This is a genomic window from Burkholderia pyrrocinia (assembly GCF_022809715.1).
Classification (GTDB): Bacteria; Pseudomonadota; Gammaproteobacteria; order Burkholderiales; family Burkholderiaceae; genus Burkholderia; species Burkholderia pyrrocinia_C.
Genome location: NZ_CP094459.1, coordinates 2515248 through 2571630 on the forward strand (window position 1 = coordinate 2515248; position 56383 = coordinate 2571630).

53 protein-coding genes, 3 tRNA genes and 3 rRNA genes (2 of these 59 only partly in view) are annotated in these 56383 nt (G+C 64.5%); 28 read left to right on the plus strand and 31 right to left on the minus strand.

Going from position 1 to position 56383, the window contains the following annotated elements:
- The 3 genes from MRS60_RS11635 to MRS60_RS34945 all read left to right on the plus strand — a co-directional run.
- On the plus strand, positions 1-491 hold the 3' portion of the coding sequence (locus MRS60_RS11635) for a LysR substrate-binding domain-containing protein (RefSeq protein WP_243564723.1). The gene continues 451 nt to the left of window position 1, outside the view; the window shows 491 of its 942 coding nt (coding positions 452-942); its start codon lies beyond the left edge, outside the window; it ends in the stop codon at positions 489-491.
- Between the two features lie 186 nt (positions 492-677).
- Complete coding sequence (locus MRS60_RS11640; protein ID WP_243564724.1) at positions 678-1904, plus strand: MFS transporter; 1227 nt, start codon at positions 678-680, stop codon at positions 1902-1904.
- Positions 1895-2017, plus strand: coding sequence for a hypothetical protein (locus MRS60_RS34945; RefSeq protein ID WP_034183512.1), 123 nt, complete (start codon positions 1895-1897; stop codon positions 2015-2017). The genes MRS60_RS11640 and MRS60_RS34945 overlap by 10 nt, the downstream gene beginning before the upstream one ends.
- Positions 2018-2047: 30 nt before the next feature.
- Here MRS60_RS34945 and MRS60_RS11645 read toward each other — a convergent pair whose 3' ends face one another.
- Positions 2048-3526 carry a cryptochrome/photolyase family protein gene (locus tag MRS60_RS11645; protein WP_243564725.1) on the minus strand — a complete coding sequence of 493 codons (1479 nt, stop codon included), beginning with the start codon at positions 3524-3526 and terminating at the stop codon, positions 2048-2050.
- Between the two features lie 290 nt (positions 3527-3816).
- Positions 3817-4797 carry an acetyltransferase gene (locus MRS60_RS11650; protein ID WP_243565620.1) on the minus strand — a complete coding sequence of 327 codons (981 nt, stop codon included), beginning with the start codon at positions 4795-4797 and terminating at the stop codon, positions 3817-3819.
- Positions 4798-5153: 356 nt separating this feature from the next.
- Between MRS60_RS11650 and MRS60_RS11655 the strand changes: the two genes are divergently transcribed.
- Together MRS60_RS11655 and MRS60_RS11660 are read left to right on the plus strand one after the other, a co-directional pair.
- Positions 5154-6521: an MFS transporter gene (locus MRS60_RS11655; protein ID WP_243564726.1), complete on the plus strand. Its 1368-nt coding sequence runs from the start codon at positions 5154-5156 to the stop codon at positions 6519-6521.
- Entirely contained in the window at positions 6508-7557 is a 1050-nt protein-coding gene (locus tag MRS60_RS11660) for a lactonase family protein (RefSeq protein ID WP_243564727.1), read from the plus strand. The genes MRS60_RS11655 and MRS60_RS11660 overlap by 14 nt, the downstream gene beginning before the upstream one ends.
- A 63-nt stretch (positions 7558-7620) precedes the next feature.
- On the opposite strand, the gene MRS60_RS11665 is transcribed toward MRS60_RS11660, so the two are convergent.
- Entirely contained in the window at positions 7621-8658 is a 1038-nt protein-coding gene (locus MRS60_RS11665; RefSeq protein ID WP_243564728.1) for an AraC family transcriptional regulator, read from the minus strand.
- Positions 8659-8892: 234 nt separating this feature from the next.
- On the opposite strand from MRS60_RS11665, the gene MRS60_RS11670 reads away from it, so the two are divergent.
- Positions 8893-10002, plus strand: a complete 1110-nt coding sequence (locus MRS60_RS11670; RefSeq protein WP_034183508.1) for a fatty acid desaturase — start codon at positions 8893-8895, stop codon at positions 10000-10002.
- 24 nt (positions 10003-10026) lie between these two features.
- On the opposite strand, the gene MRS60_RS11675 is transcribed toward MRS60_RS11670, so the two are convergent.
- The 8 genes from MRS60_RS11675 to MRS60_RS11710 form a co-directional block, all read right to left on the minus strand.
- On the minus strand, positions 10027-10647 hold the full coding sequence (locus tag MRS60_RS11675; RefSeq protein WP_034183507.1) for an HAD family hydrolase: 621 nt from the start codon (positions 10645-10647) through the stop codon (positions 10027-10029).
- A 136-nt stretch (positions 10648-10783) separates the two neighbouring features.
- The gene (locus MRS60_RS11680) at positions 10784-11650 is read right to left on the minus strand and encodes a hypothetical protein (RefSeq protein WP_243564729.1); all 867 of its coding nucleotides are present in this window, start codon (positions 11648-11650) and stop codon (positions 10784-10786) included.
- Between the two features lie 51 nt (positions 11651-11701).
- Positions 11702-12358 (minus strand): TerD family protein, encoded by a 657-nt coding sequence (locus MRS60_RS11685; protein WP_243564730.1) that lies wholly within the window; start codon positions 12356-12358, stop codon positions 11702-11704.
- A gap of 92 nt (positions 12359-12450) precedes the next feature.
- Complete coding sequence (locus MRS60_RS11690; protein ID WP_034183504.1) at positions 12451-13467, minus strand: DUF475 domain-containing protein; 1017 nt, start codon at positions 13465-13467, stop codon at positions 12451-12453.
- A 43-nt stretch (positions 13468-13510) separates the two neighbouring features.
- Positions 13511-14251 (minus strand): VWA domain-containing protein, encoded by a 741-nt coding sequence (locus MRS60_RS11695; protein ID WP_034183503.1) that lies wholly within the window; start codon positions 14249-14251, stop codon positions 13511-13513.
- 10 nt (positions 14252-14261) lie between these two features.
- Positions 14262-15350, minus strand: coding sequence for a toxic anion resistance protein (locus MRS60_RS11700; protein ID WP_131945789.1), 1089 nt, complete (start codon positions 15348-15350; stop codon positions 14262-14264).
- A gap of 352 nt (positions 15351-15702) precedes the next feature.
- On the minus strand, positions 15703-16119 hold the full coding sequence (locus tag MRS60_RS11705) for a hypothetical protein (protein ID WP_243564731.1): 417 nt from the start codon (positions 16117-16119) through the stop codon (positions 15703-15705).
- A 45-nt stretch (positions 16120-16164) separates the two neighbouring features.
- Positions 16165-16794, minus strand: a complete 630-nt coding sequence (locus MRS60_RS11710) for a LysE family translocator (protein ID WP_243564732.1) — start codon at positions 16792-16794, stop codon at positions 16165-16167.
- 83 nt (positions 16795-16877) lie between these two features.
- Between MRS60_RS11710 and MRS60_RS11715 the strand changes: the two genes are divergently transcribed.
- Positions 16878-16968, plus strand: a tRNA-Ser gene (locus MRS60_RS11715).
- A gap of 90 nt (positions 16969-17058) precedes the next feature.
- Here the strand turns inward: MRS60_RS11715 and MRS60_RS11720 are convergent.
- From MRS60_RS11720 to acs, 3 genes are all read right to left on the minus strand, one after another.
- A complete protein-coding gene (locus MRS60_RS11720; RefSeq protein WP_243564733.1) occupies positions 17059-19074 on the minus strand; it encodes a sodium:solute symporter family protein in 2016 nt (671 codons plus the stop codon).
- Positions 19075-19077: 3 nt separating this feature from the next.
- Positions 19078-19422 (minus strand): DUF4212 domain-containing protein, encoded by a 345-nt coding sequence (locus tag MRS60_RS11725; RefSeq protein ID WP_034183498.1) that lies wholly within the window; start codon positions 19420-19422, stop codon positions 19078-19080.
- 85 nt (positions 19423-19507) lie between these two features.
- Positions 19508-21490, minus strand: coding sequence for an acetate--CoA ligase (acs, locus tag MRS60_RS11730; RefSeq protein ID WP_243564734.1), 1983 nt, complete (start codon positions 21488-21490; stop codon positions 19508-19510).
- Here acs and MRS60_RS11735 point away from each other — a divergent pair.
- The 10 genes from MRS60_RS11735 (at position 21483) to MRS60_RS11780 (ending at position 29090) form a co-directional block, all read left to right on the plus strand.
- Complete coding sequence (locus MRS60_RS11735) at positions 21483-21647, plus strand: hypothetical protein (RefSeq protein WP_243564735.1); 165 nt, start codon at positions 21483-21485, stop codon at positions 21645-21647. The genes acs and MRS60_RS11735 overlap by 8 nt on opposite strands.
- A gap of 145 nt (positions 21648-21792) precedes the next feature.
- Positions 21793-22701 carry a DMT family transporter gene (locus tag MRS60_RS11740; RefSeq protein WP_243564736.1) on the plus strand — a complete coding sequence of 303 codons (909 nt, stop codon included), beginning with the start codon at positions 21793-21795 and terminating at the stop codon, positions 22699-22701.
- A 113-nt stretch (positions 22702-22814) separates the two neighbouring features.
- Entirely contained in the window at positions 22815-23423 is a 609-nt protein-coding gene (locus MRS60_RS11745) for a TIGR00645 family protein (RefSeq protein WP_034183496.1), read from the plus strand.
- 35 nt (positions 23424-23458) lie between these two features.
- Positions 23459-24982 carry a fumarate hydratase gene (locus MRS60_RS11750; RefSeq protein ID WP_034183495.1) on the plus strand — a complete coding sequence of 508 codons (1524 nt, stop codon included), beginning with the start codon at positions 23459-23461 and terminating at the stop codon, positions 24980-24982.
- Positions 24983-25175: 193 nt separating this feature from the next.
- A complete protein-coding gene (gene bfr / locus MRS60_RS11755; protein WP_006762677.1) occupies positions 25176-25652 on the plus strand; it encodes a bacterioferritin in 477 nt (158 codons plus the stop codon).
- Positions 25653-25677: 25 nt separating this feature from the next.
- Complete coding sequence (gene murI, locus MRS60_RS11760) at positions 25678-26541, plus strand: glutamate racemase (RefSeq protein WP_034183494.1); 864 nt, start codon at positions 25678-25680, stop codon at positions 26539-26541.
- A 149-nt stretch (positions 26542-26690) separates the two neighbouring features.
- Positions 26691-26927, plus strand: coding sequence for a (2Fe-2S)-binding protein (locus MRS60_RS11765; protein ID WP_034183493.1), 237 nt, complete (start codon positions 26691-26693; stop codon positions 26925-26927).
- A gap of 218 nt (positions 26928-27145) precedes the next feature.
- A complete protein-coding gene (locus MRS60_RS11770; protein ID WP_243564737.1) occupies positions 27146-27880 on the plus strand; it encodes an energy transducer TonB in 735 nt (244 codons plus the stop codon).
- A gap of 36 nt (positions 27881-27916) precedes the next feature.
- Entirely contained in the window at positions 27917-28648 is a 732-nt protein-coding gene (locus MRS60_RS11775) for a MotA/TolQ/ExbB proton channel family protein (protein WP_034183491.1), read from the plus strand.
- A gap of 13 nt (positions 28649-28661) precedes the next feature.
- Positions 28662-29090 carry an ExbD/TolR family protein gene (locus MRS60_RS11780; RefSeq protein ID WP_006478310.1) on the plus strand — a complete coding sequence of 143 codons (429 nt, stop codon included), beginning with the start codon at positions 28662-28664 and terminating at the stop codon, positions 29088-29090.
- Between the two features lie 400 nt (positions 29091-29490).
- Here MRS60_RS11780 and MRS60_RS11785 read toward each other — a convergent pair whose 3' ends face one another.
- Positions 29491-30465 (minus strand): LysR family transcriptional regulator, encoded by a 975-nt coding sequence (locus MRS60_RS11785; protein ID WP_034183490.1) that lies wholly within the window; start codon positions 30463-30465, stop codon positions 29491-29493.
- Between the two features lie 122 nt (positions 30466-30587).
- Between MRS60_RS11785 and MRS60_RS11790 the strand changes: the two genes are divergently transcribed.
- The 3 genes from MRS60_RS11790 to hemP all read left to right on the plus strand — a co-directional run bounded on the left by MRS60_RS11790 (position 30588) and on the right by hemP (position 32426).
- A complete protein-coding gene (locus MRS60_RS11790) occupies positions 30588-31460 on the plus strand; it encodes a pirin family protein (RefSeq protein ID WP_105391868.1) in 873 nt (290 codons plus the stop codon).
- A 100-nt stretch (positions 31461-31560) separates the two neighbouring features.
- Positions 31561-32043: an SRPBCC family protein gene (locus MRS60_RS11795; protein ID WP_034183488.1), complete on the plus strand. Its 483-nt coding sequence runs from the start codon at positions 31561-31563 to the stop codon at positions 32041-32043.
- 137 nt (positions 32044-32180) lie between these two features.
- A complete protein-coding gene (gene hemP, locus MRS60_RS11800; RefSeq protein ID WP_034183487.1) occupies positions 32181-32426 on the plus strand; it encodes a hemin uptake protein HemP in 246 nt (81 codons plus the stop codon).
- Between the two features lie 318 nt (positions 32427-32744).
- Here hemP and MRS60_RS11805 read toward each other — a convergent pair whose 3' ends face one another.
- The 5 genes from MRS60_RS11805 to uvrB form a co-directional block, all read right to left on the minus strand.
- Positions 32745-34142, minus strand: a complete 1398-nt coding sequence (locus MRS60_RS11805) for a 4Fe-4S binding protein (protein ID WP_243564738.1) — start codon at positions 34140-34142, stop codon at positions 32745-32747.
- Complete coding sequence (locus MRS60_RS11810; protein ID WP_027784952.1) at positions 34139-34981, minus strand: FTR1 family iron permease; 843 nt, start codon at positions 34979-34981, stop codon at positions 34139-34141. The genes MRS60_RS11805 and MRS60_RS11810 overlap by 4 nt, the downstream gene beginning before the upstream one ends.
- 58 nt (positions 34982-35039) lie before the next feature.
- Positions 35040-35372 (minus strand): cupredoxin domain-containing protein, encoded by a 333-nt coding sequence (locus MRS60_RS11815; protein ID WP_072445375.1) that lies wholly within the window; start codon positions 35370-35372, stop codon positions 35040-35042.
- A gap of 55 nt (positions 35373-35427) precedes the next feature.
- A complete protein-coding gene (locus MRS60_RS11820; RefSeq protein WP_034183484.1) occupies positions 35428-35979 on the minus strand; it encodes an iron transporter in 552 nt (183 codons plus the stop codon).
- 227 nt (positions 35980-36206) lie between these two features.
- Entirely contained in the window at positions 36207-38297 is a 2091-nt protein-coding gene (gene uvrB, locus MRS60_RS11825) for an excinuclease ABC subunit UvrB (RefSeq protein WP_034183483.1), read from the minus strand.
- A 250-nt stretch (positions 38298-38547) separates the two neighbouring features.
- Here uvrB and MRS60_RS11830 point away from each other — a divergent pair, with 250 nt between their 5' ends.
- Positions 38548-39747, plus strand: coding sequence for an amino acid aminotransferase (locus MRS60_RS11830; RefSeq protein ID WP_034183482.1), 1200 nt, complete (start codon positions 38548-38550; stop codon positions 39745-39747).
- Positions 39748-39864: 117 nt separating this feature from the next.
- On the opposite strand, the gene MRS60_RS11835 is transcribed toward MRS60_RS11830, so the two are convergent.
- Complete coding sequence (locus MRS60_RS11835; protein ID WP_034183481.1) at positions 39865-40653, minus strand: 3-hydroxybutyrate dehydrogenase; 789 nt, start codon at positions 40651-40653, stop codon at positions 39865-39867.
- Between the two features lie 163 nt (positions 40654-40816).
- On the opposite strand from MRS60_RS11835, the gene MRS60_RS11840 reads away from it, so the two are divergent.
- Both MRS60_RS11840 and MRS60_RS11845 read left to right on the plus strand, forming a co-directional pair.
- A complete protein-coding gene (locus tag MRS60_RS11840) occupies positions 40817-41788 on the plus strand; it encodes a potassium channel beta subunit family protein (protein ID WP_243564739.1) in 972 nt (323 codons plus the stop codon).
- 111 nt (positions 41789-41899) lie between these two features.
- On the plus strand, positions 41900-42745 hold the full coding sequence (locus tag MRS60_RS11845; RefSeq protein ID WP_105391865.1) for a 23S rRNA (adenine(2030)-N(6))-methyltransferase RlmJ: 846 nt from the start codon (positions 41900-41902) through the stop codon (positions 42743-42745).
- Positions 42746-42760: 15 nt separating this feature from the next.
- Here the strand turns inward: MRS60_RS11845 and MRS60_RS11850 are convergent, their stop codons facing one another.
- The 8 genes from MRS60_RS11850 to MRS60_RS11885 all read right to left on the minus strand — a co-directional run bounded on the left by MRS60_RS11850 (position 42761) and on the right by MRS60_RS11885 (position 49523).
- Positions 42761-43129 carry a hypothetical protein gene (locus tag MRS60_RS11850; RefSeq protein ID WP_034183478.1) on the minus strand — a complete coding sequence of 123 codons (369 nt, stop codon included), beginning with the start codon at positions 43127-43129 and terminating at the stop codon, positions 42761-42763.
- Positions 43130-43243: 114 nt separating this feature from the next.
- Positions 43244-43390 (minus strand): DUF3563 family protein, encoded by a 147-nt coding sequence (locus tag MRS60_RS11855; RefSeq protein ID WP_072445473.1) that lies wholly within the window; start codon positions 43388-43390, stop codon positions 43244-43246.
- A 216-nt stretch (positions 43391-43606) separates the two neighbouring features.
- Entirely contained in the window at positions 43607-44011 is a 405-nt protein-coding gene (cueR, locus tag MRS60_RS11860; protein WP_034183477.1) for a Cu(I)-responsive transcriptional regulator, read from the minus strand.
- 250 nt (positions 44012-44261) lie between these two features.
- Positions 44262-44374, minus strand: a 5S ribosomal RNA gene (rrf, locus tag MRS60_RS11865).
- A gap of 154 nt (positions 44375-44528) precedes the next feature.
- Positions 44529-47408 (minus strand): 23S ribosomal RNA (locus MRS60_RS11870).
- A 282-nt stretch (positions 47409-47690) separates the two neighbouring features.
- Positions 47691-47767: transfer RNA gene (locus tag MRS60_RS11875), tRNA-Ala, on the minus strand.
- 88 nt (positions 47768-47855) lie between these two features.
- Positions 47856-47931, minus strand: a tRNA-Ile gene (locus tag MRS60_RS11880).
- A gap of 62 nt (positions 47932-47993) precedes the next feature.
- Positions 47994-49523 (minus strand): 16S ribosomal RNA (locus MRS60_RS11885).
- The 16S, 23S and 5S rRNA genes sit together here with 2 tRNA genes alongside, the layout of an rRNA operon.
- Before the next feature lie 567 nt (positions 49524-50090).
- Here MRS60_RS11885 and MRS60_RS11890 point away from each other — a divergent pair.
- The 4 genes from MRS60_RS11890 to MRS60_RS11905 all read left to right on the plus strand — a co-directional run bounded on the left by MRS60_RS11890 (position 50091) and on the right by MRS60_RS11905 (position 53899).
- Complete coding sequence (locus MRS60_RS11890) at positions 50091-51308, plus strand: DUF2863 family protein (RefSeq protein ID WP_072440672.1); 1218 nt, start codon at positions 50091-50093, stop codon at positions 51306-51308.
- A gap of 212 nt (positions 51309-51520) precedes the next feature.
- The gene (locus tag MRS60_RS11895) at positions 51521-52357 is read left to right on the plus strand and encodes a response regulator transcription factor (RefSeq protein ID WP_034184910.1); all 837 of its coding nucleotides are present in this window, start codon (positions 51521-51523) and stop codon (positions 52355-52357) included.
- Positions 52358-52431: 74 nt separating this feature from the next.
- On the plus strand, positions 52432-53106 hold the full coding sequence (locus MRS60_RS11900) for an energy-coupling factor ABC transporter permease (RefSeq protein ID WP_034184909.1): 675 nt from the start codon (positions 52432-52434) through the stop codon (positions 53104-53106).
- A gap of 139 nt (positions 53107-53245) precedes the next feature.
- A complete protein-coding gene (locus tag MRS60_RS11905) occupies positions 53246-53899 on the plus strand; it encodes a BspC domain-containing protein (RefSeq protein WP_105393866.1) in 654 nt (217 codons plus the stop codon).
- A gap of 82 nt (positions 53900-53981) precedes the next feature.
- Here MRS60_RS11905 and MRS60_RS11910 read toward each other — a convergent pair whose 3' ends face one another.
- Both MRS60_RS11910 and yaaA read right to left on the minus strand, forming a co-directional pair.
- Positions 53982-55136 (minus strand): M14 family metallopeptidase, encoded by a 1155-nt coding sequence (locus tag MRS60_RS11910; protein WP_243564740.1) that lies wholly within the window; start codon positions 55134-55136, stop codon positions 53982-53984.
- Positions 55137-55273: 137 nt separating this feature from the next.
- A complete protein-coding gene (gene yaaA / locus MRS60_RS11915; protein WP_034184906.1) occupies positions 55274-56056 on the minus strand; it encodes a peroxide stress protein YaaA in 783 nt (260 codons plus the stop codon).
- Positions 56057-56113: 57 nt separating this feature from the next.
- On the opposite strand from yaaA, the gene MRS60_RS11920 reads away from it, so the two are divergent.
- A protein-coding gene (locus tag MRS60_RS11920; protein WP_243564741.1) for a putative toxin-antitoxin system toxin component, PIN family crosses the window boundary here: on the plus strand, positions 56114-56383 show its 5' portion. It continues 228 nt past the right edge of the window; only the first 270 of its 498 coding nucleotides appear in the window; the start codon lies at positions 56114-56116; its stop codon lies off the right edge, out of view.

The following is a 56383-nucleotide window of genomic DNA, read 5'->3' on the forward strand; positions in this document are numbered from 1 at the left end:
GCCCGCGCGACCGCGCGCCGGCCGGCGCGCTGCGCCTGTTCGACGAGATCGTCGTGCCGGTCGCGCATCCCGCGCTCGCCGCGCGGCCGGTCACGAGCGCGGCCGCGATCGCCGACCACGTGCTGCTCGAATTCGACGGGCCGCCGCAACCGCAATTGCAGTGGCGCACGCACCTGCACGCGGCCGGGCTCGGCGACGCGCGCCCCAAAGGCGTGCTGCGCTTCAACCAGTACGACCAGGTGATCCAGGCCGCGATCGCGGGCCAGGGTGTCGCGCTCGGCCGGCTCGCGCTGGTCTCGCCGATGCTCGCGGACGGGCGGCTCGCGGTGCTCGGGCCGCACACGCAAGCGCTGTCGGATGCGTACGGCTACTGGCTGTTCCAGCACGATCCGGCCCCGCGCCGCGAAGTCGCCGACGTGCGCGACTGGATGCTCGCCGAAGCGGCCGAATGCGCTACCGCGATGCGCGCGCACGACATGGCGTCGACGTAAGCCGGCGCAGGCTTTCCGGATGACCGTGACCACGGCCGGCCGCCGCCACCTCGCCCGGCCGCACCCCGTCACATTCCCTACACGCATGCCAACCTGACCGAATGATCGCTTGAGCGACGCCGTACCCGATCGTCTAATCGGATCGAGCGCGGCCGTTTCGCCGCGCGCCTACATCCGGAGACACGCATGACCCCGATCGAGCAGGAAGTCCGGCGCCGCTGGCTGCCCGTGCTGGCGGGCGGCCTGATCATGGGCGCCGCGCTCGGCATCCGCCATGTGCAGGGCCTGTTCCTCGCGCCCGTATCGCTCGACCATGGCTGGTCGCGCGAAGCGTTCGGGCTCGCACTGGCGCTGCAGAACCTGATCTGGGGCGTCGCGCAGCCGTTCACGGGGATGGTCGCCGACCGCTTCGGCTCGGTGCGCGTGATCGTCGCCGGGATGCTGCTGTATGCGGCCGGGCTCGTCATGATGGCGCACGCGGCGTCGACCGGCATGTTCACGGTCGGCGCCGGGCTCGTGATCGGCATCGCACTGTCGGGCTCGGCATTCGCGTCGATCTACGGCGCGCTGAGCCGCCTGTTTCCGCCCGACCGGCGCGGCTGGGCGCTCGGCGTTGCCGGCGCGATCGGCGGGCTCGGCCAGTTCTGCATGGTGCCCGTCGCGCAGGAACTGATCGGCGGTATCGGCTGGCGGCACGCATTCGTCGCGCTGGCGCTCGTCGCGGCGCTGCTCGCGCCGCTCGCCGTGCTGCTGCGCGACCGGCCCGCGCAAACGGCCGCCGCCGGCCCCGACCAGTCGATCGGCGAAGCAGTGCGCGAGGCGTTCGCGCATCGCGGTTTCTGGTTGCTGAATGCGGGCTTCTTCGCGTGCGGCTTCCAGCTCGCGTTCATCGCGACGCATCTGCCCGCGTACCTGCTCGACCACGGGCTGCCGGCGCGCCACGCGAGCGTCGCGCTCGCGCTGATCGCATTGACCAACGTGGCCGGCACCTATGCATGCGGGCATCTCGGCGGGCTGCTGCGGCGCAAGTATGTGCTGTCGGTGCTGTACCTCGTGCGCGCATTCGCGATGGCCGCGTTCGTCGTCGTGCCGCTGTCGCCCGCGAGCGTCTACGTGTTCGCGGCCGTGATGGGGTTCACCTGGCTCGGCACGGTGCCGCTGACGAACGGCGTGATCTCGCAGGTGTTCGGCGTGCGCTACATCGCGACGTTGTTCGGTTTCGTGTTCTTCGGCCACCAGCTCGGCAGCTTCTTCGGCGTCTGGCTCGGTGCGATCGTGTACGACGCGACGCATTCGTACCTGCCGCTGTGGATCGGTTCGATCGCGCTCGGCGTGCTCGCAGCGCTTCTGCACCTGCCGATCGACGACGCGCGTGTCGCGCGCCCGGCATCGGGCAACGCGGCATGGGCATGATCCGCGCGGCGCTGGCGGCCGGCACGCTCGCGTTCGTCGCGTGGTGCGGCGCGGCCTACTTCGATTCAGGTATCGCGTACGCGCTGCTCGAACGCGTCGCGTTCTGCAACTGACGCGGCGAACCGTACCGCGCGGGCAGACGATCAGCGACGTTTCGGCAATGCGGCCAGCGCGTCGAGCGCGCGAACGCGCGCGGCGGCGTGATCGACGAGCGGCGCCGGATAGTCGATGCCGGGCCGTATGCCGGCCGCGTCGAGCTGCAGCGGTGACGCTTCCCACGGCGCGTGGATCGACGCGGTGTCGAGGCTCGCGAGTTCGGGCACCCAGCGCCGCACGTATGCGCCGTCCGGGTCGAACTTCTCGCCCTGCGCGACCGGATTGAAGATGCGGAAATACGGCGCGGCGTCGGCGCCGCAGCCGGCCACCCACTGCCAGCTCGCCGCGTTGTTCGCGGGATCGGCGTCGACCAGCGTGTCCCAGAACCACGCTTCGCCGGCGCGCCAGTCGATCAGCAGATGCTTGACCAGGAACGACGCGACGACCATCCGCACACGGTTGTGCATCCAGCCGGTCGTCCACAGCTCGCGCAGGCCCGCATCGACGAGCGGATAGCCGGTCCGGCCGCGCTGCCACGCGCGCAGCGCCGCGGCATCGTCACGCCACGGCATCGCGTCGAACTGCGCGCGGAAGTTGTCGGTCGCGAGCGCCGGGAAGTGATACAGCAGCGCGTAGCTGAATTCGCGCCAGCCGAGCTCGCTCAGGAACTTGTCGGCGCCCGCAACGTACGCCGCGCCGCCTGCATTCGCGGCGCCCTGCACCGCGTGCCACACCTGTCGCGGCGATACGTTGCCGAAGCGCAGGAACGGCGACAGCCGGCTCGTCGCGGGCCGGTCGGGACGATCGCGCGCATCCGCGTAGCCGGCAAGCGATGCCGTCAGGAACGCGTCGAGCCGTTGATGCGCACCGGCCTCGTCGGGCGCGGGCCATGCGTCGCGCAGGCCGCCGGCCCAGTCCGGCACGGGCGAGCGCAATGCGAGCGCGTCGAGCGCCAGCGCACGGCCACGCACGGTTTCAGGCCATGGTTGAAACACGATCCGTTCCGGCTCCGGCAGCGGCGCGGCGACCGTGCGGTCGCGGCGCACCGCGCGCCAGTACGCGGTGAACACCTGGTACGGCGCACCGCTGCCCGTCAGCACCTCCCACGGCTCGTTCAGCAGGCTGCCGTTACTGCTCTCGACCTTGACGCCGCGTGCCTTGAGCGACGCCTTCAGCGCCGCGTCGGCGTCGCGTTGCGGCTGCGCGTAGCGGCGGTTCCAGTACACGGCGGCCGCGCCCGTGTCGTGTACGACGCGCTCGATCTCGCGCTGCGCGTCGCCGCGCAACAGCAGCAGGCGCCCGCCGTGACGCGCGAGCGCGGCGTCGAGCCCGGCCAGCGACCCGTGCAGCCACCAGCGCGCTGCGCCGCCCGGCGGGCGCCCCGAACCGGCGCCCGTATCGTCGACGAACACGCACACGAGCGGCCGGCCTGACTCGACCGCGCGCGTCAGCGCGGGCTGGTCGGTCACGCGCAGATCGTCGCGAAACCAGACGATCGCGGGAGCAACGGACGACTTGGCGGGCACGGGCACCTCGATGCGGAAAGCGGAACAGGATGCGTATTGTCGCGGCTATGCCACACGGTGTCGACGCTCGACATGCCGACGTGCCGATGACGGCGACGGCCATCGCACCGCGTCGCGTGCCCGGTGAAACGCGTTAGTCCATTCCGACGATTCTTCGCCGCGTCCGCCGGCCTACGCTCGATGTCGGGTGCATCTGCACCGCGATGCGCGGTACGTGCCGGCCGTGTTCGCAGGTGCGACCGGCTGATTCGACTGATCAGGCCACGGCGCGCGCGTCGCCGATCGCTTCGTCAATCGAGCCGGAACGCCGCCTCGAAACGCGCGGCGAATGCGTCGAACTCGGTTTCCGGCAGATGGTTGATGCCGCCCGCGCGCTTGCGCCCGCCGCCGGTCGCAAAGCCGCGGCAGAACTCGTCGGCGCCGAGCGGCCGGCCGTCGGGCACGCGCACGCTGACGACGAGCCCGCCATCGGCGCGCGGCGACAGCACCGCGAGCGCCGCATGCGGCGCGTTGCGCATTCGTTCGTTCGCGAGCATCCCGGTCGCGCGCCGTGCCCACGGTTGATCAGGCATCCGTACCAGCGTCGCGCCCGGCACTTCGCGCAGCGGCGCAAGCGCGCATGCGCGCGCCATGTCGTCGCGGTAGCCGTCGCGCAGTGCGGCGAACACGGCGGTCCCGCGCACGAAATCGAGCGGATCGACGCACGGCAACATCGCGTCGGCGAGCGCCGCCGGATCGAAGTGCAGATCGCCGATGCAATCGCCGTATGCGTTGTAGTTCAGGTAGAGCCCGAGTTCAGCGAGCGTGCAGCGTTCGGCGTCGTCGATCCCTTGCTCGCGCGCGAGCGCGTCGCCGAGCGCCGGCAGTTCGTCGCCGAATGCCGCGACGATCGCCCAGCGCACATGCCGGCCGCCGAGATGGCGGTTCACGAGCGCGCTCGTGCAGACATCAGCCGCCGTGTCGATATGCGCGTGAAAGCCCGGATCGGCGGGTAGCTCGCCTGCGAAGTGATGATCGAAATAGCGGACTGTCGCCCCTTCGCGCAGCAGTCGCGCGCACGCGTCGCGGTTCTGATCGTGCGACACGTCGAGCACGGTGACACTATCGCCGGCCCGCGCATCGATCCGCTCGAGCAGCCGGATGTCGCGCTTCACGCCGGTCACGAGCGTGCCGCGCACGCCTTCCGCGAGCCACAGTTGCTGAAGCGCGCACAGGCCGTCCGCATCGCCGTTGAACGCGAAGAAGTGCCGTCCGTGGTGGTTGTCCTGCATGTTCCGCCGCTCCGTCTTCAGCATGAAATCGCCTCCGTTCGCGCACATGCCATGCACACCGAGCGCGCGAGCCCGGTATTTTGCCGCAACCGCGCGCGCTCTCGATACAGCGTAGCCGGATTCACCTGCAAATGGCTTGCAGCGCACATGCCCACGACAGTCATACGTCATCAGACATTATCGAATATCCAACCGATCTCATGAAATTCACCAATATCCGGGAAATTTCCGGGTAAACCCGTGACGCCTCCATCAACACTCAGGCGTACCATGTCATACGACGACATACTACATAAGCCACCACCCAGACGCCGACGCGGGCTGCCGCCCCGTTCGCCGACCGACCGGAGACACCGTTGAACCCGCCCTCGCCCACGCTGCCCGGCCGCGACCCGCTCGCGTCCGCCGTCTCGAAAGTGAAGTGGCACGTGCTGCCGCTCGTGCTGATCATGTTCATCGCGAACTACATCGACCGCGTGAACGTCGGTTTCGTCGATCGCCACCTCGAAGCGTCGATCGGCATCGGCGCGGCCGCGTACGGGCTCGGCGCCGGGCTGTTCTTCGTCGGCTATGCGCTGTTCGAAGTGCCGTCGAACCTGCTGATGCAGCGCTACGGCGCACGCGTGTGGCTCGCGCGGATCATGGCGACGTGGGGCATCGTCGCGGCCGCGATGGCGTTCGTGTGGAACGACACGTCGTTCTACGTGCTGCGCTTCCTGCTCGGCGCGGCCGAGGCCGGCTTCTTCCCCGGCGTCGTGCTGTACCTGTCGCAATGGCTGCCGCCGCAGGAGCGCGGCAAGGCGATGGCGATCTTCCTCGGCGGCTCCGCGTTCGCGTCGGTGCTGTCCGGGCCCGTCACCGGTGCGCTGCTGTCGATCCGCGGCTTCGGCCTCGAAGGCTGGCAATGGATGTTCCTGATCGAAGGGCTGTTCTCGGTCGCGCTGTGCGGCGCGAGCTGGCTGCTGCTGAAATCGCACATCCGCGACGCGACATGGCTCACCACCGACGAACGCGCGGCGCTCGAAACGGCGCTCGACGCGGAGCGCGCGACGCGCGACGTACGCTCGAACGTGCCCGTGCGCGCCACCGTACTGCTGCGCGATCCGCAGATCATGCTGTTCTGCTTCCTGTACTTCTCGATCCAGCTGACGATCTACGCGGCCACGTTCTGGCTGCCGACGATCATTCGCAAGATGGGCGGCCTCAGCGATTTCCAGGTCGGCCTGTACAACACGATTCCGTGGATGATCGCGATCGGCGCGATGTACGGTTTCGCGGTGTTGTCCGCGAAATGGAAGCATCCGCAGCGCTGGCTCGCGTTCGCGCTCGTGCTCGCCGCGTGCGGGCTGTTCGCGTCGACGTCGCACGATCCCGTGTGGTCGTTCGCGTCGATCTGCTTCGCCGCGCTCGGCTTCAAGGCCGCTGCGTCGCTGTTCTGGCCGATCCCGCAGGGTTACCTCGACACGCGCGTGGCCGCGGCCGTGATCGCGCTGATCAACTCGGTCGGCAATCTCGGCGGCTTCGTCGCGCCGACGGCATTCGGCTATCTGAAGCAACATACGGGTTCGATCACGGGCGGGCTGTATGCGCTCGCGATCGCGTCCCTCGTCGCCGCGGTCGCCGCGCTGTTCGCGCGCACGCACCGGCGCAGCGATCCGCCGCGCGGCCTGCCGGCCGACGAGTCCTTCACGAACGCCACGATGCTCCGCCATGCCGAACACTGACCGCTTCACCGTCGTCGTCTCGAATGCCGCCGACGGCGACCTCGCCACGTTCTCCATCGCGAGCGACGGCACGCTCGCGCCGCTCGCCCGCTACCCGGCCGCCGACGTCGCGATGCCGATCGCCGTGCAGGCCGACCGCGCGCGGCTCTACGTCGCGACGCGCGGCGAGCAGCCGACGATCGTCGCGTTCCGCGTCGCCGCGGCCACGGGCGCGCTCGCGCGCATCGGCGCGACCGCGATCGATGCGAGCCACGCGTACCTGTCGCTCGACCGCAGCGGCCGCTGGCTGCTCGGTGCGTCGTACGGCGGGCATTCGCTGAGCCTCTACGACGCCGCGCGCGTGCGCGACGGCGACGGCGCGCCGCTGCAGGTGGCCGGCGGCATCGCGAACGCGCACGCGGTGATCGTGTCGCCGGACAATCGTTTCGCGTACGTCAGTTCGCTCGGCTCGGATCGCGTGTTCAGCTTCGCGCTCGTCGAGGACGCGGCCGGCCTGCGCCTGGCCGAACACGGCGAAACGCGCGTGCCGGCCGGCTTCGGCCCGCGTCACCTGCGATTCGCGCGCGACGGCCGCGCGCTCGTCGTCGTCAGCGAATTCCAGGGCACGCTCGCGACGTTCGCGCGCGATCCCGACAGCGGCCGGCTCGGCGACGCGCACGTGAGCGCGCGCCACCCGGCCGTCGCTGAACTCGCGCAAGGCCATGCGCGGCCGCCCGCGCCTGCCGAACCTTCGGTATGGGCCGCCGACCTGCACCTGACGCCCGACGAGCGTTTCGCATATGTCAGCGAACGCACTTCGAGCCAACTGCTCTGTTATCGCCGCACCGCCGACGGCACGTTCGAGCCCGCGCACGCGACGGCCACCGAGACACAGCCGCGCGGGTTCGCGATCGATCCGTCGGGGCGCTGGCTCGTCGCGTGCGGCGAGCAGTCGGAATACGTGTCGGTGTATGCGATCGCGCCGGACGACGGCGCGCTGTCGCTGCACGCGCGTGCAGCAGGCGGGCGCGGCGCGAACTGGGTCGAGATCGTCTGACTAAGCAACGCCTGGGCACGATCCCTCAGGTCCGCTGCGAACGCGGGTCCCCCGTGCCCTCGCTCAGCGCCGCTCGCTCGGCGCAACACCCGTCCAGCGCTTGAACGCACGCGTGAAGTTAGCGCGGTCCGTATAACCGACGCGCGCCGCAATCTCGTCGACCGGCAGCCGCGTGCCCTCCAGCAGCCGCAGCGCATCGCGCAGCCTGATCTCGTCGAGCAGCGCCGAATAGGTCGCGCCGTACTCGGCGAGCTTGCGCTTGAGCGTGCGCGCCGACACGTGCAGCTCGCGCGCGACGTCGTCGACCGACGGATAACCGCCATCGCCGCAAATCAGCAGGTTGCGCACGCGCTCGACGATGCTCTCCGCATAACCGAGCCGCGCGAGTTCGGCCTCGCACTGCTGGACGATCATCTGCGCGGTCTGTGCGTTCGCGGTGCCGATCGGCTCGTCGAGCAGCGCGGCGTCGCAACGGATGCGGTTCGCGCTCGCGTCGAAATGACAGCTCGGCAGCCGCGCGCGATAACGCTCGAACCACGGCGGCTCGGGCCATTCGAAGTGCAGTTCGGCGCGCGACTGCAGCGTGCGCCCCGGCGCCGGATACAGCAACGAATTGAACAGGATCGCGGTCTCGACCAGGAAGTTCTCCACTGCAAACTGGCGCAGCCGGCCGAGCGGAAACGCTTCGAGCACGTCGATGTCGACGATCCCGTCGAGTTGCGCGAGCCGCACCGAGAAGAACGGTACGCGCGTCGGCAGATAGCGGATGCCGAGCGCGATCGCCTCGCCGAGCGTCGCGCAACTCATCAGCCCGAAACCGATCAGCCCCGCTTTCGTCAGGCTGCTGCGCAGGCCGATCTCGATCGCGATCGACGGATCGTCGGTCGCGTCGAGCAGGTTGAACACGATCGCCGCCTGCTGCAGCGGCGTGATGCGCGCATCGGGCTGCGCGAGCCGCTCGCGCTCGACGCCCGAGCCGGCGAGAATGCGGCCGCTATCGATGCCGCGCTCCTCGGCCAGCATCAGCATGAACAGCGCATACGCGGACGACACCGTCGCCTTGTTCAACTGGCGCGCGGCATCCGGGACGGACAGGGCCATGCGGCGGACTCCGGAGCGATTTCGGCGGATTGTAGCGCCGCTGGCCCGCAATGACACCACGGCGGTGCTCTAGCCGCGCGGCGCACCGTCGGACTCCCGCTCGTCGTCCACCATGGCCCGAAATGACACCACCATTGGCACCGGCGGCCCTCGCATGCGGTGCGGCGCCCGCCTATGCTTGTCACATCGGCATAACGCCCCCCTGCCCCACTCTTTCCGCACGGATTCCGGTCGATGAGCCAACCCGCACGAACCGTCTTTCGCAACGACGCAGACAAGGTCGCGTACGTCCGCCGCGAAGTCAACGCAGCGAGCGACGCGATCCGCGCGCGCTTTCCGCTGCTCGACAACCAGAACCTCGTCGGCGCGACCGTGATGGCCGTGTCGGTCGCCGCGATGCTCGCGATCGCGTGGCTGTATGCACGCGGCACGATCGCGTGGTACGTCGCGCTGCCGCTCGCCGCGTTCGTCACGTCGCTGATCCACGAACTCGAGCACGACCTGATCCACCTGATGTACTTCAAGAAGACGCCGTGGGCCTATCACCTGATGATGGCGCTGTGCTGGCTCACGCGGCCGGGCACGATCAACCCGTGGACGCGGCGGCGCATGCACCTGCATCACCACAAGGTGTCGGGCGGCGAATCGGATCTCGAGGAATTCGGCATCACCAACGGCGAGCGCTGGGGCGTGAAGCGCCTGCTGATGATCGCGGACGGGATGCTCGCCGTCGTGCTGCGGCCGGCCGCGATGCGCCGCAAGGTGAAGCAGTACGTGGCCGCGCAGCCGGTGCAGGATCCGGCCGAGCGCATGCAGTTGCGCGTCGAGCAGGTGTCGTCGTACATGCCGGTCGGTCACGTGTACTACGCGCTGTGGCATGCGTTCATCGTCTATCACATCGGGCTGTTCGCGCTGCACGCGTTCGGCTATGCGGTGACGGTGCCGGCCCTGGTCGAGCGTGTGATGGATGTCGTCGATTTCCTGGCGGTCGTGTGGCTCGGGCCGAACTTCGTGCGCAGCTTCTGCATCAACTTCGTCAGCTCGAACATGCACTACTTCGGCGACATCGATTCGCGCAACGTGATCCAGCAGACGCAGGTACTCAACCCGTGGTGGATGCTGCCGTTCCAGCTGTTCTGCTTCAACTTCGGCAGCACGCACGCGATCCATCACTTCGTCGTGCGCGACCCGTTCTACATCCGGCAACTGACCGCACGAACCGCGCATGCGGCACTGCGCGAAGTGGGCGTGCGCTTCAACGACGTCGGCACGTTCGCGCGTGCGAATCGCTGGGGTGCTTATCGTCCTTCGCGCGGCACGCGTCACGCGCAGGTCGACGCGTAATACCAGCACCGGCAGCGCGCCGCATCAATCGCCGATCGGCGGCATCGCTCCCTGCCCGCGGATCCACGACCAGTTCGCGAGTTCGGCCATTTCCTTGTCGCCGCGGCTGTCGCCGTACGCGAACAACTGCTTCGGCGGCCGGTTGCCCCACCACCCGCGCAGCCGCACGACCTTCTGCGGCCCCCAGCAGTTCTCGCCGTCGAGCCGCCCGGCGAACGCGCCGCGCTCGAACGCAAGCCGCGTCGCGAGCACGGCGTCGAAACCGGCCGTCTTCGCCCACTTCTCCAGATACAGCGACGGCGACGCGCTGACCAGCACGACTTCATGCCCGCGCGCCCGATGCTCGCGAATCCGCTCGAGCATTTCCGGACGCACGAAGTTCGGCAGATACGTGTGGACGAACGTGCGCGCCCGAGCGTCGAGCGCGTCCTCGCGAACCGGCCCGAATGCGAACCACGCGAACTTCGCCTTCGCGTCGCCGCGCGACAGCAGCCCGGCTTTCATCGCGACGATCCACGGCAGTGCGCGCAGCCCGGCCCACGCGAAGCGCGGCGTGCCGACCGCGTAGCGGACGAAATGGCGGAAGCTGTCGGTAGTCGTGATGGTGCCGTCGAAATCGAATGCGGCGACGATGCGGTCAGTCATGGAGAATCGGCGGGAAAGCGATGAGATGCCCGGGAAGATAGCAGACTCGCGGCGGCACGCGCGAAACGGCGTGACGAAGCGTGGCCCAGGCAGCGACCACGGGCGCCGAAGCGCGCGTGGCCGTCGTGCCGTTCGCTCAGCGCTGCGGCCGCGCCGCCAGTGCCGCAGGTAGCACGACGTTCATCAGGTGGTCGGCGCGCGACAGCAGATCGGTCACGCGCTCGTCGAGCCCGCGCAGTTGCGCGGGCTGCATCCGGATCTGCTGGACGGCCTGCCCGACGATGTTGCGGCGGTCGAACAGCGTGCGCTCGACGCCCGCGTCGTCCGGCACGCGCACGACGTCCGCCACCGCGCTCAGCGCCGCGAGCACGACCACGAGGTTTTCTTCCGCATGGCGGACCTTCGCGGCAAGCTCCTCGGTGCGACGCGGGAAGAAGCCGAGCGACTGCTTGAGCGCGCCGAGCGCCGCGCGGTAGTCGACCTGGCTCGACGCCGCGCCGAACCAGCGTTCGAACATGCCGGCCTTGCGCGTCGCCTGCGCGAGCATGCCGGCCATCATGTCGGCCGCGCCGAGTTCATTGAATTCGCGCGTCGTCGCCGCGACGGCTTCGACGAGGTTGCCCGCCGCCTCCAGCGCACCGTCGCCGATCGTCGCGACCGTCGCAAGCTTGAGCGGCACCAGTTGCCGGATGTGCCGCTCGATGCGCGGCGCGTAGTCGGGATAGAGATTCGGGAAGCTGGCCTGCGCGGCGCGGAAGCACGATTCGAGCAGCGGGTGATTCGATTCGCCGAACAGCGCGCGGCCGACCGCATCGGCGGGCGCCGCGTGCACAGCCTTGTCGGGCGCCGGCCCGAAATCGAGCGCCTGCGGCGCCGGCCGCTCGGGCACACGCGCGGCCGGCACACCGGCCGTAGGCGGCGCGTCGAACGCAAGACGCCCGGGCGTGCGCTCGGGCGTCGTATCGAACTCGAGCCGCTTCGGCTCGTCGGACGGATTCGTCATCGCTGCATCCTGCCCGGCGCGGCGGTTTCCCGCACGCCGGGCTGCCGCCAGTCAGACCGCGCCGCCGTACGCGCGAACGAAGTCGCCGAGGCCGCGGTTGTAGCCGGCGCCGACCGCCTTGAACATGAAGTGGCCATCGCGGCGATAGAAGCTGCCGACCTGCACCGACGTCTCCATCGAGAAGTCTTCCTCGAGCGCGTACTTCGCGATCACCGCACCCGTCACCTCGTCGGCGATCTGGATGTAGCTGTTGCGAATCTGCCCGAAATTCTGGCGGCGCGCTTCGGCCTGGTCGATCGTCACGACCACCGAGATTTCCTCGACGTCGGCAGCAAGCTTCGTCATGTCGATGAAAATCACTTCGTCGTCGCCGCCGCCGCTGCCCGTGCGGTTGTCGCCGCTATGCACGACGCCCATGCACTTCGACGCCGGCATCCCGCGCTTCGGGAAATCGTCGCCCGGCTGGATGAAGGTTTCGTTGCGGTCCATCGTGCGCACTTCGCTGTTGTAGAACACGAAGTGCTGATCCGAGATCAGCTTCGGATTGGTCTGCGCATCGTATTTGCACAGGAACACCGACACATCGAGATCGAAATCCGTGCCCGTGTCCGTCGCGTTTGCGTCCCAACCGAGACCGATGCGGAATTTCTGCGTGCCGGGCGCTTCCTTCGACAGGTTGACGCGACCGCCTTTCGACAAATTGATCATCTGAACCTCTTCTGCTGGAACCGCCGTTGCGCCGGCGGCAATGCCGGGCCGCCGTGCGCGGCCCCTCGTTGATGGTTTCCGTGCCGCGTGTATTACTTGCTCGCCACGGCGGTCCGGTCTTCCTTGCGTTGCACGACGATCGACGACCACACGGCCGCCGCGATCATCGCCGCGCCGATCAGGCCCGTGACGACCTCGGGCACCTCGAACTTCACGCCGAGGAACATGATCGTTGCGAGCGCACCGATCGCCCAGAACGCACCGTGTTCGAGAAAGCGATACTGCGCGAGCGTGCCCTTCTTCAGCAGCACGAGCGTCATCTCCCGGATGTAGGCCGCGCCGACGCCGAGGCCCAGCGCGATCAGGAAGATGTTGTTCGACAACGCGAACGCACCGATCACGCCGTCGAAGCTGAACGACGAATCGAGCACTTCGAGATACATGAAGCCCGCGACGCCTTCGCGCACCACGCGCGTGCCGGTGTCCTCGCCGCCGATCAGGTCGCCGATGCCGTGCGCAATCACGAAGCTGATCACGCCGAACGCGCCCGCGAGCAGGAAGCTGACCTGCTCGGCCGCCGGCACGTAGAACGACGCGACGATCACGATCGCGAGCGTCAGCGCCACTTCCAGCGCCGTGATGCGGCCGAGATGGCGCATCGGGCCTTCGAGGAAACCGATCCAGTGCTCGTCCTTCTCGGTGTCGAGCATGAACTTGAAGAACACCATCAGCAGGAACGCGCCGCCGAACGCCGACACCTGGTGATGCGCGGAGGTCAGAATCGCCGCGTACTTCTCCGGCGATTCGATCGCGAGCGTCAGCGCATCCCACATTCCGATGTGGCCGATCACCGCGACGATCAGCAGCGGGAACACGAGCCGCATGCCGAACACGGCAACCGGCAGGCCGAACACCATGAAGCGGTTGCGCCACTTCTCCGACCAGTTCTTGAGCACCGATGCATTGACGACCGCGTTGTCGAGCGACAGCGAAATTTCGAGCACACACAGGACCGCGACGATCAGCATGTCCTTTACGCCGCCGAGGAAATAGGCCGCGACCAGCGCGAGCACCGTGAGCGACAGCGGGATCTTGAAGTCTTTCAACATGATGGGGTAATCGAGTTTTGAAAAAGGGGCATGCGGGCCGCGCTTACTTCGCGCGCACCCAGTCGCAGAATTCCTGCGTGATCAACTGTTCGTAGATCTGTTCGTCGCTGAGATCGAGCGACTCGAGATGCAGGAACCCGACGTTCGGCATTTCGTCCGCGACTTCCGCGAGGAAGCCGAATTCGTTCGGATCGCCGACGCCGACGAGCGACCAGTACAGCGGAAAGTGCTGCGACTCGGCCATCAACTGGCGCACGCGCTTGCGGTCGTTCTTCGGGTTCTGCCCGTCGGTGACGAACAGCACCCATGCGGGCAGGTGGCCGTTCACCGGCGCGGAGGCGGCCGGCGCGGGCGCTTCGTCCGCGCCGCCGAACAGCCGGCTCAGGAAGCCGCGCTTTTCTTCGCGCTTCGGCTCCGGCGCGCGGAAGAAGAAGTCGACGATGTCGTTCATCACCGGCGCGTACTGCGTGCCGCCCCACTTGTCGATCCGGGCTTCGAGCACGTGATCGGAGATGTACGAGCCGTAGTTGTCCGGCGTCGCGGTCGGCAGGCGGTCGTAGCCTTCGGTGAAGGTCCACGTATCGACTTCGCCGTTGTCGTCGAACTTCAGTGCGATGCCGAGGATCCGGTCGTGCGTCTCCTGGATCACGCCCGACTGGTAAAGCGGCTTCGCGGAGCCCGAGATGTCGAGCGCCGCGCCGACACGCACGACGGGCGGCTTCAGGATCTGGCGTTTTTCGAGGACGATCGCGACCTTCGCCGCGCGTTTCTCAAGCGTAATCATGCGGTGTTCCTTAGTTATGCTTCGGAGCGAATCGGGTGATCAGGTCCTGTTCGAGCTGGCGCAGGCGCGGCGCGTCCTGCTCACGCTGGCGCTTGCCGTCGGCAATGATCTGCGTGACGTCGTCGAATGCGCCGAACAGCTGCTGCTGCGCATATTCGAACGTGTCGGTCGAGATCACCGGGCGCTGGCCGAGCTTCGCGACTTCCTGCGCGTTCTGGCGATTCAGGTCGGCCTGCGCGCGGATCGCCTCGTCGGCCGCGTCGTACGTCGCGTTCGCGAGCGCCGCCGCACGCTTCGTGCCGAGCTGCTCGAGGTAGAGCGCGAACGCGTTGGTCCACGCGGGGATCAGCACGGTCTTGATCGTCATGAACTTCGACGTCAGCGTGCGTTTCTGGTCCTGCTCCATCCGGATCTGCGGCGCGAGCTGCTTCGACATCAGCATTGCGCGGTCGAGGTCGTCGAGCTTGCTTTCGAGCGCGTCGACCTTGCGCTTCACGTCGAGCAGGCGTTGCGCGGCGAACGCGTCGTCCGCCGGCTGCTGGCCGGCCGCGAGATGCGCGCGCAGCGTCGCGAGCGCCGTTTCGCCGTGCGCCTTCGACTGCTCGAGCTCCTGGTGCAGCGCGTAGTTGTCGTTGTACATCCGCTCGAGCTCGTCGATGCCGGCCTTCTGGCGCTGCGCATGGTTTTCGAGCTCGACGACGAGCGTATCCATCCGCTTGCTCACCGACTCGTATTGCGACAGCAGTTTTTCCTTGGTCGAGCGGAACAGCCGCGTGACTTGCGTGATGAAGCCGCCCTTGTCGGCACCGCGCGGGTCGAGTCCTTTCGCGGTCGAGATCAGTTCGTTGAGCTTGTCGCCGAACTGGTCGGCATCCGACGCACGGACGCTCGCGAGTATCTGCTGGGAGAAGGCGGCGATCCGCGTACCCTGCGTCGCGCCGAGCTGGTCGATCTCGTCGACGGTGATCAGGCGCGCGTGCTCCGTCGGCTGCGCTGCCGGCACGACGGCGGCGGCAGGCACCGCGACGGGTGACAAAGACGGGGTGGAAGGACGATCGCTGACCGCATCGGATTTCTTGTCGTCGAATAGCGGCTTCATGTGGCTACCACGTTTCCTTTTCTGCTTTTTGCTACGTGTTGTCGTGCGCGCGACGCGCACATCCGCGATAACCGCCGTGCTCTCTCACGGCGGCAGACGGACAATAAATGGCACGGGCGCATCGCGTCAAGGGAAGGAATTCTTTCACTTTCCATTCATTTTGTAATGTTGCGTGCGAACGCGATACCCGAACATCGTCGTTCCTGCCGCCATACGTCCGGACCATGCAAGATCAGCGCGCGCCGAAACTTACATGTCTGATCAATGCGAAAGAAAAATGAAACCGCTGGTTCTGGCGGATTTCAGACGGTGCACACGCACGCATGACGCGCTCGCGGCAGTCGATCGCGCACTACCGATCCTGTACGCGATGCATGCCCAGCCGAGGCAGGATGAACGGCACGGATCGGTCACGAATCTTGAAATCCCATCGCCCGTCGATATCCACGAACGTCGCGCTGAAATGCCGGTCGTCGGCCCACGTGATGTCGTCCAGATGGCACGACGCGTACATCGCACCGACCGTGCGCTGCGCGCGCACCTTCAGCGGATCCTTCGACACGAGCGTGAACGTGACGGCTTCCTCGAACGGGCAGTCGTAGTCGGTGACGAGCAGATATGCGGCCGGCATCTCGAACTGGCGAAGCAGCACGTAGCCGGAAATGGCGAGATCGCAGCGCACGCCATCCACGAGCACATGCGTGCGTGACGGCCACGATTCGTACGGACCATCATGCGTTTCGAGCGTAAAGCGCTCGACCGGCTTCATTGCCGCGCCGACTTCAGCGTGCCGCTTTCCCGATGCATCGCCGCATCAGTTCGCGGTCTTGCGATACAGCGCGACGTACCCCGCGAGCATCAGCAGCAGCGACCCGCTGACCCGGTTCAGCCACTTCTCCCCGGCCGCTTTCCATACGCGCACCGAATGCACGCCGAGCAGCGCGTAACCGGTCATCCCGACGACGTCGATCGCGACGATCGTCGCCGCAAGGATCGCGTATTGCGGCGCGATCGCGTGCGACCGGTCGACGAACTGCGGCAGCAGCGCGGACATGAACAGGTAGTACTTCGGGTTGCTCATCGCAACGAAAAAGCTCTTCAGGAATGCAGTCCGGCGATCGGGCGTCGGCGGTTCGGGTTCCTGCGCCGCGGTGGAATGACCGCTCGACACCAGCATCCGGATGCCGACATACGCGAGCCAAGCCGCGCCGAGCAGCTTCATCGTCACGAACGCCGTTTCCGACGCGTCGAGCAGCACGCCAAGGCCGAGCCCGACCAGCGCGACGAGCACGACGTCGGCCGTGACGGCGCCGAGCATGCCGACCATCGCGTGACGCAATCCGTATCGCGAGCCGTTGCTCATCGCGAGCAACACCGTCGGGCCGGGCGTCGCGACGCCGACGGACAGGATCAGGGCAAAGGCGAGCAAGGCGGAGAGCGACATGGTGCGGTGTTCCTTCTGAATTCTGACGTACGTACAAGGGAGTGGCGACCCGCCGCCAGAGTTTGCTATACTCTCGGTCTTCCGGAGAGATGGATGAGTGGTTTAAGTCGCACGCCTGGAAAGCGTGTATAGGTTAATCGCCTATCGGGGGTTCGAATCCCCCTCTCTCCGCCAGAATGCCTGAAGCCCCTTGATTTCCCGATAAATCAAGGGGCTTTTCGTTTTGGGCGTTTGGGGCGCCGACACCCTCCCCATCCTCCCGCATCACGGATGCCGAATGTAATCCACCAACGCCCGCGTATATTCATCCGGCCGCCGATCGCACAAACTCACCGCAATCGCCACCGCAAACCCCGCCGGCACGCCGAACACGCCCGAACTGATCGGCTCGATCCCGAACCACGTGTGCCCCGCGAACCCCGTCAGCTGCGTGAAGTACGGATAGGTCGACACGATGTAGTACACGCACACCGTGAGCCCCGTCACCATGCCGGCGATCGCGCCGCGCGTCGTCGTGCGCTTCCAGAACACACCGAGCACGAGCACCGGAAAGAAGCTCGATGCCGCCAGCGAGAACGCCGCGCCGACGAGAAACAGGATCTTCCCGGTATTGAGCGACGCGACATACGACGCGAACAGCGCGACACCGAGCAGCAGCACCTTCGAGATCGTCACGCGCCGCTGGCTCGACGCGTCCGGCGCGACCATGCAGTAATAGACGTCGTGCGACAGCGCGTTCGCGATCGTCAGCAGCAGCCCGTCCGCGGTCGACAGCGCCGCGGCAAGCGCGCCGGCCGCGATCAGCCCCGACACGACATACGGCAGCCCCGCGATCTCCGGCGCGGCGAGCACGACCATGTCCGGCTGCATCTGGATTTCCGACCAGTGCACGATGCCGTCGCGAATCACCTCGACGACGCTGATCAGGTCGGGTTCGAAGTGATGCCATTGCGTGACCCACGCGGGCAATTCGGCGAACGGCCGCCCGACGAGGTTCGCCAGGATCTCGTACTTGATCAGCACCGCGAGCACCGGCACGCTCAGGTAGAACAGCGCGATGAAGAACAGCGTCCAGCCGACCGAGCGCCGCGCCGACGCAACCGACGTGGTCGTGTTGTAGCGCGTCAGGATATGCGGCAGGCTCGCGGTGCCGAGCGACAGGCACAGCAGCAGCGCGAGGAAATTCCGCTCGCGCGGCTTGCGTTCGTCGTCGCTCGCGGCGGGAAACGGCTCGTGCATCGGCACGGGTGGCTCGGCACGGGCCAGCAGATCGTCGCGCGCCTGCGTCCACGCGACGCGTGCCGCCGCCGGATCGCGCGGGAAGTCGGCCAGCTCGCGCTCGCGCTGGCTGATCTCGCGCAGCGGCCCGTTGTGGCGTCGCAAGTCGGCGAGCTGGTCGGCGAGATGCCTGCGCGCGTCCGCATAGGACGCGGGCAACCGGTCGAGCCGCGTCTGGATATCCGCGGCTTGCCGACGGTACGCGTCGCGCACCTGCTGCTCGTCGGCCGCATCGCGCACCTGCGCCTCGCGCGCCGCGACGCGCTCCATCAGCTTGCCGTAATTGAACTGCGGCACGGGGCCGAGCCCGTTCTTCATCGCGATCAGCGACACCGGAATCAGGATCGCGCTGATCAGGATGATGTACTGCGCGACCTGCGTCCACGTGACCGCGCGCATCCCGCCGAGAAACGAGCACACGAGAATGCCCGCGAGCCCGCAGAAGATCCCGATCGCGAAATCGACGCCGATGAAGCGCGTCGCGATCAAGCCGATCCCCTGGATCTGCGCGACCAGATACACGAACGAACACAGGATCGCCGCGCCGGCCGCCAGCGCGCGCACGGCCGTGCTCGAGAAGCGCGTGCCGAGAAAATCGGGAATCGTGTAGCGCGCGAGCTTGCGCACATAAGGCGCGAGCAGGAACGCGACGAGGCAGAACCCGCCCGTCCAGCCCATCACGTACGCCAGCGCGTCGTAGCCGGTTGAGTACAGCGATCCGGCCAGGCCGATGAACGACGCGGCCGACAGCCAGTCGGCCGCCGTCGCCATCCCGTTGAACGCGGACGGCACGCGCCGCCCGGCCACGTAGTACTCGACGAGATCGGACGTGCGCGACAGCAGCCCGATCACCGCATACACGGCGATCGGCACGAACAGGAACACGTAGCCGATCCAGACACCGGAGCCGGTTGCGCGCTCGATCCGCCACATCAGCAGCACGAACCCGAGAAAACCGAGCGTGTAGAGCGCGCATGCGCGTATCAGTCGATGCGTCAGCATGAATCAGCGCCCGCCGTGCGCATTGCCGGTGCGCGCCGCATGGTCGTCGTACGCGCGGCGCAGCGTGCGGTCCGCGCGTTGCATCAGCCCTATGTAGACGACGATCAGCACGAGATACACGAGAATCGCACCCTGCGCGCCGACATAGAACGGCAGGCTGAAGCCGGCGAACCGGACCCCGGCGAGCGCGGGCCCGAAGAACGGCACGATGAACGACACCGAGAAACCGATCGCCATCAGCACCGCGATCAACGCGACGTTGAAGCGCCAGTAGCGCGCGTGGGCACGCGCGAGCGGCTCGGGAACGGGCGGCGGCGCGACAGGCGCCGGACGGGTCGGAACGGTCATGCCGTTGTTTAGCAAAAAGCCCCTGCGCGGACAATCGGGATTGCCGCGCAGGGGCTCATGCGCGCGTGGCGCACGACAGGTGAGATCAGCGCACTTCGGCGAGCTGATCGAGGATGGCCGGGTTCTCGAGCGTGGACGTGTCCTGCGTGATCGCCTCGCCCTTCGCGAGCGAGCGCAGCAGGCGCCGCATGATCTTGCCCGAGCGTGTCTTCGGCAGGTTGTCGCCGAAGCGGATGTCCTTCGGCTTCGCGATCGGTCCGATCTGCTTGCCGACCCAGTCGCGCAGCGTCTTCGCGAGCGCCGCGGCTTCCTCGCCTTCCGGACGCGAACGCTTCAGCACCACGAATGCAACGACCGCCTCGCCCGTCGTATCGTCCGGCCGGCCGACCACGGCCGCCTCGGCAACGAGCTCGTGCGACACCAGCGCCGACTCGATCTCCATCGTGCCGAGCCGGTGGCCCGACACGTTCAGCACGTCGTCGATCCGGCCCATGATCGTGAAGTAGCCGGTGTCCTTGTCGCGCACCGTGCCGTCGCCGGCCAGATAGAGCGTGCCACCGAGCTCCTCGGGGTAATAACTCTTCTTGAAACGCTCCGGGTCGCCCCAGATCGTGCGGATCATCGCCGGCCACGGGCGCTTGACGACGAGGATGCCGCCTTGCCCGTTCGGCACGTCCTGGCCCGTCTCGTCGACGACGGCCGCCATGATGCCCGGCAGCGGCAGCGTGCACGAACCGGGCACCGTCGGCGTCGCGCCCGGCAGCGGCGTGATCATGTGGCCGCCCGTCTCGGTCTGCCACCACGTATCGACGATCGGGCAGCGCTCCTGGCCGACGTGCTTGTGGTACCACATCCACGCTTCGGGGTTGATCGGCTCGCCGACCGTGCCGATGATGCGCAGGCTCGACAGGTCATAGCTTTTCGGGTGCACCTTGTCGTCGGCGTCGGCCGCCTTGATCAGCGAGCGGATCGCGGTCGGCGCGGTGTAGAACACGCTGACCCTGTGATCGCCGATCATCTTCCAGAAGCGCCCGGCGTCCGGATAGGTCGGCACGCCTTCGAACACGACCTGCGTGCCGCCGCACGCGAGCGGGCCGTACGTGATGTACGTGTGGCCAGTCACCCAGCCGATGTCGGCCGTGCACCAGAACACGTCGGTCGGCTTCCAGTCGAAGGTCCACTTCATCGTCTGCGCGGCCCACAGCAGGTAGCCGCCGGTGCTGTGCTGCACGCCCTTCGGCTTGCCGGTCGAGCCCGACGTATACAGGATGAACAGCGGATGCTCGGCGCCGACCCATTCCGGCTCGCAGCGGTCGGCTTCGCCGTCCACGATCTCATGCATCCACAGGTCGCGGCCCGCATGCCAGTCGATCTTGCCGCCGGTGCGGCGATAGACGATCACGCTCTTCACCGCTTCGCAGCCGCCCATCGCGATCGCTTCATCGGCGATGCTCTTGAGCGGCAGCGTCTTGCCGCCGCGCGCCTGCTCGTCGGCGGTGATGAGCGCGACCGCGCCGACGTCGACGAGCCGTTCGTTCAGCGATTTCGCGGAGAAGCCGCCGAACACGACCGAGTGCGTCGCGCCGATGCGCGCGCAGGCCTGCATCGCGACGATGCCTTCGATCGACATCGGGATATAGATGACGACACGGTCGCCCTTGCCGATCCCGCGTTTCTTCAGCGCGTTCGCGAAGCGCGACACGCGTGCCAGCAGATCGGCATAGGTGACGCGCGTGACGGTGCCGTCGTCGGCCTCGAAGATCACCGCGACGCGCTCGCCGTTGCCGGCTTCGACGTGGCGGTCGAGGCAGTTGTACGACGCGTTCAGCTCACCGTCGTCGAACCATTTGTAGAACGGCGCGTTTCTCTCGTCGAGCACGTTCGTGAACGGCTTGTGCCACGCGAGGCCCTCGCGCGCGAGACGCGCCCAGAAGCCTTCGTAATCGCGCTCGGCCTCGGCGACGAGCGCGCGATAGGCCGGCATGCCGGAAATGGCCGCCGCCTGCTCGAGCGCCGCGGGCGGCGCAAACTGGCGGGTTTCGTGAAGAACCGATTCAATCGTGGACATCGACAACCCCTTGGTGAACATGAATCCTCTGCATGGCGGCGCGATCGTGCGCGCCGCGCGTCTTGGCCGGCGCATCCGCGCCGCTGTCTCCCACCACCCGCACGCGACCGCGAAGGCTACGCGCGATGCTGCACCGCACCACGTCACACGACGATGAACGTGCGGCGCGGCAATTTCCACGATAAGCGCTCCAACTTACCCGTCACTTACGCGGCATGGCCGTTTCGCACGCCGGGCGGCGCTTTGCGCCGTAACGACCGCGACCCTACAATCCTAACTGAACTCGCCCCCCGGATTCCAGCTTGAATCGCTACGCCCTCTTCCTCATCCTGTCGATGCTGTTCGTCGGCAGCAACGTCGGTATCGGTAAATCCATCGTTGCATTCGTCCCCGTCGCCATCCTCGCCACGCTGCGCTTCGTGATCGCAATCGCCGTGCTGTGGCCGCTGTTCAGCCCCGTGAAGATGCGCGCGGTCAAGCGCGGCGAGTGGCTGAACCTGTTCCTGCAGGCGTTCTTCGGCACCTTCATGTTTACGCTGCTGATGCTCAACGGCGTGCAGCGCACGAGCGCGGTGGCGGCCGGCGTCATCACGAGCACGATCCCGGCGATCGTCGCACTGTTCGCATGGCTGATCCTGCGCGAGAAACCGAACGGCCGTGCGCTCGTGTCGATCGCGCTCGCGATCGCCGGCGTCGTGACGATCAACCTCGCCAACGGCAGCGCGGCCGCGCACGGCGCCCACGGCGACGCATCCGGCTCGCTGACCGGCAACCTGCTGATCCTCGGCGCGGTGTGCTGCGAATCGATCTACGTGATCCTGTCGCGCCGGCTCACGCAGACGCTCGCACCGATCGACATCTGTGCGTACACGCACCTGTTCGGCCTGTTCCTGATGCTGCCGCTCGGCGCGACGGCGCTGTGGCACTTCGATTACGCGAGCGTGCCCACCGGCACGTGGGCGCTCGTCGTCTGGTATGGCCTGTCGGCCAGCATCTTCTCGTTCTGGTTGTGGATGAAAGGCATCCGGCACGTGCCGGGCAGCCTCGCCGGCGTGTTCAGCGCGGTGCTGCCGATCGCCGCGGCCGCGTACGGAATCGCATTCCTCGGCGAGCGCCCGACGCTCGCGCACGGCATCGCGCTCGCGTGCGTCGTCGCCGGCATCGTGCTCGCGAGCCTGCGCGTGAAACGCGTGCCGGCGGCCGCATCCTGATCGGTCCCCGCCAGTGCCGGCGCGTCGCTGCAGTCGCGCCGGCCGACGCGTTACAATAGCGCGCCTTTTCAAGATTACCCCCGATACCTGCGCACCGCGCCCGCACCGCCATCATGTCCGCCCCGCATTCGCCCGGCCGCCCCGCCCGTCGCCCGCTTCGCCCGCTTCCCGCGCTGATTTTCATGAGCCGCTGGCTCCAGGTTCCGCTTTACCTGGGCCTGATCGTCGCGCAGGCCGTCTACGTGTTCCTGTTCCTGAAGGAAGTCTGGCACCTGCTGTCGCATGCAGCCGGCCTCGACGAAGTCAGCGTGATGCTCGCGGTGCTCGGCCTGATCGACGTGGTGATGATCTCGAACCTGCTGATCATGGTGATCGTCGGCGGTTACGAAACGTTCGTATCGCGCCTCGGCATCGAAGGCCACCCCGACGAGCCCGAATGGCTCGACCACGTGAACGCGGGCGTGCTGAAGGTCAAGCTGTCGATGGCGCTGATCAGCATTTCGTCGATCCACCTGCTGAAGACCTTCATCAACCCCGACCAGCACACGACGCACGCGATCATGTGGCAGGTGATCATCCACGTGTCGTTCCTCGTGTCGGCGCTCGTGATGGCGTGGGTCGACCGCCTGACGACCCACACGCACCCGGCCCATTTCCACGAGACGCATGCGCCCGCCGCGGCCGCGTCCCGCCAGCCGGTCGAAGCAGCCGTCAACGCATAAAACGTATTCCCCACTGTCCTCACAGAGTCTCAGCCATGACCGTCATCAAACAGGAAGACCTGATCCAGAGCATCGCGGATTCGCTGCAGTACATCAGCTACTACCACCCGCTCGACTACATCCAGGCACTCGGCCGCGCGTACGAGCTGGAAGAGAGCCCGGCCGCGAAGGACGCGATCGCGCAGATCCTCACGAACAGCCGCATGTGCGCGGAAGGCAAGCGCCCGATCTGCCAGGACACCGGCATCGTCACGATCTTCGTGAAGGTCGGCATGGACGTGCGCTGGGACGGCGCGACGATGGGCCTCACCGACATGATCAACGAAGGCGTGCGTCGCGGTTACACGCACCCGGACAACGTGCTGCGCGCGTCGATCGTCAACCCGCCGGAAGGTGCCCGCAAGAACACGAAGGACAACACGCCGGCCGTGATCCACTACGAGATCGTGCCGGGCGACAAGGTCGACGTGCAGGTCGCGGCGAAGGGCGGCGGCTCGGAGAACAAGTCGAAGTTCGTGATGCTGAACCCGTCCGACTCGATCGTCGACTGGGTGCTGAAGACGGTCCCGACGATGGGCGCGGGCTGGTGCCCGCCCGGCATGCTCGGGATCGGCATCGGCGGCACCGCCGAGAAGGCGATGCTGATGGCGAAGGAATCGCTGATGGAGCCGATCGACATCCAGGAAATCATCGCGCGCGGCCCGAAGGACTGGGTCGAGGAACTGCGCGTCGAGCTGCACGAGAAGGTCAACGCGCTCGGCATCGGCGCGCAGGGCCTCGGCGGCCTGGCGACCGTGCTCGACGTGAAGATCATGGCCGCACCGACGCACGCCGCGTCGAAGCCGGTCGCGCTGATCCCGAACTGCGCGGCCACGCGCCACGCGCACTTCGTGCTCGACGGTTCGGGCCCGGCCAAGCTCGAAGCGCCGTCGCTCGACGCCTGGCCGAAGGTCCAGTGGGAACCGAACACGGAAACCAGCAAGCGCGTCGACCTGAACACGCTGACGCCGGAAGAAGTCGCGAGCTGGACGCCGGGCCAGACGCTGCTGCTGTCGGGCAAGATGCTCACCGGCCGCGACGCCGCGCACAAGCGCATCGCCGACATGCTCGCGAAGGGCGAGAAGCTGCCGGTCGACTTCACGAACCGCGTGATCTACTACGTCGGCCCGGTCGATCCGGTACGCGACGAAGTGGTCGGCCCGGCCGGCCCGACGACGGCCACGCGCATGGACAAGTTCACCGAGACGATGCTCGCGCAGACGGGCCTGATCTCGATGGTCGGCAAGGCCGAGCGCGGCCCGGTCGCGATCGACGCGATCAAGAAGCACAAGGCGGCCTACCTGATGGCGGTCGGCGGTGCGGCCTACCTCGTGTCGAAGGCGATCCGCGGCGCGAAGGTGCTCGCGTTCGAAGACCTCGGCATGGAAGCGATCTACGAGTTCGACGTGCAGGACATGCCGGTGACGGTCGCCGTCGATTCGTCGGGCACATCGGTGCACCAGACCGGTCCGAAGGAGTGGCAGGCGAAGATCGGCAAGATCCCGGTCGCAGCCGCTTAAGCGCGATCGCACGAAAGGCCGGACGGGAGTCCGGCCTTTTTGCTTCTCGTTCTCATTATTGTGTGCAGCCGGTTCTTCAAGGCTGATTCTCATTACACGCAAAATGCAGGCCCGACAAGGCTTCGAGGCTTGGCTTTTCTCGTTCGAGCGATTATCGTTCGGTTTCTGAAGCCCCACTGAACAAGGAACAGCCATGCAAGGCGACAAGAAAGTCATCGAATATCTGAACGCCCAACTGAAGAATGAACTCACGGCGATCAACCAGTACTTCCTGCATGCGCGCATGTACAAGCACTGGGGCCTCGACAAGCTCGGCAAGCACGAGTACGACGAGTCGATCGGCGAAATGAAGCACGCCGACTGGCTGATCGAGCGCGTGTTCATGCTGGACGGCCTGCCGAACCTGCAGGACCTGCACAAGCTGCTCGTCGGCGAGGAAACGGAAGAGATCCTGAAGTGCGACCTGAAGCTCGAGCAGATCTCGCAGACCACGTGCAAGGAAGCGATCGCCTACTGCGAATCGGTTCGTGACTACGTGTCGCGCGAAATCTTCGAAAAGATTCTCGACGACACCGAAGAGCACATCGACTGGCTGGAAACGCAGATCGACCTGATCGGCAAGGTCGGCCTGCAGAACTACCAGCAAACGATGATGGGTTCGGCCGAGTAATCGCCCCGCCCCCCGCGCCGTCCGCATGACGATGACGAACCAGCCAGCCGCTCCCGCGATGCACGCCGCCGCCCCTGTCGGAATCTTCGATTCGGGGCTCGGCGGCCTGTCGGTGCTGCGCGCCGTGCGCGCGCACCTGCCCGGCGAATCGTTCGTCTATACGGCCGATACGCGCTACATCCCGTACGGTGAACGCGACGACGCATTCATCACCGAGCGTACGCTCGCGATCGGCGAATGGTTTGTCCGTCAGGGCGCGAAGGCGCTCGTCGTCGCCTGCAATACGGCGACCGCCCAGTCGATCGCGGCGGTACGCGAGCATCTCGCAATCCCGCTCGTCGGCGTCGAGCCGGGCATCAAGCCGGCCGTCCAGCAGTCCGCGAGCGGCGTCGCCGGCGTGCTCGCCACCCAGGCCACGCTGCGCAGCGCGCGCTTCCAGGCGCTGCTCGAACGTCACGGCGCCGGCTGCCGCTTCATCTGCCAGCCGGGCCACGGGCTCGTGCAGGCAATCGAGAGCGGCGACACGGGTTCGCCCGCGCTGCGCGCGCTGCTCGACAGCTATCTGCAGCCGATGCTGGACGACGGCGCCGATACGGTCGTCCTCGGCTGCACGCACTATCCGTTTCTCACCGCAACGATTCGTGACATTGTCGGCGACCGCATGGCGATCATCGACACGAGCGACGCGATCGCGCTCCAGCTCGCGCGCGTGCTCGACCAGCACGGCCTGCGCGCGCCCGCCGGCACGCCCGTCGCGTCGCCCCGCTTCTGCTCGACCGGCGACGGCCGGCAATTGCAGGCGCTCGCGTCGACGCTGCTCGGCCTCGATGCGCCGGTCGAATCCGTCACCATTTCCTCGCCGAACGCGCGCGCCTGCGCGACCGCCTGACGCGGGCCGGTACACCCTCTCCCGATGCGGCTGCGCCGCCCCGCCGTTTCAAGGGTCCGATGACCTTAAAAAAAGCCCGACCCAGACTTGTCAACGTCAGCAAAATTAATGATAATAATTCGCATTAACGTTAGCTATCGCAACTCATCATGATCGTCTGCGTGTGCAAGTCTGTTTCCGATCGCAAGATTCGCGCGTCCCTCGCTGAGGGCGCGAACTCTTTCGATGAACTCCAGTTCGAGCTCGGCGTGGCCACGTGCTGCGGCAAGTGCGAGGAGTCCGTACGCGACCTCATGGCCGAGCAAGGCGTCTGCGCGAGCCGGTGCGGTGTCGAGCATCACGCTCACCCGATCCCGGTCACGTTCTACGAACGCAAGGCCGCCTGACCGGCGCCGAGTGTGCACATGCGGCCCCGGCCGCATTTTTTGTTTTGACCGTCAGCAAGCCACCGTCTACGCGAGCCAGCGGCTTACCTGCCAAGGAGCCTGTGATGGAATTGCTGATCGGATTCGTGACCACCGTTTGCATCTCGCTGCTGATCTTCCGCAAGTGATGCCGATTCACCCGCCGCGCCCCGGGTGCGACATCGTTCTTTCAAGCTAACATGCAGGCTTCGCATTCCGCTCCTGCCGGCGTCTTGCCGGCTGCACCACGTATGAATCCCCGAGTGATCGTCGTCGCGGTCGGTGTGCTTGCCGCACACGCGGTCATGCTGACTGCGGCCTGGCTGCATCGCAACACGCCGCCGCCGAAATCGGTCGAGGTCCAGACGATCACCGCGCAACTCATCACGCCGGCACCGATCGCCCAGCAGGTCGCGGCCGAATCGATCCCGCAGCCCGCGCCGCCGAAGCCGGTGCCGCGCGTCAAGCCGAAGGTCGAGCCGAAGCCGGTGCCGAAAGCGGCAAAGCCGACGCCTCAGCCGGTTACGCAATCGCCGGCCCCGTCGCCGACACCCGCTCCGGCAGCCGCCGATCCGACGCCCGCTCCGGCCGCGCCAGCTCCCGCAGCACCGGCCGCCGCGCCCGGCCCGGCTCGCGAGACGATGCAAGTCAGCGCGCCGAAGAACGTGCCGACGCTCCAATGCAACTTCGTGAAGCCTGACTACCCGTCGATGTCGCGCCGCCGCGGCGAATCGGGTACGGCCTACGTTCACTTCGTCGTCGGCGTGACCGGCAAGATCGAAAGCATCGATCTGCAGAAGAGCAGCGGCTACCCGCGCCTCGACGATGCCGCACTCGACGCGATGCGTTCGACCACCTGCCGTCCGTACATCGAGAACGGCCAGGCGATCCGCGCCGCCCGCACACAGCCCTACAGCTTCGGGCTCACCGACTAACCTGCCTCATCCGGAAGATTCAAAGGAAACAAAAAAATGCAAAGCTACGGTATCGCGCACGTCTGGGCGCAAGGTGATTTCGTCACGCGCGCCATCGCGATCACGCTGCTCGTGATGTCGGTCCTGTCGTGGATCGTGATCGTCATCAAGGGCTGGAACGTGGTTCGCCTGAACCGCCTCACGAAGAACGCCGAACAGGCGTTCTGGCATTCGGACAATTTCGACGACGGCGTCAAGAAGCTCGGCCTCGCCGCATCGACGCCGAACGACAACCCGTTCCTCGCACTCGCGCTGTCGGGCAAGGAAGCCGCCGATCACCACCACCAGACGCAACCGCACCTGCACGATCGCATGGACGTGTCGGACTGGGTCACGCGCTGCCTGAAAGACACGATGGACGAAGGCATCTCGCGCATGCAGAGCGGTCTCGCGATCCTCGCGTCGATCGGCAGCACGGCACCGTTCGTCGGCCTGTTCGGCACGGTCTGGGGTATCTACCACGCACTGCTCGCGATCGGCGCAACCGGCCAGACGTCGATCGACCAGGTCGCGGGCCCGGTCGGCGAATCGCTGATCATGACGGCCTTCGGCCTGTTCGTCGCGATCCCGGCCGTGCTCGGCTACAACGCGCTGACCCGCGCGAACAAGGGTGTCGTCAGCAAGCTGCGCCGCTTCGCGCACGGCCTGCACGCGTACTTCGTGACGGGCGCGAGCCTCGCATCGTCGTCGACGCGCGACGGCCTGCGTCTCGCGACGCGCGCCAGCTGAGGCGAGGTGAACCATGGCAATGAACACCGGTTTCAGCGACGATGACGACGATGCCGTGATGAGCGAGATCAACATGACGCCGCTCGTCGACGTCATGCTCGTACTCCTTATCATTTTTCTCGTGACGATCCCGGCGATGCAGCATGCGGTGAAGATCGACCTGCCGCACGCCAGCAGCCAGCCCGTCGACGAAAAGCCGCAGACGGTCGACGTCGCGATCCAGGGCGACGGCACGATCCTGTGGGACGACCACACCGTCACGCGCGAACAGTTGCAGGCACGCATCGCGGAAGCGGCGAAACGCACGCCGCAGCCAGAGTTGCACCTGCGTGCGGACCGCAAGGTTGCATACGAGCATGTGGCCGAAGTGATGTCGGATGCGCAGGCCGGCGGCCTGACGAAGCTCGGCTTCGTGACGGAGCCGGGCGCGAAAGCGAAGTAACGCACGCGCGTTTCGCACCTTGCGGGGTGCACCTCGCCGGCCGCCGCCCCTAACCGGGCGTACCTCGCCGGCCGCCCCCAAAGTAAAAGGCCTTCATCGCCAGATGAAGGCCTTTTTTCATGCGCACGCGGGCGCCTTCGGGCGGCGGGCTCTTCGGCGGTATCGGTTGCGCCTCGAGCAACGCAAATGCGGCTACCGTGGTCTGCACGGACTGCGCGTTCTGCCCTATCTGGCTCGCAATATATGCGGCCACCTGATTTCGCTCAGAAACTTCCTTCACGAAATGGGATTTCAATATAGGCCCGCCCGCCCGTGCATTCAAGGTTCCGGCGATTGAAACTTGCGATTGCCGGCGACGCTTCAATGACAAAACAAATTTGCCTCGTCGTGCGCGTCGTGTTCAGGTCGCCGAAGCATCGGCCGCTGCTTCGTTCTTTTCGCGCTCAGGGCAACCCGGCTCCTTGTAGGCGCCGTGATCGAGCTTCTCGACCAGGTAGTCGACGAATGCACGCACCGCGGGCGGCATCCCCTGCCGCGACACGAACACCGCATACAGTTGCGGCACCGGCAGCGTCCAGCCCGGCATCACGGGCGACAGTTGGCCCGCACGCAGCGCGTTGCCGTACATCATCTCCGGCAGCGCCGCGATGCCGAGGCCGTCGAGCACGGCCTCGCGGATCGTCATCAGGTCGGCCGTCACGAGCCGCGGGTCGTGCTCGTGCACATGACGCGTACCGTCCGGCGCGATCAGGTTGAACACATGCCGCCCGTCGACGCTCGGCGTATCGAGCGTCTCGAAGTAAGTCAGGTCGTCCGGCACCAGCGGCGGCGCATTCTGGCTCAGCAGGCTCGGCGCGCCGACCAGCATCTGCTCAGTGCGCCACAGCGGCCGCACGACGATGTTGGCGTTCTGCGGCGGTTCCGAGCGAACTCGCAGCGCGACGTCGACCGAATCTTCGAACAGGTCGATCACGCGGTTCGTCACGCGGACGTGTACCTTCACCTCGGGATAACGACGCAGGAATTCGGGCAGGATGCGCGACAACATCGTCTGCGACAGCGTGACGGGCACGCTGACCCGCACCGAGCCGCGCGGCGACGCGCGCAGCTGCTGCACCGCGTTCATCGCGGCCTGCGCTTCGGCGAGCATCGCCTGGCAATGCTGGTAGAACAGTTCCCCCGCCTCGGTCAGCGCGAGCTTGCGCGTCGAGCGCTGCAGCAGGCGCACGCCGAGCGCCGCCTCGAGCTCGGTCAGGCGCCGCGACAGGCGCGATTTCGAGATGCCCAGCACGCGCTCCGCAGCCGAGAAACCGCCATGTTCGACAACCTGCGAAAAGTACATCAGGTCGTTCAGGTTATGCGCATCGATATTCATGTCATCGTTCCAATTTCAGAACAATCCATTGCGAACCGCCGCAAATCGAACGGTTAAACGCCCAATATAATAGCGCTATGTTTCAAAAATAACGCTATTCCGATGATTTCGAGGGCTTCCGCATGACGACCGCTCGCTCGCTTGACCGCACCTACCCCGCGCTTCGCACGACCGAAGGCGGCGGCTTCGTGGTTCACCGCCCGTTCCCCACCCGGCTGCTGATGGATTTCGATCCGTTCCTGCTGCTCGACGAAATGGGCCCCGTCGACTACGCCCCCGGCGAAGCCGTGGGCGCGCCCGACCATCCGCATCGCGGCTTCGAAACCGTGACCTACGCACTCGACGGGCGCTTCCGCCATCGCGACTCGTCCGGCCATGCCGGCACGCTCGGCCCCGGCGACGTGCAGTGGATGACGGCCGGCTCAGGCGTCGTGCACAGCGAGATGCCCGACCCGGCGTTCGCGCAGGCGGGCGGCCGCTCCCACGGCTTCCAGCTATGGGTCAACCTGCCGCGCCGCGACAAGATGATCGCGCCGCGCTATCAGGAGATCCCCGCCGACCGCATTCCGAGCGCGACGTCGCCGGACGGCCGCGCACGCGTGCGCGTCATCGCCGGCGAAGCGTTCGGCGTCCGTGCCGCGATCGAGACGCGCACGCCGATCCTCTACCAGCATTTCACGCTGGAACCGGGCGCGACGGTCACGCAGCCCGTGCCGGCCGGCTATCGCGTGTTTGCCTATCCGATCGACGGAACGGGCCTCTACGGGCCCGACAGGCAGGCTGTCGATGCACGGCACATGATCGTATACGGCGACGACGGCGACACGGTCACGTTCGCCGCCGGCGACACGCCGCTCGACCTGCTGCTGATCGGCGGCGTGCCGCTCAACGAGCCGATCGTCCGCTACGGCCCGTTCGTGATGAATACCGAGGAAGAGATCCGGCAGGCCGTCGTCGACTACCAGACCGGCCGCATGGGCCGCATCGAAGCCTGACGCCCGATCGGGGGCGGCGGGTGCCGCGAAACGGATGGTTTTGCGTCACAATAACTTCTTGAACCATGTGGCCGCCCACCACCAGAAGGAATCCGTACCCTTGAACTTCGAACACCTGATCCAGATCAACTCCGATGATCCGGCCGTGCCGACCCTCACCCGCGACCAGCTCTGGGAAGGCCTCGTGCTGCGCGCCGAACAGCCGCAGCTGTTCGTGCTCGGCCTCGATAGCTGCGTCGTCCACGAACGGACGGAAACGACGCTCGAACGCGAACTGCACTACGGCCACGCGACCGTACGCGACCACGTCACGTTCACGCCGAACCAGCAGGTCCGCTACGACATCCGCGCGGCCGATGGCGAGATCGGCGGCTCGCTGACGATGACGATCGAGGAGCGCGAAGACCACGAGCTGTTCCTGCGTTTCGAATACCGCACGACGCTGACCGTCTCGGACGACAGCGAAGAAGCACGGCAGACGCACGGAATCGTCAAGGAAGCGTACCGCACGTCGGATATCGACACGGTCCGCCTGATCCGTGAATACGCACAGGGCCGCAAGGACCCCGATCCGCTGCACTGAACCCGGTGGCGGCCTGCGGGCCGCCCTTTGATTCAAACTATCAAGCCCACCACTTCGATCGATAAAGAGTTTTTGTAAATGGGAATAGTTATCATTTAGAATTCATTCCATCGTATCGACAGTCACCGATCAACCGAATGACCGACACCATGCGCCCGACCACGCTGACCTTGCGCCGCACGACCGGCACCGCAGGCAGCAGCCGTCAAAAGACGGCAGCGGTCACGACGCCGGCGAAGCCCGCCGGCAACCGCGATGCAGGCACGCGGGTCGTCAGCAGCGATGCGCTGCTGCAAGGCCACAGCCACATCAGCATCGCGCATAACGGAGAGACCTATCAGTTGCGTGCCACACGGCTCGGCAAACTGATCCTGACGAAGTAACGACCGAGTATTGTGGGGACCACCTCCCTGAGAGGTGTTGGGCATTAGCCAGCGTAACGGCTTGCACGCGAGATCTAGACCCCTTCGTGCAAACACACTCAAGCAGCCGTTGCAGCAAGCCAAGCCACTTTTTGGTTCTCGCACAAGGAAGAAAAAAAGCGACACGTCGAACGACGTGTCGCTTTTTTGTTTGAGCGACCAATGCGTGAAGCTAGTCGCCCACGTTCGTTGTCGCTCAATGCATGCCGAAAGCTGAACCGCGCTTGTTTCCTCGCGGCTTCGCACCACAGCCGAAGCCGCAGCCGCACACGAGCCGCTTCAGAACCCCCAGAACATCAACCACCATGCGCTGTCGACGACCGCAAGCCCGACGGCGAACCACGCGAATGCCGCGAGCCGGCGCGGCCACGCCGCATAACGCCCGGTCACTTTCCACGCGAGCCACGCACTCCATGCGTTGGCCCCGACCAGGATCGCGATGCGCACGTCGGTCGCCCAGCCGAGCGGCACGTGTTCGGCGCGCAGCAACGACAACGTCGTTGCCGACAGCCCGAGGAACACGCCCGCGCCCGCGATCGGGATCAGCGCCTGCGCGAGGTGATGCAGCCGCACGCGATCGAAGCGGCCGAGCATCAGCGTGGCGCCGGCCAGCAGCACCAGCAGCGCCGTGCCGTACACGAGCCCCGTGCCGACGATATAGCTGACGATCAGCCCGCCGTCGAGCCAGGAGAACACGTCGTTGCGATCCGGATAATGCGTGAGCAGGAACCAAGGCGCGTTGGTTTCGAGCGGCCAGGTGATGTCACGGTCGATCAGCCAGCCCGCGAGCCATTGCTTGATCTGCACGAACCACGGACTGACGGTCCAGTGGAACGCGCCGATCGCAACGCCGAGCAGGCCGTACAGGATCAGCGCGGTATCCCACGGGTTCGCCTGTTGCGCGCCGAGGTTCACGACCTCGTCGGACGGCGAGCGCGACGACAGCGAGATCGCGTCGCGGTGCCCGCTGCAGCGGCCGCACATATGGCACGCCGCGGCGCCCTTCATGCTGCGCAACGGCACGAGCGGCGCGCAGTTGATCGGAATCACGCGATGGCCATGCTCGCCATTCTTGTACGAACGGCGCCATGCATCCTCGTCGACCTTGTAGCGCATCGGCGCGAGCCGCGCGAGCAGCCCGAATACGCCGTTGACCGGGCACAGGTACTTGCACCACACGCGCTTCTCGCGGCCGTACAGCACGCCGATCACGATCGCGCCGACGGTCGAGCCGCCGAGCACGAACAGCACCGCGAGCGGGTACTGGTACACGCTCACCATCTGCCCGTAGATCGTCGTGATCCCGAACGCGACAAACGGCCAGCCGCCCCACCGAATCCAGCGCGGAATCGAGCCGCCGCGGCCGAACTTGCTCGCGTATTCGGTGAGTGCACCTTCCGGGCACAGCACGCCGCACCAGACGCGGCCGAGCATCACCATCGACAGCAGCACGAACGGCCACCAGATGCCCCAGAACGCGAATTGCGCGATCAGCGTCAGGTTGTTCCACAGATGCGCGGAATCGTCCGGCAGCGGCAACACCGCCGGCACGATGATCAGGAACGCGTAGACGGCGACGACGCCCCACTGGATGCCGCGGATCAGCGCACCGTGGCGCTGCATCCACTGGCCGGCCTGCGCGAGCCAGCCCGGCTTGGCTGCGGCGACAACGCTCATGCCGCGCGGCCTGCTGCAACGGCCGGACGACGGCTCGCGCGCTTCATCAGCAGCCAGACAACCGCCCAGTACACCGCATAGGCGACCAGGTTGGTCAGTGCCGGGTGCGCGCGATAGCCGGTGAGCGTCGCGACGAGCGAGCCGAACGTGCCCGAATCATCGAGGATCGCGGACGTGTCCCACACCTGCGAGATGCCGAGCGGCAGGATTTCCTTGTCGATCAGCTTGTCGACGCCGGTCTGGAACAGGCCCGCGCCGAGGAACAGCAGCATCACTTCGGTGACGCGGAAGAAATGCCGCCACGAGAAGTACTTGCCGCCGAGCTGCAACAGATAGAACGTGAGGAACGCGAGACCGAGGCCGATCACGACCGCGAGCATCTGGCTGCCGTCGACGTGGCCCGACTGGCCGAAACCGAGGCCGTACAGGAAGATCACCGTCTCGCTGCCTTCGCGCGCGATCGCAAGCGCGACCAGCACGGCGACGCCCCACCAGTTCGAATCGCGCGTGCTCTGCTGCAGCGATTGCTCCATGTCGCGCTTCAGCGTGCGCCCGTGCCGGCGCATCCACAGCACCATCTGCACGATCAGCACGCATGCGATCAGCACCATCGCGGTCTGGAAGTAGTCCTGCGCGTCGCCGGACAGCACTTCGGTGAAACCGACCAGCGCGGCACCAAGGCCGACCGCCATCAGCAAGCCGACGCCGACGCCGGCCCAGAGAAAAGGCAGGCCGCGGCGCGCGTCGTCGTCGCCGTTTTTCAGCCATGCATAGAGAATGCCGACGACGAGCAGCGCTTCGACGCTCTCCCGCCAGACGATGAACAAGATCTGACCCATCGATACCTCCTGACGCGCGAAGCAACGGACTGGTATGCCCGCGCGCAGATAAAACGCGTTACTTCGCGACGATCACGCCCTGTGCCTGCTGGTGGAAATCGTCGAAAAACTTGTATTCGCCCGGCGACAGCGGAGCGACGACCACGAACGAATCGGCACCCGGCGCAAGCACCTTCTCCTTGCGCAGTTGCACGCTCTCGAATTCGGCCGCGCCCTTGCCGGTGTTCTTGATCTCGATCTTGAAACGCTGGCCGGCCGGCACTTCGATGCGGGCGGGATTCAGCTTGCCGTCCGCCATCTCGAGCTTGAACGTCGGCAGATCGGCTGCGTGCGCTGCGCCTGCAAGCCACAACGCAGCGGCTGCGGCGATGATTTTCTGGGGAATTTTCATTCTGGATTCTCTACGCCGACGGCGCGCCGAAGCGCGCCGTTCGTGATGCCGCCGATCAGTAACCGCCCTTCTTGCCGATACCGGCGAACGGGAAGTCGTACTCGAGCGTAATGGGCTTGAACCATGCGCCCACGCCCGTTTCCTTGTCGACGTGACGGCCGAACGCCATGTGGCCCGACTGCATCGGCGGCTTGACGACCATCGTCAGGTGGTACTTGCCCGGGCCGTTCAGCTTCACGTTGTCGCCATAGTGCGGACCGTCGCTCGCGACCATGCCCATCAGGTCGCCTTCAGCCTTCCACTTCGTGTCGCCCTGCTTCGTCAGCTTGTACGCGACCTGCAGGTACGGCATCCAGTCGCCTTCGGCGAAACCCGTCGGGTTGTTCTTGACCGCATGGATGTCGGCCTCGAGGTGGATGTCGGAATCCGACGCCTTGCGCATCATCCCTTCCGGGTCCATCGTGATCGGCTGCAGGTACACCGCGCCGATTTCCATGCCGCCCTGGATCTGCTGCTTGCCGATCGGATATTCGGCCGCCGAGGCCGACATCGCGGCAAGCGCCGCCGCTACCGCAACCGTCGTGCGGATGAACGAAGAACCCAACATGGACACTCCTTGTTATTTGTCTGACTATCTTGACGACATGCGGGCCGCCGCCGGGGCGGCTCGCTGAAAACACTAACGCAATGAAGAACGTTAATGCGAACTATTCTCAATAATAGTGGAGTTTAGCACCGAACCTGTTTCCGAACAAACCGGATACCGTGTAAACCCCTGATCCGACAAGGCTTACAGACCGGTTACTGACAGGTTTTGGTGACGTTTGGAAAGATTTACCGGCCGCCGCTGATGTGGTCGCCGACGTTCGCGCCGAACACGCGCTCGCGCAGCAGCGCAAGCTGGTCGCGCGTCGCGGCAGCCTTCTCGAACTCGAGGTTCTTCGCGTAATCGGCCATCTGCTTCTCGAGACGCTTGATTTCCTTCGCGAGCTGCTTTTCCGACATGTCCTCGAATTTCGCGCGTTGCTGCGCTTCCTTCAGCTCCGCGCGCGCCTCGTCCGCGTTGTAGACGCCGTCGATGATGTCCTTGATGCGCTTCACGACGCCGCGCGGCGTGATGCCCATTTTCTCGTTGTGCGCGATCTGCTTCGCGCGGCGCCGCTCGGTTTCGCCGATCGCGCGCTTCATCGACTCGGTCATCGTGTCGGCATAGAGAATCGCCTTGCCGTTCACGTTCCGCGCGGCGCGGCCGATCGTCTGGATCAGCGAGCGTTCGGCGCGCAGGAAGCCCTCCTTGTCCGCATCGAGGATCGCGACGAGCGACACTTCGGGAATGTCGAGGCCCTCGCGCAGCAGGTTGATCCCGACCAGCACGTCGAACGTGCCGAGCCGCAGATCGCGGATGATCTCGACACGCTCGACCGTGTCGATGTCGCTGTGCAGGTAGCGCACCTTGACGCCATGGTCGGCCAGAAACTCGGTGAGCTGTTCGGCCATGCGCTTCGTCAGCACGGTGATCAGCACGCGCTCGCCGGCCTTCACGCGCGCGTTGATCTCGGTCAGCACGTCGTCGACCTGCGAACTCGCCGGCCGCACTTCGATTTCCGGATCGACGAGCCCCGTCGGCCGCACGACCTGTTCGGCGACCTGCCCCGTCACGCGCTTCTCGTAGTCGGCCGGCGTGGCCGACACGAACACGACCTGGCGCATCTTGCGTTCGAACTCGGGGAACTTGAGCGGCCGGTTGTCGAGCGCCGACGGCAGGCGAAACCCGTAATTGACGAGGTTTTCCTTGCGCGCGCGGTCGCCGTTGTACATGCCGTTCAACTGGCCGATCAGCACGTGCGATTCGTCGAGCAGCATCAGCGCATCGGGCGGCAGGTAGTCGACGAGCGTCGGCGGCGGCTCGCCGGGTGCCGCGCCCGAGAAATGCCGCGAGTAGTTCTCGATGCCCTTGCAGAAGCCGAGCTCCTGCAGCATCTCGAGGTCGAAGCGCGTGCGCTGCTCGAGGCGCTGCGCCTCGACGAGCTTGCCGTCGCGGTGGAAGAATTCGAGGCGTTCGCGCAATTCGTCCTTGATCGTCTCGACCGCGCGCATCACGGTGTCGCGCGGCGTCACGTAGTGCGACGACGGATACACGGTGAAGCGCGGAATCTTCTGCCGCACGCGCCCGGTCAGCGGGTCGAACAGGTGCAGCGTCTCGACCTCGTCGTCGAACAGCTCGACGCGCACGGCCATTTCCGCGTGTTCGGCCGGGAAGATGTCGATCGTGTCGCCGCGCACGCGGAACGTGCCGCGCTGGAAATCCTGCTCGTTGCGCGTGTATTGCATCGCGATCAGCCGCGCGATCACGTCGCGCTGGCCGAGCTTGTCGCCGGTGCGCAGCGTCAGGATCATCTGGTGGTATTCGGACGGGTTGCCGATACCGTAGATCGCCGACACCGTCGCGACGATCACCACGTCGCGGCGCTCCATCAGGCTCTTCGTCGCCGACAGCCGCATCTGCTCGATGTGCTCGTTGATCGACGAATCCTTCTCGATGAACAGGTCGCGCTGCGGCACGTAGGCCTCAGGCTGGTAGTAGTCGTAGTACGAGACGAAGTACTCGACCGCGTTGCGCGGGAAGAACTCGCGGAACTCGGCATAGAGCTGGGCCGCGAGCGTCTTGTTCGGCGCGAACACGATCGCCGGGCGGCCGAGCCGCGCGATCGTGTTCGCCATCGTGAAGGTCTTGCCCGAACCCGTCACGCCGAGCAGCGTCTGGAAGGCAAGGCCGTCGCCGATGCCTTCGACGAGCGTGTCGATCGCGGTCGGCTGGTCGCCTGCGGGCGGATACGGTTGATACAGCTGGAACGGCGACCCTTCGAAGGTGACGAATTTGGATTCGTCGAGCGCGTCGCCGACTTCGGCATGATGTTCGGACATGGAATGCGGCCGGAGCGAGGGCAAAGAAAGCATTCTAGCGCTTCGCGGCCGCGCGAACTGCTGTCGGCTCCTGACGCGCGACGGCCGCCCGAAATCGCGATTCGCCGCCGAATCGCGCGCCCCCGCCAGCGCGAATTCGCTACAATGTCAGGCTGCTGCGCTTTCCGGCGTCGCGCCCGTTGGCGCGCGGTTCGCTGCGCCCGCCCGCCGGCTGAAAGCCTGACCCTCTTTTCACTACTGCCGAATCATCATGTCGCTCTTCTCCGCTGTCCAGCTTGCTCCCCGCGACCCGATCCTGGGCCTGAACGAAGCCTTCAACGCCGATGCGCGTCCGACCAAGGTCAACCTCGGCGTCGGCGTGTACACGAACGAAGAAGGCAAGATTCCGCTGCTACGCGCGGTTCGCGAAGCAGAGAAGGTGCGCGTCGAGGCCGGCCTGCCGCGCGGCTACCTGCCGATCGACGGGATCGCCGCCTACGACGCGGCCGTGCAGAAGCTGCTGCTCGGCAACGATTCGCCGCTGATCGCAGCGGGCCGCGTGGTCACGGCCCAGGCACTGGGCGGTACGGGCGCACTGAAGATCGGCGCCGATTTCCTGCGCACCGTGAACCCGAACGTGAAGGTCGCGATCAGCGATCCGAGCTGGGAAAACCACCGCGCGCTGTTCGAGGCGGCCGGCTTCGAAGTCGTCGCGTACCCGTATTACGACGCCGCCACCAACGGCGTGAACTTCGAAGGCATGCTGTCGGCGCTGAACGGCTATGCGGCAGGCACGGTCGTCGTGCTGCACGCGTGCTGCCACAACCCGACCGGCGTGGACCTCACCGAAGCGCAATGGCAGCAAGTCGTCGACGTCGTGAAGGCGCGCAACCTCGTGCCGTTCCTCGACATGGCGTATCAGGGCTTCGGCGAGAACATCGAGGCCGATGCGGCCGCCGTGCGCCTGTTTGCCGCGGCCGACCTGAACGCGTTCGTGTCGTCGTCGTTCTCGAAGTCGTTCTCGCTGTACGGCGAGCGCGTCGGCGCGCTGTCGATCATCACGTCGAGCAAGGAAGAAGCCACGCGCGTGCTGTCGCAACTGAAGCGCGTGATCCGCACGAACTACTCGAACCCGCCGACCCATGGCGGCGCGGTGGTCGCAGCGGTGCTCGCATCGCCGGAACTGCACGCTTCGTGGGTGCAGGAGCTTGGTGAAATGCGCGATCGCATCCGCGCGATGCGCAATGGTCTCGTCGAGCGCCTGAAGGCGAGCGGCGTCGATCGCGACTTCAGCTTCATCAACGCGCAACGCGGGATGTTCTCGTATTCGGGCCTGACCTCGGCGCAAGTCGATCGCCTGCGCGACGAGTTCGGCATCTATGCGGTCGGCACGGGCCGGATCTGCGTCGCAGCGCTGAACACGCGCAACCTCGACGCGGTCGCCAATGCAATCGCAGCCGTGCTGAAGTAACTCGGCACCGGCAGGCGGCAGCCGCCGCCTGCCCCGCCGAAATGAAAAACGCGCTCCCCGGAGCGCGTTTTTTTGTGCCGTTCATCGCAGCGGGCAGCTACGCCGCCCGCGCCCGCGTTACTGCATGAACCAGCCGTGGCTGACGACGACCGACTGGCCGGTGAGCGCGGCGCTCGGGAATGCCGACAGGAACAGCACCGTCTGCGCGACGTCCTGCACCGTCGTGAACACGCCGTCGACCGTGTTGCCGAGCATCACCTTCTTCACCACTTCCTCTTCGCTGATCCCGAGCTCCTTCGCCTGCTCCGGAATCTGCTTGTCGACCAGCGGCGTGCGCACGAAGCCCGGACACACGACGTGCGAGCGCACGTTGTGCTTCGCGCCTTCCTTCGCGAGCACGCGTGCGAGGCCGAGCAGGCCGTGCTTGGCCGTCACGTACGCCGACTTCAGCGGCGACGCTTCGTGCGAGTGCACCGAGCCCATGTAGATCACGACGCCGCCGCGATCGTCCTTGTACATGTGCTTGAGCGCGGCCTTCGTCGTCAGGAATGCACCGTCGACGTGGATCGCCTGCATCTTCTTCCAGTCGGAGAACGCGTAGTTCTCGATCGGGTTGACGATCTGGATGCCCGCGTTCGACACGAGGATGTCGACCGAGCCGAACGTTTCGGCAACCTTGTCGATGCCGCTGTTCACGGCTTCCTCGTTCGTCACGTCCATCGCGACGCCGATCGCCTTGCCGCCTGCCTTGTTGATCTCGTCGGCGACCGCATTCGCGCCGTCCTGGTTCAGGTCGGCGATCGCGACGGCCGCGCCCGCTTTCGCGAGCTCGAGTGCGATTTCCTTGCCGATGCCGCTTGCGGCGCCCGTGACGACTGCGGTCTTGCCATTCAGATCTGCTGCCATGTCCGTCTCCTCCCGTTATCGGATCGATAAAACACGCGCCGGCCGCATCCGCTTTCATCGCGCGACGTACCGGCGGGCCAGCCGTCATTGTGCACGATCGGCCCCGCCGTTCGCGCGCAAAACGTCTAAGCTTAAGATCGGTTCTGTCACGCAGGAGATTCGCATGCACTATCGACGGCTAGGCCGTTCCGGCCTGCAGATCAGCGCGCTCTCGCTCGGCTCGTGGGTCACGTACGGCAATCAGGTCGATCAGCGGGTCGCGCGGGAATGCCTCGCCGCGGCACGCGACGCGGGTGTCAACTTCTTCGACAACGCCGAGGTTTACGCCGGCGGCAAATCCGAGGAAATCATGGGCCACGCGCTCAAATCGCTCGACTGGCCGCGCATCAGCTATATCGTGTCCACGAAGTTCTTCTGGGGGCTCGCGGAAGCACCGAACCAGTATCACACGCTGAACCGGAAATACCTGCTGAACGCGATCGACGGCTCGCTGCGCCGGTTGCAGCTCGATTATGTCGATCTCGTCTACTGCCATCGGCCCGATCCGAACACACCGATCGAGGAAACCGTCTGGGCGATGAGCGACATGATCGTGCGCGGCAAGGCGTTGTATTGGGGCACGTCGGAATGGAGCGCCGACGAGATCCGTGCCGCGTGCGAGATCGCCGAACGGCATCACCTGCATAAGCCGGTCGTCGAGCAACCCCAGTACAACCTGTTCCACCGCACGCGGGTCGAACGGGAATATGCGCGGCTCTACGACGACTACGGCCTCGGCCTCACGACCTGGAGCCCGCTGGCATCGGGCCTGCTCACCGGCAAGTACCGTAACGGTGTTCCGCCGGGCAGCCGCGCGCAGTTGCAGGGTTACGACTGGATGCGCGACCGGTTGACCGATCAGGCCAGCAACGACATCGTCGAACGGCTCGGCGGGATCGCGGTCGACCTCGGCTGCAGCACGGGCCAGCTCGCGATCGCGTGGGTGCTCGCGAATCCGCGCGTGAGCTCGGTGATCACCGGCGCATCGCGAATCGAGCAGATCAGCGAGAACATGCGCGCGCTCGACGTCGCCGCGAAGTTGACGCCGGATGTGAAGCAACGCATCGAAGAGGTCGTCGGCGACGCATACGAGTAAGGCGACTCACGGCCACTCGCGTACAATACGCGGCCGCATCGGCGCCCGGCCTGACAGCCGCACCCGATCGACCGCTTTCATCGATTCACCTTCTGTTTCAGGCAGCCCGCCATGCTCAGTTATCGTCACGGTTTTCACGCAGGCAATCACGCGGACGTGCTCAAGCACGCCGTCGTCGTCCAACTGCTGCGCTACCTGAACAAGAAAGACAAGTCGTACTGGTACATCGACACGCATGCCGGTGCCGGCGTGTACTCGCTGCGCGACGGCTACGCGGCAAAGACGGCGGAATTCGACACCGGCATCGGCCGGCTATGGAACGACAAGAACCTGCCGGAAGCGCTGGGCGATTATGTGGACGAAGTACGCGCACTGAACGACGACGGCGAACTGCGCTTCTACCCTGGTTCCCCGTATATCGCATGGCGATCGATGCGTGAGCAGGACCGGATGCGCCTGTTCGAAATGCACACGACGGAAATCGACGTGCTGCGCCACAACTTCCGCGACGCCGGGCGACGCGCGATGATCTTCGCCGGCGACGGCTTCGAAGGCATCAAGGCGCTGCTGCCGCCGCCGCCGCGACGCGCACTCGTGCTGATCGACCCGTCCTACGAGGACAAGAAGGATTACGCGCGCACGGTAAGCTGCGTGACGGAATGCCTGAAGCGTTTCGCGACGGGCTGCTACGCGATCTGGTATCCGCAGGTCACGCGGACGGAATCGCAGCGCTTTCCCGAGCAGTTGAAGCGCCTGCAACCGAACAACTGGCTGCACCTGACGCTGACGGTATCGAATCCGCCTACCGATGGACTGGGCCTCTACGGCAGCGGGATGTTCATCCTGAATCCGCCGTATACGCTTGCGCAGAGCATGAACGAGGCACTGCCCTATCTGGTCGAGGTGCTGGGACAGGATAGCGGCGCCCGTTGTCAGATCGAGCACCGCGGAAATTGACCGGGCAACCGGCCGTTACGGCTGCGGCCTCGGTGCGAGTCTCGGTTGGTTGGCCGGCGGTACGCCCCAGCCGGGCACATTGATATAGGGTGCGACGAACAGCGGCACCGACGTGTTCGGCGCTTGCCCGGCCGGAGCCCGCATGCCCGCCGGCTCGACGATCGGCTCGGAAGACAACGGCGCTGTCTGCAGCACCAGCCCGCCCTTACCGTCCTGGATACCGCGTTGCGTATCGAGAATCAGCGGTTTGGACGAAGTCGCGGCACCGGCCGCGAAGCCATGGACAAGCACGGCCGCGCCCAGAACGAGACGCGCGCGGGCACTGCGACGCACATCGAGACGCAAACGCATGATCGTGTCCTTCACGGTGAAAAGTAGGCCCATACCATAGCGCCGCGGCAGCGATTTCGCCAGATCCGGCGCACAAAAAAACAAAGCCCCGTCAACACGGGGCTTGCTTATCGGTCGGTGCCACGCGGCACCTGACGGTGACTCGAATTACAGCGAGTAGCCGTTGGTTTCGAGCGAGCGGATGCGGTGCTCGAGCTGGACGATATCCGACGACGTGGCGAGGTAAGCCTCACGGCGCTCACGTTCTGCGGATTCGAACCAGTTGCTCAGCTTTTCGACGATGTAGGCGATCATGATGTTCTCCAAGGAAGGGGGACCCCTGGCGAATCGAGATTCAGGGATTTCCCGTATAGGGTATTCCCGAATTATAGCGACGCCGCACCAAGATGCTAGTGAAATACTTGCATGGAAAGCATTCCAATTCGGAATGGGCGCGCACCCACCAAACCTAACTTATTGATTTGTATAGAGGTTGAGTCAGGCACCCATTTCGGGACCTGAGTGTACGCACTAATCTGGTTCACTGACGGGATCGGCCAGGCGCGCCAAAATCGGGCATTCTGGCCGTCCGTCACCATGGCAGTGCGCGGCCAGGTCGGCCAGCGTATCGCGCATGTCGCTCAGTTCGGCGATGCGCCTGTCGAGTTCGGCCACGTGCTCGAGGGCGATCGACTTCACTTCGGCGCTGGCGCGGGAGCGATCTTGCCAGAGCATCAGCAGCTTGCGGATGTCCTCGACGAGAAAGCCAAGCCGTCGCGCCTGACGGATGAAGCGCAGGATGTGGATTTCGTCCGCGCCGTAGATCCGATAGCCGGCATCGGTACGCTTGCTCGGCGCAAGAAGGCCGACCTGCTCGTAGTACCGGATCATTTTTGCGCTGACTCCGGATTCGCGCGACGCGTCACCGATATTCATTCCCCGCCCTCTCCATCAAGTCCCGGTTTCGAACGTGAACGTCGACGTATGCAATCGCCGACGACATTTCGATCGTACCAAATCACGCGGCTTCGTTCCGCGGTGGGTGCAGGTAGATGGAAGACGGCTGATCTCCGGCGAACGCCGAGGGGATGCGATGATGGAGCACGCTACCCGTTGCCCGACCGCCCCGCATTTCCGCCGCGCCAATGCAAAAACCCCCGCCTTTCGGGCGGGGTTTCTAACAGGAGCCTGACGATTACCTACTTTCACACGGGAATCCGCACTATCATCGGCGTAGAGTCGTTTCACGGTCCTGTTCGGGATGGGAAGGGGTGGGACCGACTCGCTATGGTCATCAGGCAAAGAGGGTTGTCGCGTTGCTTCGCAGCGCGACCAATCTGGGAAGAAGCAGTAATTTTGGGGTTGTGTGTATCACACACGAGAATCCAACATGTCGCTTTGGATCGCAGCCAGTGCTTGCGCACGGCGCCGATCTACAAGGCAGACTTGTTATAGGATCAAGCCTTACGGGCAATTAGTATCAGTTAGCTGAACGCATTACTGCGCTTACACACCTGACCTATCAACGTCCTGGTCTCGAACGACCCTTCAAGGGGATCTAGTCCCCAGGGATATCTCATCTTAAGGCGAGTTTCCCGCTTAGATGCTTTCAGCGGTTATCTCTTCCGAACATAGCTACCCGGCGATGCCACTGGCGTGACAACCGGTACACCAGAGGTTCGTCCACTCCGGTCCTCTCGTACTAGGAGCAGCCCCCTTCAAATATCCAACGCCCACGGCAGATAGGGACCAAACTGTCTCACGACGTTTTAAACCCAGCTCACGTACCTCTTTAAATGGCGAACAGCCATACCCTTGGGACCGGCTACAGCCCCAGGATGAGATGAGCCGACATCGAGGTGCCAAACACCGCCGTCGATATGAACTCTTGGGCGGTATCAGCCTGTTATCCCCAGAGTACCTTTTATCCGTTGAGCGATGGCCCTTCCATACAGAACCACCGGATCACTATGACCTGCTTTCGCACCTGCTCGACTTGTCGGTCTCGCAGTTAAGCACGCTTATGCCATTGCACTATCAGCACGATTTCCGACCGTACCTAGCGTACCTTCGTACTCCTCCGTTACGCTTTGGGAGGAGACCGCCCCAGTCAAACTGCCTACCATGCACTGTCCCCGACCCGGATCACGGGCCAAGGTTAGAACCTCAAACAAACCGGTGGTATTTCAAGGACGGCTCCACCGAAACTAGCGTTCCGGTTTCATAGCCTCCCACCTATCCTACACAGATCGGTTCAAAGTCCAATGCAAAGCTACAGTAAAGGTTCATGGGGTCTTTCCGTCTAGCCGCGGGTAGATTGCATCATCACAAACACTTCAACTTCGCTGAGTCTCGGGAGGAGACAGTGTGGCCATCGTTACGCCATTCGTGCAGGTCGGAACTTACCCGACAAGGAATTTCGCTACCTTAGGACCGTTATAGTTACGGCCGCCGTTTACCGGGACTTCAATCAAGAGCTTGCACCCCATCATTTAATCTTCCGGCACCGGGCAGGCGTCACACCCTATACGTCCACTTTCGTGTTTGCAGAGTGCTGTGTTTTTATTAAACAGTCGCAGCCACCAGTTTATTGCAACCCCTTCACCCTCCTGGCGCAGGCCAGTCAAGCTACAAGGGCGTACCTTATCCCGAAGTTACGGTACCAATTTGCCGAGTTCCTTCTCCCGAGTTCTCTCAAGCGCCTTAGAATACTCATCTCGCCCACCTGTGTCGGTTTGCGGTACGGTCATCGTTAGACTGAAGCTTAGAGGCTTTTCTTGGAACCACTTCCAATTGCTTCGCTCCCTAAGGAGCTCGCGCCACACCCTTGAATTGCGCGCCCGGATTTGCCTAAGCGCCTTCTCCAATGCAGCGACCGGGACTTCCAACACCCGGACAACCTTCCGCGATCCGTCCCCCCATCGCATCTAACAATGGTGCAGGAATATTGACCTGCTTCCCATCAGCTACGCATTTCTGCCTCGCCTTAGGGGCCGACTCACCCTACGCCGATGAACGTTGCGTAGGAAACCTTGGGCTTACGGCGAGGGGGCCTTTCACCCCCTTTATCGCTACTCATGTCAGCATTCGCACTTCCGATACCTCCAGCACGCTTTTCAACGCACCTTCGCAGGCTTACGGAACGCTCTCCTACCATGCGTGCAAAGCACGCATCCGCAGCTTCGGTATATAGCTTAGCCCCGTTACATCTTCCGCGCAGGACGACTCGATCAGTGAGCTATTACGCTTTCTTTAAAGGGTGGCTGCTTCTAAGCCAACCTCCTGACTGTTTTAGCCTTCCCACTTCGTTTCCCACTTAGCTATATTTGGGGACCTTAGCTGGCGGTCTGGGTTGTTTCCCTCTTGACACCGGACGTTAGCACCCGATGTCTGTCTCCCGTGATTGCACTCTTCGGTATTCGGAGTTTGCTATGGCGGGGTAATCTGCAATAGACCCCCCAACCATGACAGTGCTCTACCCCCGAAGGTGAGACACGAGGCACTACCTAAATAGTTTTCGGAGAGAACCAGCTATTTCCAAGTTTGTTTAGCCTTTCACCCCTATCCACAGCTCATCCCCTAACTTTTCAACGTTAGTGGGTTCGGACCTCCAGTACGTGTTACCGCACCTTCATCCTGGCCATGGATAGATCACTTGGTTTCGGGTCTACGCCCAGCAACTGAACGCCCTATTCGGACTCGCTTTCGCTACGCCTGCCCTATACGGTTAAGCTTGCTACTGAACGTAAGTCGCTGACCCATTATACAAAAGGTACGCCGTCACCCCTTACGAGGCTCCGACTGTTTGTATGCATGCGGTTTCAGGATCTATTTCACTCCTCCCGGGGTTCTTTTCGCCTTTCCCTCACGGTACTGGTTCACTATCGGTCGATCACGAGTATTTAGCCTTGGAGGATGGTCCCCCCCCATCTTCAGACAGGATTTCACGTGTCCCGCCCTACTTGTCGCACACCTAGTTCTTTCATACTGTTTTCGCCTACAGGGCTATCACCTGCTATGGCCGCACTTTCCAGAGCGTTCGGCTAACAATACAAATAAAGAGTGCAAGGCTCATCCCATTTCGCTCGCCACTACTTTGGGAATCTCGGTTGATTTCTTTTCCTGCGGTTACTTAGATGTTTCAGTTCACCGCGTTCGCTTCTCATGGCCTATGTATTCAGCCATGGATACTCCAAAAGGAGTGGGTTTCCCCATTCGGACATCCCCGGATCAAAGCTTGTTTGCCAGCTCCCCGGGGCTTTTCGCAGGCTACCGCGTCCTTCATCGCCTGTGATCGCCAAGGCATCCACCACATGCACTTGTTCGCTTGACCCTATAACGAGTCTGTCTCGTCGACAGTCGTTACAGGTTGAGTTCTCGCGTTGTGCCGTATTCCAATTGAGTCAAACATAGAGTTCGAATCATCTTGAGATACATCGATACAATCACAACCCGGATAACTTTCACGTCCATCTCAAGACGCTTCCGCTATCCAAATTACTTACTTCTTCCAGATTGTTAAAGAACGACAGCCGATACCTACTACATATCACTCTGACTGGCTCAATCGCCAATGACAAAAGTTCGACTACGTCGAACGCTTGTCATTGAAGATTGGTGGAGGCAGACGGGATCGAACCGACGACCCCCCTGCTTGCAAAGCAGGTGCTCTCCCAGCTGAGCTATGCCCCCATATGTACAGAGAACCTCAGGTGTGAGCCGGTCGGCTTGGGGTACTCGTAAGCGCCAAAGCGCTAACGATCACCGACACGTCAGACAATGGTGGGTCTGGTTGGATTCGAACCAACGACCCCGCCTTATCAAGACGGTGCTCTAACCGACTGAGCTACAGACCCCTGAGTCTGTCTTTAATTTACAGCCGATAAGCGTGAGCGCTCAACTTTGCGAGAAGCTCTGGAAAGGAGGTGATCCAGCCGCACCTTCCGATACGGCTACCTTGTTACGACTTCACCCCAGTCATGAATCCTACCGTGGTGACCGTCCTCCTTGCGGTTAGACTAGCCACTTCTGGTAAAACCCACTCCCATGGTGTGACGGGCGGTGTGTACAAGACCCGGGAACGTATTCACCGCGGCATGCTGATCCGCGATTACTAGCGATTCCAGCTTCATGCACTCGAGTTGCAGAGTGCAATCCGGACTACGATCGGTTTTCTGGGATTAGCTCCCCCTCGCGGGTTGGCAACCCTCTGTTCCGACCATTGTATGACGTGTGAAGCCCTACCCATAAGGGCCATGAGGACTTGACGTCATCCCCACCTTCCTCCGGTTTGTCACCGGCAGTCTCCTTAGAGTGCTCTTGCGTAGCAACTAAGGACAAGGGTTGCGCTCGTTGCGGGACTTAACCCAACATCTCACGACACGAGCTGACGACAGCCATGCAGCACCTGTGCGCCGGTTCTCTTTCGAGCACTCCCGCCTCTCAGCAGGATTCCGACCATGTCAAGGGTAGGTAAGGTTTTTCGCGTTGCATCGAATTAATCCACATCATCCACCGCTTGTGCGGGTCCCCGTCAATTCCTTTGAGTTTTAATCTTGCGACCGTACTCCCCAGGCGGTCAACTTCACGCGTTAGCTACGTTACTAAGGAAATGAATCCCCAACAACTAGTTGACATCGTTTAGGGCGTGGACTACGGTATCTAATCCTGTTTGCTCCCCACGCTTTCGTGCATGAGCGTCAGTATTGGCCCAGGGGGCTGCCTTCGCCATCGGTATTCCTCCACATCTCTACGCATTTCACTGCTACACGTGGAATTCTACCCCCCTCTGCCATACTCTAGCCTGCCAGTCACCAATGCAGTTCCCAGGTTGAGCCCGGGGATTTCACATCGGTCTTAGCAAACCGCCTGCGCACGCTTTACGCCCAGTAATTCCGATTAACGCTCGCACCCTACGTATTACCGCGGCTGCTGGCACGTAGTTAGCCGGTGCTTATTCTTCCGGTACCGTCATCCCCCGGCTATATTAGAACCAAGGATTTCTTTCCGGACAAAAGTGCTTTACAACCCGAAGGCCTTCTTCACACACGCGGCATTGCTGGATCAGGCTTTCGCCCATTGTCCAAAATTCCCCACTGCTGCCTCCCGTAGGAGTCTGGGCCGTGTCTCAGTCCCAGTGTGGCTGGTCGTCCTCTCAGACCAGCTACTGATCGTCGCCTTGGTAGGCCTTTACCCCACCAACTAGCTAATCAGCCATCGGCCAACCCTATAGCGCGAGGCCCGAAGGTCCCCCGCTTTCATCCGTAGATCGTATGCGGTATTAATCCGGCTTTCGCCGGGCTATCCCCCACTACAGGACATGTTCCGATGTATTACTCACCCGTTCGCCACTCGCCACCAGGTGCAAGCACCCGTGCTGCCGTTCGACTTGCATGTGTAAGGCATGCCGCCAGCGTTCAATCTGAGCCAGGATCAAACTCTTCAGTTTAAACCTGTTACTGTTTTCGGTTCGGTTAAGAACCGGTCGCTCACTCAAAGCTGACAGGTATATGAATTGCTTCATAAACCTGACTTACTTTAGTGTGAGACTCTTGATACTTTCGCTTTCTGATCCGAGGATCAGCTCGCTGCCATCAAGCGCCCACACTTATCGGCTGGTAATTTTTAAAGAGCGTTTCTGCGAGGAACTTCGCGTTTCTCAGCAGCGCTGCGTTTTCAGCAGCAGAGAAGCGAAATTATGAACCGTGTTTCGCAGCTCGTCAACAACTTTTTAACTGCTTCGTTGCGACTGCGGGGTTCATCTTCGTGTGCTGCTCGGGCTCGCTACCACCAACCCCACAACAGCACCACTTCCCTCTCCCGCGCCGCGTTTCCGTTAGCGCGAAAGAGGCGTGATTCTATGTACCCCGCGTCGATCGCGCAAGGGGTTCGATGCAACTTTTTTACAAAAGCCGCAATTTGGCCGTCCGGCCATGCCAGGGCACAAGACCGCTTATGGTGCAAAGAACGGACTAGAATGTGAGGTTCTTCGCCCCTTTCTATATACGTCTTTAATATGCGCCAGCGAATCGCCAAACGCCTCCCCCCCGATGCCGACAAACTGGTCGGTCTGTCGCTTGCGCTCTTCGCCTCGGGCAGCCGCATCGAGGATCGCTTCTGGGAAGCGAAGCTCGACGCGCTGCTCGCCAAGATAGTCCGCAACGGCAACCAGACTACGCTCGACGCAGCTCTCGACCATCTGCAGCAGAATCATCCCGACGCCTACGGCGCACTCGCCGACATGGCCGAGACCCACAGCGAGTCGATGGTGATCGAGCACGACGGCCAGCCGTACGATGCGCTGCTGGTCGCCGTCCCGGTTCTCGCATGGACGCGCTACATGATTCCGTCGGGCCCGCTCAAGGGCGACGTGGCCGACGCGCTGCGAACGCACCTGCAGGCTCATGTCCTTGCGAACGGCACGCTCGTCGGGCTTGCCCCGTTCCTCTACAGCATCGACCAGTTGCCGCGGCATCACGTCGAGACCTACCGTCTTGCCCAACAGCTCGCGCATGCGGCAATCGGCCAGCACACGCCCAAGCTCAGCTTCGGTGACCTGCCCGAAACCTCGCCGATCCTGGCCGACCCGCGCTTCCTGCTCGCCGTCGTCGCTGCGCCCGCCGGCGCGCCGCTGTTCCGCTGGCAGGAAGAAGAAGGCGGTAGCCGGATCGAGCGCGGTCAGTGCCTCGAACAATGGACGGCCCAGGGCGGCCCGAATCTGTCGATCGCGCTGCCTGGATGCGAGTTCGAGTGCCTGCTTCCGGACGCGTACTACTCGGCCTGCCGCGATGCGGACGAACGCATTCGTCCACACACGGTGCGAACCGCCATTCGTTATCTTTTCGACACACTTGGTACGGCACCGCAGGAGCTGCGCGCGGTGGTCGCCGGCTTCGGCGAACGCCGTATCGACGAGTATCGTGTCGGCTTCACTCGGCGTGCGAGCAACGACGTAATCTACGGCGTCGTGTGGCCGCTCTACGGCCGTGAAAACGGCGACGTGTCGATCGACAGCGCGACGCTCGAAGGCGAGGCGCCGATCGAAGGGCCGCTCGAGGAAATCGTCAGCCTGTTGAAGGAATGCGGTGTAACCGACGTCCGACGGCACGCGGGCCGCTTCGAACCCGAATACTGCGACGACTGCGGCGTGCCGCTTTACGCAGATCCGCTCGGCGAAATCGTCCACGCGGAAATGCCGGAAGACGCCTCGCCCGCCCAGCCGCACTTCCACTAACCTCTCGCAGCAGGCCCGAACGGCCTGCCCTCCCGAAGCCGCTCCCGGTTCCCGCCGGAGCGGCTTTTTTCTTGTCCTATATTCCGTCGCTCAAAATTTCAGACTTTTCCTAAGCCTTTCAGCCAAGCAGACATCGTGTAAGGTCTTTGTCATTATCGGGGCCAACGCATGCCCGACAGCAGATCAATGACCCACCCTTACGGAGGTTGAATATGCGGTTCCTGGTGCTTTACTCAGACGCCGAACGGCGTGACGGACTGAAGGCCCTGTTGCGACAGATCGACCGCCACGCCAGCATCAACGATGCACCCGACAGCTTCCAGGCGCGCCGGCTGCTGCGCACCCAGCGTTTCGACCTCGTCGTGATCGACTGGCTGGACGTCGGCCGGCTAAGCGAGCTGCAGGCACTTTGCAGCGCCTGCTCGCCGACGCCCGCGGCCGTAATGATCGACGAAGCCTCGCCGGAGGCCATCCAGCGCTTCTTCAACTATGGCGTCGCAGGCGTGATCCCGCATTCCACGCGGCCGTACCTGATCGTGCGTGCGCTCGAGATGGTGCTGCTGGGCGGACACTACATCCCGCCGATCGCGCTCCGCCTGCTGCCCTCCACAGCCGCAGCGCGCCACGAGGCCCATTTCCAGTCACTCGCCGGATCGCTGCCCCGCCGCCCGCCGAGCGGCCTGTTGTCGCCGAGGCAAGCGCAGATCATGCGCTTCGTCCACATGGGCAGCACGAACAAGATGATCGCCCGCACGCTCGGCATCAGCGAAGGCACCGTGAAAATCCACCTTGCCAGCATTTTCCAGCAGCTTGGTGCCGTCAACCGCGCCGCCGCGGTCGCGATCTACAACGGCTGGCTGTCGCCGCACCTCGAAGTGCTGCTGGCGAATCGCAACCGCACGCGCAAACCGGCCATCGGCGAGCGCGGCACCGTTCCACTACGCACGCCACGGAACGATCATCGGTACCCGTTGCCAGCCGCGCATGCCGGCACGCAGGATCTGCCGCTCGCGGCCGAGCCGCGGGCACGGTTCCGGCGCGAGCGCTAGCAGACAGTCTCGATATTGCGACGGTCGACATGTGCGGATTCCCACCTTTGATGCTCAACGAGTAATATGAACGCATGGGTTTTCTTTTCACACCGCTTCCGCTCTGGGTTGGCATCGGTGGCTGGATCGCCGCCGTGGCCCTGCTCACGCTCGCGATCTGGAATCGCCCCTTCGTGCGCCTCCAGGACGCCACGCTCCAGCACGTGTGGCTCGCGCTCGTCACCGCAATCGCGGTCCTCTGGGCCTCGAATGCGTGGCTCGAAGATGGCATCGTCATGCATCTGCTGGGCGCAACGCTGCTCGTCACACTGTTCGACTGGACGCTTGCGCTGATTGCGATGGGCGCCGTCACGGCGGTGGCCGCGATCATCTTCGACGCGCCGTGGCAGGGCATTGGCCTGACCTATCTGATCTACGGCGCGCTGCCTGTCGCCGTGTCGGCGTTGCTGCAGCGCGCCGCGCTCGCATGGCTGCCGCATAACCTCGCGTCGTTCATCATCGGCCAGGGATTCCTGTCGCCGGCCATCGCGATCATCGCGGTCGCAGCAGCAGCAGCCGGCGTCCAGCTCGCCCTCGCGGATGGCGTGCCTGTCGTGATTCCTGCCGGCTATCTGTTGAACACCGCGCTGCTCGCGCTCGGCGAAGCGTGGTTCACCGGCATGGCGACTGCGCTCATCGCCGTCTATCGCCCTGCGTGGGTCACGACCTTCGACGTCCGGCGCTATCGCCTCGGCGGCCCGCGCGCCTGAAACTCCTTCGGATCGAGGCACCGTCAGCACGTGCCGGCGACATTTTCCGCAGCGCGGGAGAATACGCCATCTACTGCCGCACAACTTTTTTACGCTAAGATTGAACTCCTGTTCTCAATCGGGCATCTATACGTGCCCGATGTCTCCTTCGCTCCTCACCAATAACCAGATGGACAGCTCACCTGCCTCGCTCCGGATTCTCCGGGCGCTCGGCAAGCTGGCAGCCTGTGTCGCGGGCCTGTCGCTTGCGCTTCCGACACCGGTATTCGCCGACCTGCTCGATCAGCGCTCCGAACTGATCAACAAATTCGTCAACGAAATGCATGCCGATCCGCTCGCGGCCGATTGTGCGGCGCACGGCAGCTTCATCGCCAGCACGTCGTCGGCCTTCGACCGCGTCGACTTCGCGCCGAACGCATTCGACAGCGGCAACGCGACGATCACGCCGTGGAACGACTCGTTCGACCAGGGCAAGCAGCGCGTGAAGGTCGACAACATCGTCACGGTCGACGGACTCGGCGCCCACAGCGACGGCAGCGACCCGACGCCGCTGAAATTCCGTTGCGGTTATGTCGGCCAGCAAATGCTCGCGTTCAGCTGGAACGACCCCGTTCCGCCGCTGAAGCCGCGCGTCGAGCGCTCCACGTCTTCGACGAAGAAGTTCAAGGGCAAATCGCACCGGGGCAAGGCAAAAGCGAAGGCATCGGGCCGCACCGGCAAGAAGGCCGTTGCAACGAAGAAATCAGGCGGCCAGAAGAATGCCGTGAAGAAGAAAACCGCGAAGAAGTCCTGATACGACGGAGCGGCAACGACAGAAGCAAAAAAGCCGGGGCATCCTGAGATGCCCCGGCTTTTTTCATGCGACGACGATACGCCTACGCGAACGTATCGACGTGCATCAGGATCGCGGCCAGCATCGCTGCGCCAAGCGCCGCGCTGCGCTCACCGTTCCAGCCGACACGCTCGTCGGGCAGGTTCGCGTTGTCCTTGAACGGCATCTCGAGCGTCAGCGACAGGCAGCCGAACTGGTGGCCGATGTACTTCGACGCGAGCTTGAGCGCGTCCTCCTTGTACTTGCTCGCCGCATAACCATGCTCGGTCTGGAAGTCGGGGCTCGCGACCTTGAACGCGTCGATGAACGCGGTCTGCTCCTTGCCCTGCTGCTCGGTAAAGCTCGGCAGCATCTCCGAACCGGCAACGAACACGTACGGCAGATCCTCGTCGCCGTGAATGTCGAAGAACATGTCGCAGCCGATCGCGTGGATCGCGTCGCGCACGGCCAGCACCTCGGGGCTGCGCTCGGCATCGGGCATCATCCATTCGCGGTTCAGGTTCGCACCTGCCGCATTGGTGCGCAGGTTGCCATGCACGCTGCCGTCCGGATTCATGTTCGGGACGATGTAGAACGTCGCGCGATCGTAGAGCTTGCGCGCGACCGGATCGCCGGCCCAGTCGCCCCATCCGGCCAGCCGCTTGACGAGGCCTTCGACGAACCACTCGGCCATCGTCTCGCCCGGATGCTGACGCGCGATGATCCACACTTTCTTCTTCGGCGCGCCGTCGGTTTCCGGCGTGCCGAGCGTCAGCAGCGACATCGGGCGGCCTTCGACCGTGCGGCCGAGTTCGACGACGCTTGCCTGCGGCAACTGCTGGACGGCACCGAGAAATGCCGCGTGACGCTCTTCCGAGTACGGTTCGAAATACGCGTAGTAGATGCTGTCGAACTCCGGCGTATGGTCGATAGTCATCGTCTTGCCGTCGAACGTCGTCGGCACGCGGAACCAGTCGACCCGGTCGTAGCTCGCCACCGCGCTGTAGTTGCGCCAGCCAGACGGATACGCGCATTCGGCGGCATTCTCGAACGTCATCACGCACCGCTCGCCGCGCGCGCCCGTCAAGCGGTAGTAAAACCATTGCGCGAATTCCGAGCGGCTGTCGCCGCGCACGCGCAGCCGAATCGCCGCGGGGCTGTCGCACGACACGACGTCGATTGCGCCTGCGTCGAAATTGCTGGTGATCGAAAGGGTCATCTGTTTCTCCAGTGTCGACCTGAGTTAGTGCTTCAGCATTTACTCAGGTCCCATGCAAAGCTGTCGACCGGAACGGGCGGTATACCGCTTGCCCGGCCTCATGCATGCGCCGGCCATCTCATGAACGGCCGGCATGGTCACTCGCCGACTCGCCGGCGATATACGTAAGTCGAATCGTTCGACGCCGCCGCGTCGAACGCATAGCCTTCCGTCGCAAACGCCTTCAGCGCCTTCGGCTCGGTAATACGGTTCTCGACGATAAAACGCGCCATCAGGCCGCGCGCGCGCTTCGCATGGAAGCTGATGATCTTGTAGCGGCCGCCCTTCCAGTCCTCGAACACCGGCGTGATGACAGGCGCGGCCAGCAGTTTCGGCTTGACCGACTTGAAGTATTCGGTCGACGCGCAGTTGACCAGCACGCGCGCCGAGCCGCTGCGCGTCTCGAGCTGCTCGTTCAGCGCCCGCGTGATGCGGTCGCCCCAGAACGCGTACAGATCCTTGCCGCGCGCGTTCGCGAAGCGCGTACCCATCTCGAGCCGGTACGGCTGCAGCAGGTCGAGCGGGCGCAGCAGCCCGTACAGGCCCGACAGCACGCGCACGTGCTGCTGCGCATAGTCGAGATCGTCGGACGACAGCGATTTCGCATCGAATCCTTCGTAGACGTCGCCGTTGAACGCCAGCACGGCCTGCTTCGCATTGGCCGGCGTAAAGGTCGGCGACCAGTCCGCGTAGCGCTGGAAGTTCAGGCGCGCGAGCGGATCGGAAATATCCATCAGCGTCGCGATGTCCTGCGGCGAAAGCTTGCGCAGGCCGTCGATCAGCTCGGACGCGTCGTCGACGAATGCAGGCTTCGTGTAAGACTGGACGTGCGCGGGCGTATCGTAGTCGAGGGATTTGGCGGGAGAGAGAACGATTATCATAGAGGCTCGCTGGCACGCCGTGCCTTGCGGTCAGACGAAAACCACCGATTGTAACGAATGACCAGCTCCCTCGCCCCGCACGTCGCGCACCGCGTCGTGCTCGACTCGAACGTCTGGATCGACATCCTCGTATTCGACGACCCCGCTACGCGCCCGATCCGGGCCGCGCTCGAACGCGGCGCGCTTGCCGCCGTGATCGACGGCCGCTGCCTGACCGAACTCGAGTACGTGCTCGATTATCCGCAGTTCCAGGCGCGTGCGATCGACAAGGCCGCCGCGCTCGCGACCGTCGCCCGCCTCGCGAGCCTCGTCGAGCCGCCGCCCGTC

Excerpts from the sequence above, each read along its gene's own strand:
- MRS60_RS11640 (WP_243564724.1), top strand. The coding sequence starts at position 678 with ATGACCCCGATCGAGCAGGAAGTCCGGCGCCGCTGGCTGCCCGTGCTG.
- MRS60_RS34945 (WP_034183512.1), top strand. The coding sequence starts at position 1,895 with ATGGGCATGATCCGCGCGGCGCTGGCGGCCGGCACGCTCGCGTTCGTC.
- MRS60_RS11650 (WP_243565620.1), bottom strand. The coding sequence starts at position 4,797 with ATGCAGGACAACCACCACGGACGGCACTTCTTCGCGTTCAACGGCGAT.
- MRS60_RS11660 (WP_243564727.1), top strand. The coding sequence starts at position 6,508 with ATGCCGAACACTGACCGCTTCACCGTCGTCGTCTCGAATGCCGCCGAC.
- MRS60_RS11665 (WP_243564728.1), bottom strand. The coding sequence starts at position 8,658 with ATGGCCCTGTCCGTCCCGGATGCCGCGCGCCAGTTGAACAAGGCGACG.
- MRS60_RS11670 (WP_034183508.1), top strand. The coding sequence starts at position 8,893 with ATGAGCCAACCCGCACGAACCGTCTTTCGCAACGACGCAGACAAGGTC.
- MRS60_RS11675 (WP_034183507.1), bottom strand. The coding sequence starts at position 10,647 with ATGACTGACCGCATCGTCGCCGCATTCGATTTCGACGGCACCATCACG.
- MRS60_RS11680 (WP_243564729.1), bottom strand. The coding sequence starts at position 11,650 with ATGACGAATCCGTCCGACGAGCCGAAGCGGCTCGAGTTCGATACGACG.
- MRS60_RS11685 (WP_243564730.1), bottom strand. The coding sequence starts at position 12,358 with ATGATCAATTTGTCGAAAGGCGGTCGCGTCAACCTGTCGAAGGAAGCG.
- MRS60_RS11690 (WP_034183504.1), bottom strand. The coding sequence starts at position 13,467 with ATGTTGAAAGACTTCAAGATCCCGCTGTCGCTCACGGTGCTCGCGCTG.
- MRS60_RS11695 (WP_034183503.1), bottom strand. The coding sequence starts at position 14,251 with ATGATTACGCTTGAGAAACGCGCGGCGAAGGTCGCGATCGTCCTCGAA.
- MRS60_RS11700 (WP_131945789.1), bottom strand. The coding sequence starts at position 15,350 with ATGAAGCCGCTATTCGACGACAAGAAATCCGATGCGGTCAGCGATCGT.
- MRS60_RS11705 (WP_243564731.1), bottom strand. The coding sequence starts at position 16,119 with ATGAAGCCGGTCGAGCGCTTTACGCTCGAAACGCATGATGGTCCGTAC.
- MRS60_RS11710 (WP_243564732.1), bottom strand. The coding sequence starts at position 16,794 with ATGTCGCTCTCCGCCTTGCTCGCCTTTGCCCTGATCCTGTCCGTCGGC.
- MRS60_RS11720 (WP_243564733.1), bottom strand. The coding sequence starts at position 19,074 with ATGCTGACGCATCGACTGATACGCGCATGCGCGCTCTACACGCTCGGT.
- MRS60_RS11725 (WP_034183498.1), bottom strand. The coding sequence starts at position 19,422 with ATGACCGTTCCGACCCGTCCGGCGCCTGTCGCGCCGCCGCCCGTTCCC.
- acs (WP_243564734.1), bottom strand. The coding sequence starts at position 21,490 with ATGTCCACGATTGAATCGGTTCTTCACGAAACCCGCCAGTTTGCGCCG.
- MRS60_RS11745 (WP_034183496.1), top strand. The coding sequence starts at position 22,815 with ATGTCCGCCCCGCATTCGCCCGGCCGCCCCGCCCGTCGCCCGCTTCGC.
- MRS60_RS11750 (WP_034183495.1), top strand. The coding sequence starts at position 23,459 with ATGACCGTCATCAAACAGGAAGACCTGATCCAGAGCATCGCGGATTCG.
- bfr (WP_006762677.1), top strand. The coding sequence starts at position 25,176 with ATGCAAGGCGACAAGAAAGTCATCGAATATCTGAACGCCCAACTGAAG.
- murI (WP_034183494.1), top strand. The coding sequence starts at position 25,678 with ATGACGATGACGAACCAGCCAGCCGCTCCCGCGATGCACGCCGCCGCC.
- MRS60_RS11765 (WP_034183493.1), top strand. The coding sequence starts at position 26,691 with ATGATCGTCTGCGTGTGCAAGTCTGTTTCCGATCGCAAGATTCGCGCG.
- MRS60_RS11770 (WP_243564737.1), top strand. The coding sequence starts at position 27,146 with ATGCAGGCTTCGCATTCCGCTCCTGCCGGCGTCTTGCCGGCTGCACCA.
- MRS60_RS11775 (WP_034183491.1), top strand. The coding sequence starts at position 27,917 with ATGCAAAGCTACGGTATCGCGCACGTCTGGGCGCAAGGTGATTTCGTC.
- MRS60_RS11780 (WP_006478310.1), top strand. The coding sequence starts at position 28,662 with ATGGCAATGAACACCGGTTTCAGCGACGATGACGACGATGCCGTGATG.
- MRS60_RS11785 (WP_034183490.1), bottom strand. The coding sequence starts at position 30,465 with ATGAATATCGATGCGCATAACCTGAACGACCTGATGTACTTTTCGCAG.
- MRS60_RS11790 (WP_105391868.1), top strand. The coding sequence starts at position 30,588 with ATGACGACCGCTCGCTCGCTTGACCGCACCTACCCCGCGCTTCGCACG.
- hemP (WP_034183487.1), top strand. The coding sequence starts at position 32,181 with ATGACCGACACCATGCGCCCGACCACGCTGACCTTGCGCCGCACGACC.
- MRS60_RS11805 (WP_243564738.1), bottom strand. The coding sequence starts at position 34,142 with ATGAGCGTTGTCGCCGCAGCCAAGCCGGGCTGGCTCGCGCAGGCCGGC.
- MRS60_RS11810 (WP_027784952.1), bottom strand. The coding sequence starts at position 34,981 with ATGGGTCAGATCTTGTTCATCGTCTGGCGGGAGAGCGTCGAAGCGCTG.
- MRS60_RS11815 (WP_072445375.1), bottom strand. The coding sequence starts at position 35,372 with ATGAAAATTCCCCAGAAAATCATCGCCGCAGCCGCTGCGTTGTGGCTT.
- MRS60_RS11820 (WP_034183484.1), bottom strand. The coding sequence starts at position 35,979 with ATGTTGGGTTCTTCGTTCATCCGCACGACGGTTGCGGTAGCGGCGGCG.
- uvrB (WP_034183483.1), bottom strand. The coding sequence starts at position 38,297 with ATGTCCGAACATCATGCCGAAGTCGGCGACGCGCTCGACGAATCCAAA.
- MRS60_RS11830 (WP_034183482.1), top strand. The coding sequence starts at position 38,548 with ATGTCGCTCTTCTCCGCTGTCCAGCTTGCTCCCCGCGACCCGATCCTG.
- MRS60_RS11835 (WP_034183481.1), bottom strand. The coding sequence starts at position 40,653 with ATGGCAGCAGATCTGAATGGCAAGACCGCAGTCGTCACGGGCGCCGCA.
- MRS60_RS11840 (WP_243564739.1), top strand. The coding sequence starts at position 40,817 with ATGCACTATCGACGGCTAGGCCGTTCCGGCCTGCAGATCAGCGCGCTC.
- MRS60_RS11845 (WP_105391865.1), top strand. The coding sequence starts at position 41,900 with ATGCTCAGTTATCGTCACGGTTTTCACGCAGGCAATCACGCGGACGTG.
- MRS60_RS11850 (WP_034183478.1), bottom strand. The coding sequence starts at position 43,129 with ATGGGCCTACTTTTCACCGTGAAGGACACGATCATGCGTTTGCGTCTC.
- MRS60_RS11855 (WP_072445473.1), bottom strand. The coding sequence starts at position 43,390 with ATGATCGCCTACATCGTCGAAAAGCTGAGCAACTGGTTCGAATCCGCA.
- cueR (WP_034183477.1), bottom strand. The coding sequence starts at position 44,011 with ATGAATATCGGTGACGCGTCGCGCGAATCCGGAGTCAGCGCAAAAATG.
- MRS60_RS11890 (WP_072440672.1), top strand. The coding sequence starts at position 50,091 with ATGCGCCAGCGAATCGCCAAACGCCTCCCCCCCGATGCCGACAAACTG.
- MRS60_RS11895 (WP_034184910.1), top strand. The coding sequence starts at position 51,521 with ATGCGGTTCCTGGTGCTTTACTCAGACGCCGAACGGCGTGACGGACTG.
- MRS60_RS11900 (WP_034184909.1), top strand. The coding sequence starts at position 52,432 with ATGGGTTTTCTTTTCACACCGCTTCCGCTCTGGGTTGGCATCGGTGGC.
- MRS60_RS11905 (WP_105393866.1), top strand. The coding sequence starts at position 53,246 with ATGTCTCCTTCGCTCCTCACCAATAACCAGATGGACAGCTCACCTGCC.
- MRS60_RS11910 (WP_243564740.1), bottom strand. The coding sequence starts at position 55,136 with ATGACCCTTTCGATCACCAGCAATTTCGACGCAGGCGCAATCGACGTC.
- yaaA (WP_034184906.1), bottom strand. The coding sequence starts at position 56,056 with ATGATAATCGTTCTCTCTCCCGCCAAATCCCTCGACTACGATACGCCC.